The sequence below is a fragment of the Allomuricauda sp. NFXS6 genome, from assembly GCF_040148835.1.
Lineage (GTDB): Bacteria > Bacteroidota > Bacteroidia > Flavobacteriales > Flavobacteriaceae > Flagellimonas.
In genome coordinates, this window is the sequence record NZ_JAGEMG010000010.1 from 57672 (window position 1) to 115342 (window position 57671).

Annotated in this window: 49 protein-coding genes (2 of these 49 cut by a window edge); 17 read left to right on the top strand and 32 right to left on the bottom strand. The window is 41.9% G+C overall.

Annotation, left to right across the window (positions count from 1 at the left end):
• The 5 genes from J4E06_RS14610 to J4E06_RS14630 form a co-directional block, all read right to left on the bottom strand.
• On the bottom strand, nt 1-531 hold the 5' portion of the coding sequence (locus J4E06_RS14610; protein ID WP_349524714.1) for a hypothetical protein. Its footprint begins 165 nt before the window's first position; 531 of the gene's 696 nt are visible here — the first part of the coding sequence; its start codon is at nt 529-531; its stop codon lies beyond the left edge, outside the window.
• A 30-nt stretch (nt 532-561) separates the two neighbouring features.
• On the bottom strand, nt 562-1869 hold the full coding sequence (locus J4E06_RS14615; RefSeq protein WP_349524715.1) for a Kelch repeat-containing protein: 1308 nt from the start codon (nt 1867-1869) through the stop codon (nt 562-564).
• Between the two features lie 134 nt (nt 1870-2003).
• Nucleotides 2004-2153, bottom strand: coding sequence for a hypothetical protein (locus tag J4E06_RS14620; protein ID WP_293281838.1), 150 nt, complete (start codon nt 2151-2153; stop codon nt 2004-2006).
• Nucleotides 2154-2335: 182 nt separating this feature from the next.
• Entirely contained in the window at nt 2336-4996 is a 2661-nt protein-coding gene (locus J4E06_RS14625) for a hybrid sensor histidine kinase/response regulator transcription factor (RefSeq protein WP_349524716.1), read from the bottom strand.
• A 515-nt stretch (nt 4997-5511) separates the two neighbouring features.
• A complete protein-coding gene (locus J4E06_RS14630) occupies nt 5512-6444 on the bottom strand; it encodes a LysR family transcriptional regulator (protein WP_349524717.1) in 933 nt (310 codons plus the stop codon).
• A 96-nt stretch (nt 6445-6540) separates the two neighbouring features.
• Here J4E06_RS14630 and J4E06_RS14635 point away from each other — a divergent pair, with 96 nt between their 5' ends.
• From J4E06_RS14635 to J4E06_RS14650, 4 genes are all read left to right on the top strand, one after another.
• Nucleotides 6541-6849: a hypothetical protein gene (locus J4E06_RS14635; protein WP_349524718.1), complete on the top strand. Its 309-nt coding sequence runs from the start codon at nt 6541-6543 to the stop codon at nt 6847-6849.
• 288 nt (nt 6850-7137) lie between these two features.
• Complete coding sequence (locus tag J4E06_RS14640; RefSeq protein WP_349524719.1) at nt 7138-8595, top strand: proton-conducting transporter transmembrane domain-containing protein; 1458 nt, start codon at nt 7138-7140, stop codon at nt 8593-8595.
• Complete coding sequence (locus J4E06_RS14645) at nt 8592-10970, top strand: DUF2309 domain-containing protein (protein ID WP_349524720.1); 2379 nt, start codon at nt 8592-8594, stop codon at nt 10968-10970. Before J4E06_RS14640 ends, J4E06_RS14645 begins: the two co-directional genes overlap by 4 nt.
• Nucleotides 10971-11415: 445 nt before the next feature.
• The gene (locus J4E06_RS14650) at nt 11416-11739 is read left to right on the top strand and encodes a hypothetical protein (RefSeq protein ID WP_349524721.1); all 324 of its coding nucleotides are present in this window, start codon (nt 11416-11418) and stop codon (nt 11737-11739) included.
• A gap of 4 nt (nt 11740-11743) precedes the next feature.
• Here J4E06_RS14650 and J4E06_RS14655 read toward each other — a convergent pair whose 3' ends face one another.
• The gene (locus J4E06_RS14655; protein WP_349524722.1) at nt 11744-12685 is read right to left on the bottom strand and encodes an NAD-dependent epimerase/dehydratase family protein; all 942 of its coding nucleotides are present in this window, start codon (nt 12683-12685) and stop codon (nt 11744-11746) included.
• A gap of 64 nt (nt 12686-12749) precedes the next feature.
• On the opposite strand from J4E06_RS14655, the gene J4E06_RS14660 reads away from it, so the two are divergent.
• Complete coding sequence (locus tag J4E06_RS14660; protein ID WP_349524723.1) at nt 12750-13247, top strand: hypothetical protein; 498 nt, start codon at nt 12750-12752, stop codon at nt 13245-13247.
• Nucleotides 13237-13737, top strand: a complete 501-nt coding sequence (locus tag J4E06_RS14665) for a nuclear transport factor 2 family protein (RefSeq protein ID WP_349524725.1) — start codon at nt 13237-13239, stop codon at nt 13735-13737. The genes J4E06_RS14660 and J4E06_RS14665 overlap by 11 nt, the downstream gene beginning before the upstream one ends.
• A 3-nt stretch (nt 13738-13740) precedes the next feature.
• Here the strand turns inward: J4E06_RS14665 and J4E06_RS14670 are convergent, their stop codons facing one another.
• From J4E06_RS14670 to J4E06_RS14680, 3 genes are all read right to left on the bottom strand, one after another.
• Nucleotides 13741-14442 (bottom strand): hypothetical protein, encoded by a 702-nt coding sequence (locus J4E06_RS14670; RefSeq protein WP_349524726.1) that lies wholly within the window; start codon nt 14440-14442, stop codon nt 13741-13743.
• Between the two features lie 81 nt (nt 14443-14523).
• Nucleotides 14524-15333, bottom strand: a complete 810-nt coding sequence (locus tag J4E06_RS14675; protein WP_349524727.1) for an SDR family oxidoreductase — start codon at nt 15331-15333, stop codon at nt 14524-14526.
• Entirely contained in the window at nt 15326-17596 is a 2271-nt protein-coding gene (locus J4E06_RS14680; RefSeq protein WP_349524728.1) for a M28 family peptidase, read from the bottom strand. Before J4E06_RS14680 ends, J4E06_RS14675 begins: the two co-directional genes overlap by 8 nt.
• Before the next feature lie 122 nt (nt 17597-17718).
• Here J4E06_RS14680 and J4E06_RS14685 point away from each other — a divergent pair, with 122 nt between their 5' ends.
• Nucleotides 17719-18189 carry a CBS domain-containing protein gene (locus J4E06_RS14685; protein ID WP_349524729.1) on the top strand — a complete coding sequence of 157 codons (471 nt, stop codon included), beginning with the start codon at nt 17719-17721 and terminating at the stop codon, nt 18187-18189.
• A gap of 207 nt (nt 18190-18396) precedes the next feature.
• On the opposite strand, the gene J4E06_RS14690 is transcribed toward J4E06_RS14685, so the two are convergent.
• The 5 genes from J4E06_RS14690 to J4E06_RS14710 all read right to left on the bottom strand — a co-directional run bounded on the left by J4E06_RS14690 (nt 18397) and on the right by J4E06_RS14710 (nt 23954).
• Nucleotides 18397-18750, bottom strand: coding sequence for a hypothetical protein (locus J4E06_RS14690; protein ID WP_062787443.1), 354 nt, complete (start codon nt 18748-18750; stop codon nt 18397-18399).
• Nucleotides 18751-18759: 9 nt separating this feature from the next.
• Entirely contained in the window at nt 18760-19332 is a 573-nt protein-coding gene (locus J4E06_RS14695) for a pentapeptide repeat-containing protein (RefSeq protein WP_349524730.1), read from the bottom strand.
• Nucleotides 19332-22481 carry a VPS10 domain-containing protein gene (locus tag J4E06_RS14700; RefSeq protein WP_349524731.1) on the bottom strand — a complete coding sequence of 1050 codons (3150 nt, stop codon included), beginning with the start codon at nt 22479-22481 and terminating at the stop codon, nt 19332-19334. The genes J4E06_RS14695 and J4E06_RS14700 overlap by 1 nt, the downstream gene beginning before the upstream one ends.
• A 249-nt stretch (nt 22482-22730) precedes the next feature.
• On the bottom strand, nt 22731-23222 hold the full coding sequence (locus J4E06_RS14705) for a DUF6265 family protein (protein ID WP_349524732.1): 492 nt from the start codon (nt 23220-23222) through the stop codon (nt 22731-22733).
• Between the two features lie 33 nt (nt 23223-23255).
• Complete coding sequence (locus tag J4E06_RS14710; RefSeq protein ID WP_349524733.1) at nt 23256-23954, bottom strand: SIMPL domain-containing protein; 699 nt, start codon at nt 23952-23954, stop codon at nt 23256-23258.
• 123 nt (nt 23955-24077) lie between these two features.
• Here J4E06_RS14710 and J4E06_RS14715 point away from each other — a divergent pair, with 123 nt between their 5' ends.
• Nucleotides 24078-25214, top strand: coding sequence for a glycerate kinase (locus J4E06_RS14715; protein ID WP_349524734.1), 1137 nt, complete (start codon nt 24078-24080; stop codon nt 25212-25214).
• On the opposite strand, the gene J4E06_RS14720 is transcribed toward J4E06_RS14715, so the two are convergent.
• The 4 genes from J4E06_RS14720 to J4E06_RS14735 form a co-directional block, all read right to left on the bottom strand.
• Nucleotides 25211-25813: a GNAT family N-acetyltransferase gene (locus J4E06_RS14720; protein ID WP_349524735.1), complete on the bottom strand. Its 603-nt coding sequence runs from the start codon at nt 25811-25813 to the stop codon at nt 25211-25213. The two genes, J4E06_RS14715 and J4E06_RS14720, sit on opposite strands and share 4 nt — an antisense overlap.
• 109 nt (nt 25814-25922) lie before the next feature.
• Nucleotides 25923-26393 carry a hypothetical protein gene (locus J4E06_RS14725; protein ID WP_349524736.1) on the bottom strand — a complete coding sequence of 157 codons (471 nt, stop codon included), beginning with the start codon at nt 26391-26393 and terminating at the stop codon, nt 25923-25925.
• Nucleotides 26394-26446: 53 nt separating this feature from the next.
• Entirely contained in the window at nt 26447-26941 is a 495-nt protein-coding gene (locus J4E06_RS14730; protein ID WP_349524737.1) for a Dps family protein, read from the bottom strand.
• A gap of 210 nt (nt 26942-27151) precedes the next feature.
• The gene (locus J4E06_RS14735) at nt 27152-27328 is read right to left on the bottom strand and encodes a hypothetical protein (protein WP_349524738.1); all 177 of its coding nucleotides are present in this window, start codon (nt 27326-27328) and stop codon (nt 27152-27154) included.
• Nucleotides 27329-27587: 259 nt separating this feature from the next.
• On the opposite strand from J4E06_RS14735, the gene J4E06_RS14740 reads away from it, so the two are divergent.
• Together J4E06_RS14740 and J4E06_RS14745 are read left to right on the top strand one after the other, a co-directional pair.
• Nucleotides 27588-27920 (top strand): single-stranded DNA-binding protein, encoded by a 333-nt coding sequence (locus tag J4E06_RS14740; protein ID WP_349524739.1) that lies wholly within the window; start codon nt 27588-27590, stop codon nt 27918-27920.
• Nucleotides 27921-28059: 139 nt separating this feature from the next.
• Nucleotides 28060-28464: a hypothetical protein gene (locus J4E06_RS14745; RefSeq protein WP_349524740.1), complete on the top strand. Its 405-nt coding sequence runs from the start codon at nt 28060-28062 to the stop codon at nt 28462-28464.
• Between the two features lie 176 nt (nt 28465-28640).
• On the opposite strand, the gene J4E06_RS14750 is transcribed toward J4E06_RS14745, so the two are convergent.
• The 7 genes from J4E06_RS14750 to J4E06_RS14780 all read right to left on the bottom strand — a co-directional run bounded on the left by J4E06_RS14750 (nt 28641) and on the right by J4E06_RS14780 (nt 40055).
• On the bottom strand, nt 28641-30194 hold the full coding sequence (locus J4E06_RS14750) for a M20/M25/M40 family metallo-hydrolase (protein WP_349524741.1): 1554 nt from the start codon (nt 30192-30194) through the stop codon (nt 28641-28643).
• A 313-nt stretch (nt 30195-30507) separates the two neighbouring features.
• On the bottom strand, nt 30508-31350 hold the full coding sequence (locus J4E06_RS14755) for a phosphatase PAP2 family protein (RefSeq protein ID WP_349524742.1): 843 nt from the start codon (nt 31348-31350) through the stop codon (nt 30508-30510).
• Between the two features lie 30 nt (nt 31351-31380).
• A complete protein-coding gene (locus tag J4E06_RS14760) occupies nt 31381-32283 on the bottom strand; it encodes a histone deacetylase family protein (RefSeq protein ID WP_349524743.1) in 903 nt (300 codons plus the stop codon).
• A complete protein-coding gene (locus J4E06_RS14765) occupies nt 32284-34416 on the bottom strand; it encodes a Tex family protein (protein ID WP_349524745.1) in 2133 nt (710 codons plus the stop codon).
• Nucleotides 34417-34525: 109 nt separating this feature from the next.
• Nucleotides 34526-36670, bottom strand: a complete 2145-nt coding sequence (gene metG, locus J4E06_RS14770) for a methionine--tRNA ligase (protein WP_349524746.1) — start codon at nt 36668-36670, stop codon at nt 34526-34528.
• A 144-nt stretch (nt 36671-36814) separates the two neighbouring features.
• Nucleotides 36815-38533 (bottom strand): DUF1501 domain-containing protein, encoded by a 1719-nt coding sequence (locus J4E06_RS14775; protein WP_349524747.1) that lies wholly within the window; start codon nt 38531-38533, stop codon nt 36815-36817.
• Between the two features lie 10 nt (nt 38534-38543).
• Nucleotides 38544-40055, bottom strand: coding sequence for a DUF1800 domain-containing protein (locus J4E06_RS14780; RefSeq protein ID WP_349524748.1), 1512 nt, complete (start codon nt 40053-40055; stop codon nt 38544-38546).
• A 170-nt stretch (nt 40056-40225) separates the two neighbouring features.
• Here J4E06_RS14780 and J4E06_RS14785 point away from each other — a divergent pair, with 170 nt between their 5' ends.
• From J4E06_RS14785 to J4E06_RS14800, 4 genes are all read left to right on the top strand, one after another.
• Nucleotides 40226-40585 carry a YraN family protein gene (locus J4E06_RS14785; RefSeq protein WP_349524749.1) on the top strand — a complete coding sequence of 120 codons (360 nt, stop codon included), beginning with the start codon at nt 40226-40228 and terminating at the stop codon, nt 40583-40585.
• A gap of 53 nt (nt 40586-40638) precedes the next feature.
• Complete coding sequence (locus J4E06_RS14790; RefSeq protein ID WP_349524750.1) at nt 40639-41298, top strand: aspartate kinase; 660 nt, start codon at nt 40639-40641, stop codon at nt 41296-41298.
• 73 nt (nt 41299-41371) lie between these two features.
• Entirely contained in the window at nt 41372-43354 is a 1983-nt protein-coding gene (locus tag J4E06_RS14795) for a DUF3352 domain-containing protein (protein ID WP_349524751.1), read from the top strand.
• A gap of 181 nt (nt 43355-43535) precedes the next feature.
• Nucleotides 43536-44693: a serine hydrolase domain-containing protein gene (locus J4E06_RS14800; RefSeq protein ID WP_349524753.1), complete on the top strand. Its 1158-nt coding sequence runs from the start codon at nt 43536-43538 to the stop codon at nt 44691-44693.
• A 226-nt stretch (nt 44694-44919) separates the two neighbouring features.
• On the opposite strand, the gene mfd is transcribed toward J4E06_RS14800, so the two are convergent.
• From mfd to J4E06_RS14830, 6 genes are all read right to left on the bottom strand, one after another.
• On the bottom strand, nt 44920-48342 hold the full coding sequence (mfd, locus tag J4E06_RS14805; RefSeq protein WP_349524754.1) for a transcription-repair coupling factor: 3423 nt from the start codon (nt 48340-48342) through the stop codon (nt 44920-44922).
• 277 nt (nt 48343-48619) lie between these two features.
• Entirely contained in the window at nt 48620-49252 is a 633-nt protein-coding gene (gene pdeM, locus J4E06_RS14810) for a ligase-associated DNA damage response endonuclease PdeM (RefSeq protein WP_349524755.1), read from the bottom strand.
• 225 nt (nt 49253-49477) lie between these two features.
• Nucleotides 49478-51940 carry a ligase-associated DNA damage response DEXH box helicase gene (locus J4E06_RS14815; protein ID WP_349524756.1) on the bottom strand — a complete coding sequence of 821 codons (2463 nt, stop codon included), beginning with the start codon at nt 51938-51940 and terminating at the stop codon, nt 49478-49480.
• A gap of 39 nt (nt 51941-51979) precedes the next feature.
• The gene (locus tag J4E06_RS14820; protein ID WP_349524757.1) at nt 51980-52264 is read right to left on the bottom strand and encodes a GIY-YIG nuclease family protein; all 285 of its coding nucleotides are present in this window, start codon (nt 52262-52264) and stop codon (nt 51980-51982) included.
• A 104-nt stretch (nt 52265-52368) separates the two neighbouring features.
• A complete protein-coding gene (locus J4E06_RS14825; protein WP_349524758.1) occupies nt 52369-54060 on the bottom strand; it encodes an ATP-dependent DNA ligase in 1692 nt (563 codons plus the stop codon).
• Nucleotides 54057-55085, bottom strand: a complete 1029-nt coding sequence (locus J4E06_RS14830; protein ID WP_349524759.1) for a ligase-associated DNA damage response exonuclease — start codon at nt 55083-55085, stop codon at nt 54057-54059. The genes J4E06_RS14825 and J4E06_RS14830 overlap by 4 nt, the downstream gene beginning before the upstream one ends.
• Nucleotides 55086-55175: 90 nt before the next feature.
• On the opposite strand from J4E06_RS14830, the gene J4E06_RS14835 reads away from it, so the two are divergent.
• Entirely contained in the window at nt 55176-55604 is a 429-nt protein-coding gene (locus J4E06_RS14835) for a tellurite resistance TerB family protein (protein ID WP_349524760.1), read from the top strand.
• Here the strand turns inward: J4E06_RS14835 and fbp are convergent.
• Nucleotides 55601-56608: a class 1 fructose-bisphosphatase gene (gene fbp / locus J4E06_RS14840; RefSeq protein ID WP_349524761.1), complete on the bottom strand. Its 1008-nt coding sequence runs from the start codon at nt 56606-56608 to the stop codon at nt 55601-55603. The two genes, J4E06_RS14835 and fbp, sit on opposite strands and share 4 nt — an antisense overlap.
• A 111-nt stretch (nt 56609-56719) precedes the next feature.
• Between fbp and J4E06_RS14845 the strand changes: the two genes are divergently transcribed.
• Together J4E06_RS14845 and J4E06_RS14850 are read left to right on the top strand one after the other, a co-directional pair.
• Nucleotides 56720-57202, top strand: a complete 483-nt coding sequence (locus J4E06_RS14845; protein WP_349524762.1) for a GNAT family N-acetyltransferase — start codon at nt 56720-56722, stop codon at nt 57200-57202.
• Between the two features lie 27 nt (nt 57203-57229).
• Nucleotides 57230-57671: the 5' portion of an aspartate kinase gene (locus tag J4E06_RS14850; RefSeq protein ID WP_349524763.1), read on the top strand. It continues 809 nt past the right edge of the window; 442 of the gene's 1251 nt are visible here — the first part of the coding sequence; its start codon is at nt 57230-57232; its stop codon lies beyond the right edge, outside the window.

The window sequence follows — 57671 nt, forward strand, 5'->3', positions numbered from 1 at the left end:
ATTATATCTTCCAGTAACATTGGTCATCACTTTTTTGTTTCCGTATTCGCCAGGTTTAAGTTTGATGATCACGCGGTATCTTTGTCCGGCCTCTGGATTGAATTGCAAAACCAGATACCTCATTTCAGGTAAAAACCCTGGTGCTCCATTGTTTACTCGCGGATAATATTTGTTTTCTGGATACACACTGATGTATCTGGGGGACTGCTCAAATTTTCCAAAATATGATACCACCTTCATATCCTTGTCCGTCATTCGTCCAGGTTCAATTTCCCATGATTTGTTGTACTTAAGCTTCAATAAAGCAGAACGGTCATATGTAGTTGCGGGAAGTTTTGCTATTTGTTTTGCATTAAGGCTTTCAAACTTTTTCACCTCTATCCTTTGTGGCTTGGCAATGATTTTGTTGCTCAAATCTATTTTGGAGGTCTGGGAAATATTGATGTTTGTGTTCTTGGGCAACTTTTGGGCATGCAGCGTGCAAATTCCTGTTACCATAGTAGCCAATAATAATTTAACAATTGATTTCATAAGCTTATTTAATTGAATTGATTAAGATCTTCAGTTAAGTTTCCAAACGGTATTGTTTGTTGTTGAAAAATTGCTTCGTTGTGTTCCACCAATGGCAAATAGTTCTCCATTTAGATTTACCAATGTATAGAAAATGGCTCTTATCGGAACCGAATCAATCGTTGTGGCAGCCACCCATTCCACTCCGTTGGAAGATTCATAAAAGGTTGAATCGGGATTTGGGCCATCCACAGGGGTGGTCATCAATATAATTTTACCATCCAATACTACGGTCCTTACCGAGTTTATGCCTCTCTCACGGATTTCTGAAACTTCCGGGGTCGACCAGTTGATTCCATCCATACTGGTCCTTGTACTGATTTCTTCAATGTCCAAATCTGCATTGGGCTCAAAGGAATACAGGGTTTCATTCAAGTTTTCAATTTGAAAACTGTACTTGGTATCAAACCCGTGATTTTCTATTTCCAAATTCCAATTTAATCCGTCGATACTGCTGTACACATTGCGTTCTGGAGATAGGTCATCTATATCGCCCGAATAGCCGGCAATTCTAAATATTTTATCCCCCAATACTTCAAACTTTGAATTTTGATATTGTATAAATGGCGTGGTCTCCGTTTCTTCCACCCAAGCGATACCATTTTCAGAGCTAAAAATTTTCGTGGAGAGGAAACCTTCGGAAACACCTCCGTAAATCCATAACTTGCCGTTGAAGGCAATCAATTCATGTCCATAGATGCCCCCAAAAGGAAAATCGCCTTCCAACGTCCAATTCTCACCATCATCACTGGACCAGATATCCGTAAGGGCAACATCTGCTTCATTTCGTCCTCCAATCACCCAAATTTTATCATCAAATACTTCAACCCCGGTGGCTTTTCTGGCACCGTATGCAGCATCTTCAGTAATTAAGCTTGGGAATATGAGCTCTGTGGTAAATGTTTGAACTTCGCTTTCCGCCACCGTTTCACCCTCTTCATAAGCTATAATCTGCCAAAAATAGTCGGTGTTCAAATCAAGGGCATCGTCCGTTTCAATCTCATATGAAGTAACTGTGAGTCCTGATTCGATTTCGGTCAGTGTATTTTCAGAAGTTCCAAGGAACAAGGAATACGTAACCGGTTGGTCGCTATCGTAATTTTCCCAGCTGATCGATGGTGTTTTGGAAACTGGGCTTTCGTTGTTAGTCGGAGACAAGGTTGCCAATGTTTCTATAATTGGCTCATCGCCAACACCGTCATCATCAATAACGACAACTCCGTTTCCATTGTCATCATTGCCGCAACCTTGGCACAATAGGATAAGACAAACGATAATTGATCTAAAAAAAAGCTTCATGAGTAGTTTAATTTAATGTTGTTTAGGGGAACAATTTTGTTATTCCAATGCCAAGCCAAAGTGATTGATTACTTCGTGGTAGATTGTTTTATTAATAATCCATAGTTTGCCGTGTTGACGCTTTTCTCCTTGGCCTATTCCTTAGAGAAATGTGTGCTTTTGATGACATTGTTTTTATTCATAATCTTTAGCTTGTATTTTCCCTTTTGCAATTTGTTCACGTTCAAATAAATCTCATATCGGGGAACTTCTTCAAGTATGCCTTCATACCTCTTTTTCTTCATGGTGATATGAAGTGTTTTTGTGTTAGTCAATCGGTAAGGTTGAATGAATGGGTTGTAGGCCATCATTCAACGCTGGAGCAAACATAATGGCACATAATGCTGAGGGCTATGAATTATGTATCAAAGCCTATGAAATATGTAACAGGGTAGAAAAACCTTGGCCTTAAGGAGACTTGGGAAGGTTATTTTTTACTGAATTCAGAGGGAGATGTTCCATAGGTTTCCCTAAAACATTTTGTAAAATAGGAATGATCGTTAAAGCCTACCTGATAGCCAATTTCGGAGATATTGGCATCACTTTTTTGTAGTAGCGAAGCTGCCAATTTTAGCCTTTGGCTACGAATAAATTCCGTAGTGGTCTGTCCCGTGAGCGCTTTTAACTTTCGGTGCAGTTGCATTCTGCTCATACCCAAAGCTTTTGCAAAATCTTTTGAATTAAAGTCTGATGCGACCAAATGATTGTCCAAAACATTTTGAAGGGACTCCAAGAAGCGTTCATCATAAGAGCTGATGGATATGTCCTTTGGGGTTAAAATAATCTCTTGACTAAAACGCTCCTGTAGTTTTCTGCGGCTCTCCAATAAGTTTTTGGCAGTCTGCTTCAAAATTTTGTTATTGAATGGCTTGGTCAGATAGGCGTCGGCACCTGTTTCCAATCCTGTCAGTCTATTTTCATCACCGGCCTTTGCCGTGAGCATTAGAATGGGGATATGGGACGTAGCATCATTCGTCTTACAATTTTTGGTAAATTTCAGTCCATCCTCTTCGGGCATCATCAGGTCTGTTATGATAAGATCGGGAACCTGTTTCAGTGCTTTTTGAAAACCGGTGCTTCCATTGTCTGCCGTAACAATATTGAATTCGTCATCAAAAATAGAAGAAACATAGGTGCGTAGATCCTCATTGTCATCCACGATCAAAATAACGTCTCGGCTTTCATCACTTTCCGTAATGGATACTTTACCCTCATCCTCAACGGCATCTGTATTTTCTTGATAGGTTTCCTCTAAAGTTGTTGATTTTGTGCCAGTTACTTTTTCCTCGTTTGAGTAGTCGGTTTCAAGTATGGGCAATCCCAAGTGAAATGTGACACTTTCCGGACTGCTCTTGGCCTCAATCTTTCCTTTATGCAATCCGACCAGTTCTTTGGTGAGTGCTAGTCCAATTCCCGTACCTCTTTTATTGGCATGAATTTGGTGAAAGCGGTTGAATATTTCCTGTAATTCTTTTTTTGTTAGGGATACACCTGTATTTGTCACCGTTAATGAGAGAACGCCCTGTATGATTTCCGCCTCAAAATTTATCTCGGCATTTTGTGGACTGTATTTTAGTGCATTGCCCAAAAGATTGCCAACCACCTTCTGAAGTATGTCAGCATCAAACCAATAATGATTTTGATCTTTGGAGATTTTTATTTGGAGTTGTTGGGATTTTTTTTCGGCGCTGAACAAGAACGATTCCGCTTGTGATTTCAAAAAAGTGGACAACTCTGCTTTATTGACATTCAGTTCATAATAACCTGATTCCAGTTTTGATAGGTCCAGCAACTGGTCTACCAAAGTGGCGAGCTGTTGGGTGTTCTTTTTGGCAATGGTCAGGTTCCGTCTATCCTCTTGGCTTAGTTCCGCACGCTCGAGTTGCTGTTCTACCGGACCCTGTATCAAAGACAAAGGTGTACGCAGTTCATGGGATATGTTGGCAAAAAAGTTTGATTTGGCCACATCCAGCTCCCTTAATTTTTTGTTCGTTCTTTGACGGTTGCGATAAAGCACAAAGAGAAACAATCCTGCCAAGGATGTTAAACCTATTCCTCCCAAAAAAAGATTGCGCTGATTCCTTTTTTGTTGTTCGGCAAGTTCATTTTGTGATTTCAACAGCGCTATTTCTTGTTCTCTTTTTTGTGTTTGGTATTTGGCTTCAAGATCCAGGGCAAGGCTTTTTTGCTTTCGGGCCTCTAGAGAATCTTGCAGAACGAATGATCGTCCATAGTATTCGACCGCTTGCTCAAAGTCCCCGGTTTTTCCATAGGATTCTGCTAGGTTTTTGGTGATTCCCAGCAAAACACCACTAGAACCGGCATCGGCTTGTTTAAAATAGGCATAGGCGTCTTCAAAATATGGTACTGCCTGTTTATAGCGCCCAATTCTTAGAAGAAACCCAGCGTAGACCCGATTGGCGTTAGCAATTTGATTAGGGTCCCCTGTCTCAGTGAGCAGGGCAAGCCTTTTTTTATAGTAGGCATCGGCTTGATCATAATTATTGAGGTCTGTCTCTATGATACCCAAGGACCAATAAATATTGGCTACGTTTTCAATGGAACCGTTGTTTTTAAAATAGGCTAGGCTTTTTTTAAAATAAGGCTTGGCCTTTTGATATTCCTTTCTTTGCCCAAAAATATTTCCGAGCATGATATAGCCGTAGTGTTCCTGATCGCTATCATTTATTTCCGAAGCCATTTGTATGGCGTTTTTAAAATATTGTTCGGACTTTCCTATATACGAAGTATCCTGTACGCTGTAGGTCCTTAAGAGTACTTTGCCTAGATTGAACAACGCTTTGACAACATACGGGTTCTTTTCTCCAGAAAATTCTGCAATGGAATCTATTTGCTGGTAGGTGGCTATTGCATCAACATCTTCAAATTTTGAATAATGTATGTTTCCAATGGAAAGCAGTGCACTAGTGGTCACTTCGGGCAAATTGTTCTCCGTCCCCAAAACGATGGCCTTTTTGGCATAGTGCTGTGTGGAATCGTAATTTCCTTTGTGAAAGTAGCTATTGGCCACCTCACTTTGAGCTTTGCCCAAGAGTAAAGGTGAAGACGTATTTTTTGCAATTTTCAAATTTTGTAATGCCAGCAGAAGTGCATCATCATATGCTGAGATTTTTGATAAGGAGTCTATTTGGGATTGATTGGTCAAAAACTCTTGGGGTATATTTTGACCAAATGATGAAATACATATTGATGTAAGAATACAAACAAGATTATATTTATTTATGACCATTTTTTTCATCACCGTTAATCGCTAAGTTACCAAAATATATCGGGCTGAAATTAGGTACAAGGAGTATTGGTCTTCACCTTGGGAGTCAATTAACCTCAAATTAGTTTAACAGGATTTAAGAAGAACTGAGATGAATCAAAGTTTAAACAAACGATAGACTTTCATTTATAAATCAATCATTTACAGTCGTTTGTTTATCTTTGATATGACGAAAGACAAATCGATCACAAAAGTTCACAAATCGTCAACATTTGGAAAACAAAAAGTGGAAACCCCAATAAAACTGGGGGTCCGAGAGAAAAGTTCGATTCTTGCCGGGGCTACTTCTAAAGTTTTCATATTTAATAGGAGGATTAAATATGCTCAAAGTCATATATCCAACTAAATTTCTTCTGTATAATATGTCCTTTCCTTTCTTTTAAATAGTCCAAAAAAGCAACTGCTACGGGAGATAGGTTTTTAGACTTCAGCCATATAAGGTTCCACGTAGTGGTGATGGGCAGTCCTTTGACCGGAATTATTTTTAGCTCATTGTTTTTGAGCGCATTTTTGTTCCCTATAAGCGGCATTATTGAGCAACCTAGTCCTGAAATGACGGCTTGTTTTACGGCCTCATTTGAGGTGAGCTCCATTTTTTTGTTCACTGAATATCTATTTTTTTCAATAAAACTTTCCATGGCATTACGAGTGGCCGATCCGGGCTCCCGATAGATTAAAGGAATCTTTTCAAACAAATGTTTTTTGGAGATGGTTTTAGGTAGTTCCCTGTCATAATTGCTGACATAGAAAAGTTTGTTGGGCATTAGTTCCACAGTATCGACATTCAGTTTTTCCGGAAGCACAGAGACCAGGGCAAAATCAACTTCATTAAGCTCCAAGCTCCTAACCACTTTAGATTTGTTGGTGACATCCATTATAAGGTCCACCCCTTTATTTTCCGTCATAAAATCGGACAAAAAGTAAGGCATCACATATTTTCCTGTGGATACCACTGATACCTTCAGCCGTCCCGAAAGGTTTCCTTGATAGGCCAAGGTTTTATAATTGATTTCTTCGACCTGATTGATAATTCGTTCGGCAGCCTGAGCTATTTCTTTACCAAAATCCGTAATATAAAGTTGTCTTCCCACCACCTCGGTAAGTGGAATCGGGAATTGATCTTGAAATTTTTTTAGCTGTATTGAGACAGCTGGCTGGGTTAAATGCAACTCCTCAGAAGCCTTTGTAATACTCTGTAGTTCAGATATTTTAAGGAATATTTGTAGTTGGTGCAACGTATAATACATAAAATATGTTAATGTATGTTATTATAAATATAAATAAAAATTAATGAATTGTTTCCCTAACCTTTGCATTGGAAAAATTTTAAAAACAAAATTCTTATGGAAGCAAAAGTATTACCTGAAGTTCTTACAGATCAAAGAAAAATTCAATTGGTGGACGGAACATTTACACCAACCGAGGCATCAGATGTGATGACCGCCTTAATCGATGAAAAAATTAATTTCCATAAAATTCAAAGGTTGAAAATTTGGGAAGGCAATCATTCAAGTAAAACCAACATGCTTGATAATCGCATTGATGAATTGGAAAAAGAAAAAATGACAGCACGGACCATTATAGAGCAAGCTCGAAAAAACGGGAAGAATATTACCATCAACGGCATCTTGGAAATAAAGTATGTGGACTAGATAACTTCTCTCTTTCCATAAACACAAACATCATAGTTGTAAATAAACCAACAAATTAAATATTAAAAGGTATGCAAAAGTCATTTAACAATACTGGAGTTTTTCTAATCATATTATCGATGATCTCATTAATTGTAATGTCGTATGTAAACGAGTCCATTTTTATGGACCGCATTTTATTGTGCTGTTTCATTTTCGGCGCGGCGATTTTGGCAAGCAAGCGAAACGGACTGCAGAGGATTGATTCCAAACAGAAAAAAGGATAATAGTTCCAAGTCTGGCAATACTATGAAACCACTACAGAACATACTAACAAAACCTTCCGAAAAGAATGATGCCGCCGGGTTGATCCCGGTTTTATTTTGGCTGTTCTTTATTGGATACCTGATTTTTACCATTGTTTATTATCCCGATATACCGGAATGGAAATGGGGAGATATTTTTAGAACAAATGGGTTTACCGTTCTTTTATCGACCACGGTAACTTTTTTTAGTGCAATAATTAGCACCTATGCCAATTCTTACTTCAAACATTCCGGGCAAAGACTCAGCTTTATGCTGTTTTGTCTTGGATTTACAGCTGCGGTAATTCTTTTTTTGGTGTCTGACCACATTATTTTACTGTTGCTGAGTTGGTTTTTGATGGGAGCCATTATGTCCCGATTGATTGGTCTGGATAACAATTGGGGGGAAGCTTTTGAGGCCAAGCGTCTTGCGGGACACTACTTTTTGGCAAGTGGTGTTTGTTTAAGTTTTGGTCTATTTCTTTTGGCTGCATACCACAATGTGATCACCTTGAGTGGGTTAATGCAAAAAGTTGGAACAACACCCAATTATCTCATGGTCATTTCTGCCCTATGTATCATAACAGCGGCTTTGATCCAATCTGCGATTTTCCCTTTCCATAAATGGTTGCTCTCTTCCATGACAGCACCCACCCCGGCCTCGGCTCTTATGCATGCTGGGTTTGTAAATGGTTCTGGAATTGTGCTCACTTTGCTGGCCTACGTAATTATGGAATCAAAGACCACGGATATACTTTTTGTTATTGGGGGTCTTACGGCGGTCTTGGCTCAATTTACCAAATTGATACAGGTGAACGTAAAGCAACGTTTGGCATGTTCTACCATTGCCCAAATGGGATTTATGATCATGCAATGCGGTCTCGGCTTTTTCAATGCCGCTATAGCCCACTTGATATTGCACGGTTTCTATAAGGCCTATTTGTTCTTGTCCTCCGGAGAGGGGGTTAAACAATCCGTGCCAGCGCAGCCTCCGACAATCCGCATTAAGTGGTTTCAAGCATTCATTGTGCTGCTCTACAGTGTTCTTGGAGCTTTCATTTTTGCACGATTGACAGGAAAGGGAATGGAATGGGATAGTGGAATTTTCCTGACTTTGATCGCATCTATTGCCGTAGGACAAGCTACGTACAACATCGTAAAACAAAATTTGTTCACCGGAACCCAAAAAATAATTTTGCCTCCATTGCTCTTTTTGGCGGGGATAGGAGCTTATGCTTTAATGTACAATGGGGTATCATCCTTTATGACCGGAATGCAGGTGATTGCCGCTCCAACCTCAGTATCACTACTGCAAATAGTCTTTGGGCTGGTGTTTTTAATCGGGTTTTTCCTGATGAAGTTGGGCATTTATCGAGAAATTCCTGGTTTGTATGTGAAATTGATGAATTTGTCCCAACCCCATAGAAAGACCATTCTAATGTATAAAGCTAAAAACCAATGAAACATAGTGTACTAGATAAGTTTATAGAAGAGGCTTCTGATCACATAGGAAATACGTGGCCTCTGTATTCCTTTGTAACCTCCAATCCGTTGAGCGGTTATGAAAATTCACCTTTCCCATTGGCGGTAAAGCGGGCTAAAAAAGTTTTGGGCGCATCCGTATACCCAAAGGCATCCATATACAGAAAGGCTCTTGAAAATGGGGAAATCGAACTCTCGGAGCTTAAGGAGTTGTTCCAACAGAATGGTTATGAGAATTCACCGGAATACTATCTGCAATTGATGGAGTCGCAAGAGGAATTGGTGAGAAAAAATCCACAACATATCTTGGATAGGGTTATGGTAAAATGGATCTCGGCCTTTTTGGATGAAGGACTGGCCGAGTGGGAAATGCCCTTTAAGTCCTTAGGATTTTATAAAGCCTGGAGAAAGCTTGCGCCTTACGATGATGACTTTAAGGGAATCAAGCTTTCCGATATTCCGAAAAACAGCAAGGATGCAATCGCTAGCTTGTTATCCGGTTTGTCCGATGAACAGATTCAAGATATTTTCACATACCACTTGGCTGCTCTACCCGGTTGGACGGGCTACATTAAACACAGAAAAACAAACCAACCACTATGGCAGAAAAAATACCCAATAGATTTGGAAGAATACCTGGCCGTTCGTCTCTGGACCGCAAAACATCTCGGGATAACGTTTTTAGTGGAGCCATCTGCTGTAGAAACTAGCTGCAAAATTATGGAGCTCCAGTATATGTGGTTAAAAGCATGGGAGAAAAGCTGGCAATTGGAACTGGTTCGAATGCTGAAGGATGCGCCCGACAAAAGCGGGTCCAACAAATCAGAATATAAGATTCCCGATGCACAAATGGTCTTTTGCATAGATACAAGATCCGAATTGATCCGAAGGCACGTGGAATCCAAGGGTTCCTACGAAACATTTGGCTATGCAGGCTTTTTTGGAATTGCAATGGATTACGAAAACGAAAGGGATGGTGTTGTACAAAAGTCTTGCCCACCTATCGTAGATTCATGTTACCAGGTTTCTGAAGAAGCTCTTGAGGGTAATCAACAATCCAAGAAAAATAAGGATAGAAAAAACGAACTCGTTAAATTCTGGGACTACTTCTTAAAGCGTATGAAGAATATGCTACCGTCCACCTTTGGCTTTGTGGAAGGTTCGGGCTTCTTTTATGGTTTGAACCTTGTTGCAAGAACCATAGCTCCCGTGGCGGCTTGGCGATTTGCAAACAAGGAAAAAGTCGCCTATGAAACCATTTGCGAGCCAGAGTTAAGAACAGTTGGCTCAAATATAGCTGTTCCCATAGCCCAACAGGCAGCCATTGTAAAATCCGGCTTTGATCTTATGGGATGGAAAAATTTTGCTCCGGTCGTGATTTTTGTGGGCCATGGAAGCCATTCTGCAAATAATCCTTTCGCATCAAGTTTAGATTGTGGAGCATGTGCCGCAAGCCCCGGTAGGCACAATGCGCGCATGCTGGCCAAAATGGCGAACAATGATCAGGTACGGGCCTTTCTCTCATCAGAATTTGGAATAGATATTCCAAGTTCAACCCTATTTATTGGCGCCGAACATAACACTACCACGGATGAGATCCAATTGTTTGACTCCAACCTGTCTGACCATCACCAGAAATTAGTGTCAAACATCAAATCGAACCTTAAAAAAGCTCAGCAGTCAGCTACCCGGGAAAGGTTGGGTATTACAGGGAACAGCATGGCCCAAGCAAAAATCAATGCGTGTAACTGGGGAGAGACCAGGCCAGAATGGGGACTGGCCAAAAATGCAAGTTTTGTAATAGCTCCCAGAAAAGCAACAATGCACCGTAACCTCGATGGTCGTTGCTTCCTTCATTCATACGATTGGGAAATTGACAAGGAAGGAAAAGCATTGGAAGCTATAATGCAGGGCCCAATGGTCGTAACACAATGGATCAACAACCACTATTATTTTGCTACTGTCGACAATGAAAGCTTTGGAGCCGGAACCAAAACAATACATAATATTACGGGGCAGTTTGGTGCAGTGCAGGGCAATGGCGGTGACCTTAAGATGGGATTGCCATGGGAGTCCTTGTATAGTTCAGAAAACAAACCCTACCATACACCTATAAGGCTTTCCGTAATCGTACAGGCCCCAAAAGAAAGGGTCAACACCATTCTTTCCAGAAACGAGAAACTAAGGTCGTTAGTGGAAAATGAGTGGATACACCTAATAATCATGGACCCTGTAGAGCAAACGGATATATGTTGGCAAGACAATCAGGTTTTAAGGCCTAAAAAGGATAAAGGATATAATCCAAAAAAGGCCAAAAGTAAAAATGAAATACAAGAAGAATTGACTATTGTGTGATAGTTTGAATCACATTTTTGTTGAAATTATACAATCAAATTAAAGAATCGGTTATCAGTATGGAAAACCGATTCTTTTCTTATTGTATAAAAGGAAATTGCCAATACTAGGTAAAAAGGGAACTGGTAGCTATCACTCAACAAGTGTTTCATATCTTAAGAAGTGTTGGGTTTGTATCTTAAAAAACGTTCCTTAATAAAGATTGCGAGATATTTGGAATGGAAAAGTGGGAACACCGGTAAAATTATCTTCCCGATAGGGTAGTTCAACCTTTCTAGGGGTCTGCTTTCACCAATTCCACTTTACACTTTGGTAATGCCATCTTCAAGTTTACATCATTTTTGGTCGATAAAATCGCCTCAATTTTGATAACCAAAGATTTTTTTTATAATTTTTCCATACAATCACATTGTACCGATAAGGACAAGGAGTTAACCATAACATCATGAATAACCTCAAACGCGTAATTGTAGACTATAAAAAATTGACCTCTGAGGTACTTAAACTTTTGGTGGAGAAGTATCCGGACGGCTATGGGGATGATGATGTAATCAACTTCAAAAACCTAAAGGGCGAATACATAGAAGCTGTTGAAGTGTCTACGGAGGACACCAAATACCTGGTAAAGATCAGTTCCAAGTTGGAACGTACCATGGCTGACTTCGACGAAGAGGACGATGAGAATTTTGAATCTGAGGATTTTGAAAAAATCGGTGAGGATGCCGAAGACTTTTCAGACTCCGACCCTGAGGAAGATAGCGAAGAATAATTTGCTATCCTTTTAAATTTTTCAGCATTGCTTCGGTGGTTTGGGCCAAATCAAATCTCGGTTCCCAGCCCCATTCCCTTCTTGCTGCTATATCATCGATGCTACTCGGCCACGAATCGGCAATTTCTTGTCTAAAATCGGGCGCATAACGTATTTCAAATCCAGCAATGTGTTTGGCTATACTCTCCGCCATCTGTTTCGGGGTAAAATTCATGCCCGCCAAATTATAAGAGGATCTTACCTTGATTTTTTCCGAAGGACTGTCCATTAAATTAATGGTGGCTCTAATGGCATCGTCCATATACATCATCGGAAGTTCCGTGTCACTGTCCAAAAAGCATTCATAGGAACCTTTTTTTAAGGCTTCATGGTATATTTCCACAGCATAGTCCGTAGTGCCTCCGCCAGGCATGGTTTTCCAGCTGATCAATCCTGGGTAACGAACACTTCTTACGTCCACCCCATATTTTTTATGGTAATATTCACACCATCTTTCACCGGATTGTTTACTGATGCCATATACGGTACTGGGCTCCATAATGGTGTTCTGCGGTGTGTTATTTTTTGGTGTGTTCGGGCCAAATACCGCAATGCTTGACGGCCAGAATACCTTGGATATTTTTTTATCCTTCGCCAAATTGAGCACATTAAAAAGCGAATTCATGTTCAGGTTCCATGCCCGCATCGGAAATTTTTCTGCTGTGGCACTCAACATGGCGGCCATTAAATACACCTCGTCAATTTCGTAATGCATTACCACATCTTCAATAGCGGCATAGTTCGTCGCATCCAAAAGTTCAAAAGGGCCAGATTGCATCAAAGCCTCGCTACCCTCTCGAATATCGCTGGCAATTACATTTTCCGCACCATATTTGTTTCTAAGTTCAAAGGTGAGTTCAGTTCCTATTTGGCCACAGGCGCCTATTATTAAAATGGGTTTGTGCATTAAAATTGAAGTTAATTTAGTTTGAGGGCAAAGATACCCTTTATTAAAATTTGTACATTCGCTTATGCAAAAATTGTTAGGCATCCTTATTTCGATAACGGTTTTGGGCGGGTGTAAAAAGACCGATAAAACTACAGCTCAGGTGAATACGGAAGCGTTGGAGTTCAACTACCAAAAAATGCCCGAAAAAAACCAGATTAACGCTGAAGCTACGGCCATTGTCTCGGAATGGCCGCAGTTTAAGGATTTAAACAACAGCATCGATGTGCTGTACAAAGCAACCAACAACGAAGATCTGGCACTTGCCATTGATGATTTAATAGAAAAAGAGAAAGATCTTGCGGCTGGGAAATACCCTGAACCATTCGATACTTTCCAAGTAAAGAGCAGGCAAACCGTGATGCGAACCTTTTTGTACAAAACAAAAGCGAGCATTCTGGAAAACCAGCCGACCACGGAACCCGCCATAAAGGTTTTGGAAGCCTATAATGCCATGCGCAGTCAGTTGAATGTGATCATGAACAGCCAGTTGGATGAAAAATTGATTCTAGATGAAACATAAAATTTTCACTTTGGGACTGTTGATGGTATCCATGACCATCTTCTCCCAAAATACAGAGAAAGATAAAATCAACAATGTTTTGGATAGCTGGCACATGGCAGCTGCCAATGCGGATTTTGAGGCGTACTTCGAAAAAATGACCAAGGACGGCGTGTTTTTGGGAACCGATGCCATGGAAAACTGGCAAAACGAGGAATTTAGATCTTTTTCCAAACCTTATTTTGATAAAGGGAAAGCGTGGAGCTTTACTGCCGTGCAACGCAACATTTATGTAGATGAATCTGTAACCTTTGCTTGGTTTGATGAACTGTTGGACACCCAAATGAAGATTTGTCGCGGTTCAGGAGTCTTACAAAAAGTAAATGGGCAATGGAAAATTGCCCATTATGTATTGTCGATTGCCGTGCCCAACGAAAATGTGGACGAACTAGTCCAAATTAAACAAGCCAAAGATGACGAATTGCTTCAAGAACTAAAAAAGAAGCAATAGCACTTAGTTTTCTGTTCCTTCTGCAGCTTGTTTCTTTCTAGATTCCAAAGCTTGTTTGCTCAAACTTGCCAAATTGAAGTTAGGAGCGATTTTCAGAGCTTCGTCAATGGAAGAAATGGCAGCATCAATATTTTCCTTGTCCTTATTGAAATCGGCCAAGCCTTTTAAATGGTAAAACGCTGCTTTTAGGGAAACTTCATAGGGCTGTTGGCGCTCATAAAAAGCGTATTTCATATCGTTCGTTGCGTTGGCTATACCGTATTCAATATTTGTGGTAGCTCCCGTCAAATCCCCTGTTTGAATTTTAAGATCGGCCATTTCATACGCCAAGTAGGGGGAAGGGTTTCTGGAGTTCAATTCCTCAAAATGTTCCAACGCTCTTTTCGGCTGGTTCAAAGACTTCAAGGAAAAAGCCTTGACTTGCACGGCAAGGTCGGAATCATCTGCATTTTTTTCCACACCTATGGTGTTCAAGGCTTGCATATGTTGACCGTTGTTCATGTAAACAAAAGCGAGGGTATCCCTGCGTTGTTTTGACGGTGCCAAAACATTCAAATGTGTCAAAGCGCCGATAACACCGTTTACATCACCTTGTAAACGCATTTCTTTGTAATAAGCTTTGTAGTGATCCACAAGAGCATCATTGGTTTGGGAAATGCCACTAAAGCCCACTAGTAAGAGAAGTAAGAGTACATTCTTTTTCATTGATCTTTAATTTAGTGCGCCAAATCTAACAAAATAATCTTAACCTAGCTGTTAAGGATTCGATAAGTAGTTAAAGGCGTTTTAGGAAATTACGGGAACAGTAAAAGTGTGGCCTTTTTCTAAAAAGGTCTTGCTCAGAACCAATTTACCTTTCTTTTTTTGTGATTCCGTTTTGTACGATGGCGCGGGCAATCCTCTTTTTTGTGCTTCTTCAAAATAGTACACTTGTTTTTTAGGATGATGTGGATACACTCCATTAAAAACTTCTCCCCAATAACCCTGCTCCAAAACATTCAGTATTAAATGGATACAATCATCAAGATGAATTAAGTTGATGGGGTGATTGCCATTGGAGAGCTGTTCTCTGCCCGAAAGCATCGTCACGGGGTGTCGGTCTGGGCCAATCAAACCGCCAAACCTTATGATGGTTGTTTGGAAGCCTTTTTCATTTGTAAATAGCGTTTCACACGCTACCAATTGTTTGCCCGATTCGGTTGTAGGTTGGGTAGGTGATTCTTCCGAGACTTCGCCTTCGGCGTTTCCATAAACAGCGGTGCTGCTCACAAATATAATTTTGGAGACTTGACTTTTTCTGATTGCTGCAATCAGGAATTTTATTTTCTCCACATAACTTTCGGTTTGCTTGCCCCGTAGTTTGGGCGGTATATTGATTATCAAGGTTTCGATACCTGAAAAAAATCCTTCGATGTCACCTTCTATTCCAGTTTCGGATAAACGTACTGTAAAAGGATTTATCCCCGCATTTTGTAAAACCTTCAACTTATTGGAGGATGTGGTTGTTCCGTTAACGCTGTAACCTTTTTCAATGAGTTTTTTGGCCAAGGGCAATCCCAGCCATCCACAGCCCAGTATTCCAATATTTTTAGTCAAATCGTAAGGTTTTTATGGTCAATATAGCATCATTTAGCACAAAAGGCATGGGGATGCTGTTTTTTGGTCGCTCTGGAATACTAAAATCGGGATGTGTCAGGAGATTATTGGAAGCTTCGTACAAAGTAAGTTCCAAAATGGAATCTTTGGGAAATTCTAACTGCAGTTCCGTGAAATCATTATTGGTGATATAGTGGGTGACCAATCTACTCTTTCTATGTTCCAAAAAATAGGAGGATAACGCAATCCGGTTGACCTTGGCGGACGAAATGTCAATGGGGTTGGTAAATACCTCAAGGCGGTTTACATCCCTTTTCGGGGTAATGCAAAGTTCAATTATCCTGTTATCTTCAATAATAGTGTCGATTACGGTATCAATGTAGGGAGTTTTGATGTCTTTCTTTGGTGCACTGGACACATATTTAAGATCTGTACCGTATTTACTGGAAATGGTCTCTGCATTGGGTCTTCTTTTATCATTTCCCAAAAACTGTCCGTTCCAATCTATCAATTTATGGTCATAGGTGGCCCAAAGCGTAGAATCTGTATCTGCATTATAAACATAGAGCAGGCTACTGGGTTTTGGTCTTTTTTCGTTGAAATTGGATTGGATATGACTAGTGATTCCAAACGCGAAGAAGAGGAACAAGAACAGATACGCCAACCTTCCTTTACTCTTCAATTGACCAAAAAACGGGAGCACTAGAAAAAATAATAGGGTTGTTAGGAGTGTTGCTGCAACCATCATTTTTAATCCAAGACCCACGGGAAACATTTTAATGAACGGTGAATAAATTAGCACAGCGGGCAACGCCAAAAACACCATAAGAAATGGATTCGGCTTTTCTTGATTTAGGGTTACCAAAAGCCCTGCCAATAAACCGTAGAGCGGTACAATAAAAAAGCTTGCCCCTTTTAAATATTGGGCCACCAATCCACAGATGATGAGCCAGATAAAAATAGGTGCGATCAATGCATTGGGCGTACTGATTTTCCGGAATTTATGATAGGAGTAAAAACAAACAAACAAAGAAAACATAACGTAGACGGCAATGTAAGTATGCCCGTTGTAGGTGAAACCGTGCAGCATATCTTTGAAACCAGGGTACCACCACGTAATGATGGACCAACAAAAATAACCTACCAATCCATTGACGATTAGTGTAATCAGTACCGGTAGAAACCCCTTTAAAACATCCTTGATATGGAGCTTTTTCGTTTTGAAACCCCAAAACAGCAATAGTACAAATGCAATTACTGCAACAGCGAACATCGGCCAAATCCATTCAAAAGGGTAAGATACCATATTGTAGAACGGAAGATTATAATACACTTCGTCGTTCAGACTTTTAAGGTTGTTCAGGTCGGCATCGCTAAAATAGGTGAGCAGCGGGATTAAATAGCTGCCTTGGTGCGCCAAAGTGTTCCTGTCCAATCGTTCATAAGTGTCCAATGCGGTATGATAATCAAAATGGTCATCTATAAACGCAAAATTGAAGCCTTCAATGTCGCCATCTTCCCTAAAAACGGTCAGATCGGTATCGTTGGGGAGCATTTTGTAAATGCTGTAGGCCAGCGAATTGGCTACGGGATATTTCGGATGGGCTTCTTTAAACTCTTTTATTAAATTGCCATTTCCCCTGTTCGTCTCAATAAGCATGTAGCTTGGTCCACCACTACCACGAGCTTCAAAATTTAGGGCCAGGCCTACATCTTTGGCCCAGGGATGCTTGTTTACAAAAAGGTCGGCGCCGTTTAGTCCTAGTTCTTCAGCATCCGTGATCAATATGATGATATCGTTATTTGGGACCTTGTTTTTGCTCAAAAATGCTCGAACCCCTTCTAAAATGGTTGCCACGCCGCTGGCAGCATCACTAGCGCCATAAGATGAATGCGGATTGCTATCATAGTGGGACAGTAAAAGGAGGGCCTTCCCATTACCGCTTCCCTCAATTCTGGCCAAAATATTGGTTGCCTTGCTCAAGTTGCCCCAATCACCGGCCGTATACCCATCCTGTATAGTGGTTGTCAACCCCATTTTCTTGAGTTCGGAAATAACGTAGTCCTTGGCGCGTTCATGTCCGGGAAATCCAACCGCATGAGGTTCTTTGGACAATTCTTTTACGTGTTCCAATGCCCTATCCGTGGAAAAAGAATCCGTTGGGACATCTTTTTTGGCTTCATAAACAGGCATCAGGGATTTAAAACTCCAATACACAGCGAGCGCAAGTAAAATTAAGGCGAGGGTTCGGGAAAACTTCATGGTTTAGCGTTGTTGAATCTTAAAAGTATGAAATTCTAAAAGGTTCTCATATTTTGATGCTTAAAATTAGGTTATTCGCTAAAAAAAGGTATATTTAATATTCAACTTTAAAATCTAACCTTATGGCAATCAAGAGTTTTCAAGGCGTACGAAGCAAGGAGGAGAACAAGAAGAAATACAACGCCCCTATTTTGGTAGAGGATTATATGACCAAAAAATTGATTACGTTTTCTCCGGACCAATCCATTTTGGAAGTAATGGAGACTTTTGCCAAACACCATATCTCTGGTGGACCGGTTTTGGACAAAAATGGTTTTTTGGTCGGAATCGTTTCCGAGGCAGATTGTATGAAGCAAATTTCGGAGAGCAGGTATTTTAACCAACCTATTTTGGATAAGAGCGTAGAGCGGTTTATGACCAAAAATGTGGAAACAGTCCCTCACGATATGTCTATTTTTGATGTTGCCGGTGTTTTTGATAGGCACAACAGGCGTAGGTTACCGGTAATGAAAAATGATATTTTGGTCGGGCAGATCAGTAGAAAAGATGTGGTGGTTGCGGCCTTAAAACTAACTTCCCATAGTTGGAAATAACAGGGGTTTAACTCGCAATATATTTTTTTGATGAAAAATTCGTCATTTCGAGTGATTTTTGTTGGTTGAGCGAAGTCGAAACCAAAAAAAATGTATCGAGAAAAGAATTTTTGAAAGCATCAACCTTGTTCTTGATACTTTTTTCTTCTGAAAAAACTCGAACTGACGGTTTACCATAATAGTATCAAAATGCACTACGGGTGAAGTTTATTCCCTTTTCACGATCATGTAATAATCATTATCAAGTGGCAAGTATCCTAAATCATATACAAAGTAGTAGGTACTTCCCTTTTTGGTAGTATAAAGGTTGGTGATGTACTCAAAATCAAAACCTTTGTCCAGCAAGCGCATTTTTGTGGTCTTGGTCTTGCCGTCGCGTAGTGGGAAACTATCGAGTATCCTGTAGTTTTTGCGCAGTTTGTTATTGATGTTGCGCACAAGGTTCTTACTATCTCGGTTAAGTAGATTGTTATATGCATTTCTGCAATGGTCGGAACAGTATTTTTGGTCGATGCGGCCCAATAATTTTTCACCACAAACCAAGCATTTTCTTTCAGACATAGGATAAGATTAGGTCACCACAATATCATACTTTTTTAGCAAACCAATCAATCCGTCCTTATTGAAGCGTGTTTTCTTCATTTGGTTGATGGATGGATCTATATTGAAATTGATAGCTGAGGTAAAATCGGCTTGTTCAAGATTCGTGTTCTCGAAAATGGCATTTTCCAAATCACAGTCAAGGAATTTGGCCTGTTTTAAGTTTGTGTCGGTAAAGTCGGTTTGATGGAGTTTGCAATTATAAAATTCAATATTGGGCAGATGCATCCCGATAAATGATGCTATGGATAGATTACATCCAATGAATTTGAGGGATAACAATAACTGGTTACAGGTCTCAAATTGAAGGCCGACCATTTTGCACTCCACAAAAGTTACCTCGTTAAAAATGGTATTTGCAATATTGGTGTTGGTGAAATCGCACCCGTCAAAAGTGCATTCCACAAAATTCTGATTGTCCAAAAATCCCTTGGAGAAAAGGCAGTCCACAAAACGGCAATTTTCGTAATCGCCCTTGAGCAACTTGGTTTGCGTATAATCCTGTTTTGTGAACTCCCAATCTAACCAAAAGGATTCAGCCATTACTCTCCTGTTAAAATAATAGCGGGAATGTCCAATGCTTTGAACATTTCGTTATATGCTGCCATGCCAGTACCCACAATGGCATTCTTTTCATCTTCAAAGGTTTTCCATTCGGCCAAGTTGTCCCTAAAGAGTTCTTTTGCTCCTTCGGTGACCTTGGGTTCGGCCACATCGATAAATCCTCTAAGGTGCATGAAATCTGCATTGAGTTTACTGCTAAAGTTCACCACATCCTGAAAGGTTTTTTGCTTGGGCTGGATGAGGTTTTCTTCCCAAGTATTGATACGTTCCAGCAATGCATCACCTTTCTCCAATAGCTCTTTGGCTTTTTCGTTGTCCTTGAGCAATTCCTTATAGCTTTTAAGTTGACTTTTGGCCGTGCGCATTTGGTTCACCGCTTTGTGCATTTTTACCAAGGTTTCATCAATCCGGGTCAAGTACGATTGTTGTTCCGCATAATCGGCAGCTGAGGCATCGATAAGAGGGTCTGGCAATATCGCTGCCTTGGTTTCCACGGTTTCAGCGCCCATGGTCAGCCGAAGGGTATAAGTGCCCGGTGCCACACGCGAACTTCCATAACCATCAAATCCAAAAACATTTTCAATGGCCGGTGAGGGTTCACGATAAAAATCCCAAGTGAATCGATTATATCCCTTGGCGGAAGGCAAAACCTTTGGTTTAGATGGTCCGCCCGCCCAGCTTTTGAAGTTTTTTGGCGCTTGATTGGTATAGGCCCTAATCACTTTACCGCCGGAAAGCACTTCCAGCTTCAGTTCGGTGGAATCCAATTTTTTGGGCAAGTAATAATCAAAAGTTACTCCAGATTTGGGATTTTGACCCAATCCTGGAACATACTCATCGCTGCTGCCGTTAAAAATTCGGTACGATGGTTTTGGCGTCACAATTTGAAGCGAACTTGCCGGCTTCAAGCTATTTTGGATTGCACCCAAATCATCCAATATCCAAAAAGCCCTTCCGGCCGTAGCAGCTACCAAATCATTATCTTGAATAATCAAATCATTGATAGGTACCACAGGCAAATTCAGTTGCAAAGGTTGCCAGTGTTGACCATCATTCAAAGACACATATAGCCCGGTTTCGGTGCCTGCATACAGCAATCCCTTTTGCTTTTTATCTTCACGCACCACGCGGGCAAAAGTGTGCTCGCCATTTATTCCGTTAGTGATTTTGGTCCAAGTTTGACCATAATCGGAAGTTTTAAAAATATAGGTGTCCAAATCCATAAACTTGTAACGCATCAAAGTAATGTACGCTGTTGCAGGATCGTGTGGGGATACCTCAATACTGTTGATGATACCTTCCTTAAGGTTCGGGGGTGTGATATTTTCCCAAGTTTCACCACCATTTTTGGTAATGTGAACCAAACCGTCGTCCGAACCGGCATAGAGCAGACCTTCTTCGTGGGGAGATTCTACCAAGTACATGATGGTGTTGTAATTTTCCCCACCGGCAGCTTCGTTGGTATAAGGACCGCTTCCTGGGCCTTGTTTCTCGATTTCGTTTTTGGTTAGGTCCGGACTAACCACATCCCAACTGTACCCGCCATCTTTGGTTCGGAACACCACATTGCCCGCGTGGTAAATGGTATTACGGTCGTGTGGCGAACTAATAATGGGGGCATTCCAATTGTAGCGGAACTTAAAATCCTTTGGAATATTTCCGAGGCCCAATTCCGGGTATGCTTTGATAGGCTTTGTTTCGCGTGAAGCCTTTACCCACTTATCTATGATTCCTTGGTAGCAACCACCGTAAACGACCTCGGGGTTGTCAGGATCAAAAGCCAAATAGGCGCTTTCGCAACCGGCCACTGGATACCAGTCTTTCCAATCGATACCCCCATCGCGTGTACGGCTGGTAATGGCCACGGAAGAGTTGTCCTGTTGGCCTCCGTACACATTGTAGGGCACTAAATTATCCGTGATAACTCGGTAAAACTGTGAGGTGGGTTGATATTGTTGAGAACTCCAGCTGACACCTCCGTTATTGGAAACATTGGCACCACCATCGTTGGAGTTGACCATGATCTGGTTGTTTTTCGGATGTATCCAGAGGTCATGATTGTCCCCATGGGGCGTTGGAACGGGTGTAAAGGTTTTTCCTCCATCTATGGATTTTGTCACCGGAGCATTGAGCACATAAACGATATTTTCGTTTTGCGTATCCGCAAAAATTTCCATGTAATACCAAGAACGTGCAATATTGATTCGCTCCTTGTTGGTCTGTTTCCAAGTTTTTCCGGCATCGATACTTTTATAGACACCACCTTTTTCGCCTTCGGCTTCGATTACGGCATAGACCACCTCCGAGTTAGCCCTTGATACGGAAATGCCCGATTTACCAAATTCTTTGGGAAGACCTTTTTCCATTTTGTCCCAAGTAGTTCCTCCGTCGGTGGATTTATAAAATCCAGAAGAGGCTCCCCCAGAGGTAATGGTCCATGGAGTTCGTTCGTGTTGCCACATGGCTGCGTACAAAACAAGGGGGTTGTTCATATCCATGGATAGGGAGGAAGCTCCAGTGATCGTGTTCACGTAAAGCACTTTTTCCCAAGTTTCCCCTCCGTTGGTGGAGCGGTAAATGCCACGGTCTTCAGATGGACCATATTGGGCGCCTTGTGCTGCAATAAAAACAATGTCGGGATTGGTAGGGTGGATAATTACATCGGAAATGTGACGTGTATGGTCCAACCCAATGTGTTTCCATGTTTTTCCGGCGTCGGTGGATTTGTAAATACCATCGCCCATGGAGGTCATAACCCCACGGGCAGCGTGTTCTCCCATTCCGGCAATCACAATGTTGGGATTGCTTTCGGAAACGGCAAGATCACCTACGGTACCTGTTTTCAGGAATCCATCGGAAATATTTTTCCAAGTGATGCCGTCATCGGTGGTTTTCCAGATACCACCGCCTGTAGTTCCCATGTAGTAGGTGTGGGGTTGGCCCACAACTCCGGTAGAGGTAACACTTCGTCCGCCTCGGAACGGGCCGATGTTACGCCATTTTAATCCAGGAAAAAGGGAATCGTTGACTACAATGGAAGGTTGGTCAGATTTTTTGCTTCTTCGTTGTGCATCCATAGGATACAACGCCAATAACATGGCACATAAAAGTAGAGGTCTTAGTTTCACGAGTGTTGGAATTAGTTAGTCCGTTAAAGATACTAATTCAACTTATTCCTATGAAACTAAATGATTTCAACCCGTTGAGCATTTTGGCTATAAATAATAACAACTGTCAGTTCGAGTGGATTTTACGATTGAAATGAGTAAAATTTGTATCGAGAACAAAGAATTTTGGTTTAAAATAAGTTCTCGATACAATTTTTCGTCTCTCAAAATCGCTCGAACCGACAGAGTTTTTTAAAATGCAAAATGGGTTCACTTTACTCTTTTGTAGGCAAACAAGACTTCCTCTTGGTTTCCTCCCTCTTCAATAAGGACCCAAACATTCATTTGGTCGTCACTTATCTTTTCCATGGTGAGTCCTTCAAAATATACTTTGTTGGGCTCTAGTTTTACAAGCTTAAAATCGATGGTTTCGTCCTTTTCTTCCCATCCCTTCATATTACCATCAAAATGTTTGAGTTGAAGTATGATGGAATCGTCCAATTGTTGAATGTGGCCCGATTCGTAAAAGGATACTTTTCCATCTTTCACCATACGGAATACGAACATCATGGAATTGCCCATGGGCGAACTCCAGATTTCATCGGCAATACCACCAAAAGCCTCTCCTTGCCAGTGGCCCTCTATCCAGGAGACTTCCTCCAAATTTGCTTTGGGTGATGACTGGCCTTCGGGCAGTTGTATGGTTTGCTGTGCAGAAACAAGTCCTGCGCTGAACATAAAAATAAGTGCGATTGATTTCATGATTAGGTTTTTTGATTGATGAATGCCTTGCCGTTAATTGGACAAGGCGAATTTTACATTTACCGTGGTTTCCACCTTTATTTTTTCAAAATCGATGTCCAAGGGCTGTGCATTTCCCATATCGGCGGAAACAGCTTTCATTTCCATCATAGGAGCTTGATTGTACCTTGTGTAATACTGCGAGTTATCTGCAATATGAATGGCCATCCCCACTTTTTGCCCTAATGGCTTGGTCAAGGCATTCGCTTTTTGCACCGCTTTTTGCACGGCCCTTGTTCTAAGCTCCAGTTCCAGTTCCTCCATTTTGGAATACTCGGTTTTTTCAATACTGGTGTTGGCAATGTCCAATTGTTCCAAAGCCATCATCACATCGCCAAGTTGTTTTCCTGAATAAACCACTAGGGAATATTGTTTGCTTTTGAGGACTTCTTTTTGACGCAGAAAGTACTTTTTAAAGTTGCTGCCCATATCCTTGATGACCAATTGCTCCTCTAAATCTATGTCCATTGCCTTGAAGCGCTGTGCCATTTGATTTTCTTGTTCCTCGACGGAAACACGACCTTTTGTATCTTTTTCCTGAATGATGATGTTGAGATAGATCTTATCTGGTGTGACCAAGGTGTCCACTTGCGCTTGGGTTTCCAAGTAGGGAGTGTCCAAAAAGTTTTTGGATTGGGCAAAAATTACCGAAGAGAATAGAACTGTGGCTATAAAAATGATTGTTTTTTTCATGATGTAATTTAATTAAAGTTAAATGCTTCTCCCTAATATTCAAAACCTATGCCGCATTTTTCCGAGTTGACGGATTCGCTTAAATGTGTGGGTTAACTCGATTAACTTGAGTACATTGTAGGTATGAAATTTATTTTGGCACCCGATAAATATAAAGGCTCGTTAACAGGACGTGAATTTTGTGAAACCGTTGCTCTTGGCATCAAAAAAGTTTTTCCAAATGCTGAAATTGTAAATAGGCCATTAGCCGATGGTGGCGACGGTACCATTGATGTGGTTGCAGATTATCTAAATGCTTCAAAAGTATCCATAACAGTAAAAGACCCACTTTTTCGGGAAGTTACCACACAGTATTTGCTTTCGAAGGACAAACAAACAGCATTCATCGAAATGTCCGAAGCATCGGGCTATAAATTGCTCAAAAAGTCTGAAATGAACTGCATGGACACCACTTCTTTAGGTACTGGTGAAATGATTGCAGACGCCCTTGAAAAAGGGGCGAAAAGTATTGTGCTGGGCATAGGAGGTAGTGCTACCAACGATGGGGGAATGGGCATGGCGAAGGCCTTGGGCTATTCGTTTTTGAATGCTGATGGTAAGGAACTGGAACCTATTGGGAGGAATTTGGGCAATGTGAAGGAAATCAATCAAGATAATGTGAACCCGAAGTTGTCTGGGGCCAAAATCCAAGTGGCCTGTGATGTCAACAATCCCTTTTATGGAGAAAATGGGACAGCCAAAATTTATGGGGTGCAAAAAGGTGCTTCCGATCAGGATATTGAGTTACTGGACCGAGGATTGCAAAGTTTTGCCAAGGTGCTGCAATCCACGTTTAATGTTAATGTACAGAACATACCTGGGGCTGGAGCTGCAGGAGGCGTAGGAGGGGGTGCTGTGGTTTTTTTGAATGCCGAACTGGCGTCTGGTGTTGACTTGGTGATGGAGCTTGCCAATTTTGATGAGGTTTTGGAAGGTGCCGATTGGGTTATTACGGGAGAAGGGCAGTTGGATGGTCAGACTTTTTCGGGGAAAACTATCAATGGGGTAGTGCAGTCTGCGAAAAAGCATCAAGTACCCATTGCGGCATTTTGTGGTTCCGTCGATGTTACCATTGATGACATGCAACAAATGGGATTGGATTACGCCGTTTCCATTCTCAATCAAATAGGAAACTTGGATGATGCGAAGGCGAAGACTGTCGAAAATCTAGAGATGGCCAGTTACAATTTTGCCCATTTGGTGAAGCTGAGCAAAGACTAGCTCAAATACCTTTTCTTCATTTTATACTCCAAGGAGGTTTTAACGGTCTTCCATTCGCTGTTTAAAATGGAAAATACCACGGTATCCCGAAGATTTCCGAATTCATCAACACGGTGATTTCTTAAAATCCCATCCTGTTTGGCTCCCAATCGAAGAATCGCATTTCTAGAGGGATGGTTGTGGAAATGTGTTCTGAATTCCACGGCGATACAGTTCAGATTTTCGAAGGCATACTTTAGCAATAGGTACTTGCACTCCGTATTGATTCCGGTGCGCTGTACTTTTTTGGCGTACCAAGTCGCTCCGATTTCCAATCGTTTGTTTTTCGCATCAATATTTAAAAAGCCGGTGCTCCCCACAATGGTGTTGGTTTTTTTGTTGATGATGGCAAAGGGCAATGCGTTTCCCTTTTCTTGCTCGGAAAGGGCCATATCCAAATAGGCATCTATGGTTTTGGGAGAAGGGACGGAGGTGTACCATAGTTCCCACAAATTTCCGTCAGATGCAGCGAAGGCCAAATCCACTTTTTGTGATTTTTGAAGCGGGACAAGCTTCACCGATTCACCTTCCAGTTGCAAGGGATATAACCAAGAATCCATAGGATGATTTTAATGCTCAAATATAAGTTTTAATCCATCGATTTAGACAAAGAAAAAGCCAAGGAAAACCCTTGGCTTCATCATCAATCAAAAAACGTAATTATATCAACTATTCTGATTCAAACTCGTCGATAATAAAGAAGTTTTTACTTTTCTTTTTCACGACATAGTTGCTTTTCAATACATCGTAGTGCATTGTTTTGTCACCCACAATGATGTCAAACCCTTTTTCGGTCTGCGCTACTTCAAAATCATTGTTTACGGTACCTTTATATTTCAGCACCATGTAGTCGTCATAATTTTTATCGGAATCACTGTCAATAGCTACCAATTTTGATACAAAGGGGGAGGTTGATTTTCTATCTTGATTGACCAAGCCTCTATCTTTGCTGTCCAGTTCCATTCCGTATTTTCTTCGCTCCATCACCTTTACGCTGTATTCTTTTTCTTTTCCATCTTCGGAAACGGTAAAGGTTTTAAGTTGTGTGGTGGCCTTCATGACCCCTGAATTTTGGTTTTGTCCATATCCCGCAAATGCGGTCAAGGTCGCTAATGATAGTATGGTGAATATCTTTTTCATAGTATTATTTTTTGTGGTTAATAAATCGGTTTTCTGGATGAATTGTTTATCTCTTACTTTAAGTAAGATGTGAACATCCAGTGTCTTTTCTCCAACTCGGTCATAAACTCGGTCAACATATTTTCTGTCACAACATCGCCGGTTTCGAGGGCTGCATTCACGCCATCGAGCATACTGTCGTGCAAGATTTCGTAGTCTTGCATTACTTCTCTTACCATTTCCAAAGCAGAAAGATTTTTCTCTTGCTCTTTGATTTTGGAAAGTTCCATGGTTTTCTTCATGGTAAAATTACTTTTCACACCGAATACTCGGATTCTTTCGGCGACGATGTCAATATTTTCTTTTACCGTGTTGTATTCATTTTCAAACTCTTCGTGGAGTTCAAAAAAATCGGGTCCTTCAATGTTCCAGTGAAAATTTCTAAGCTTATTGTAGAATACTTGATAATTGGCCAGTAAAGTATTTAGACTGACCACAATTTCAGCGGTTTCCAAATAAGTAAATCCTAGTTTCTTAAAAGTTTTATTTTTTGCTTTAATAGCTTCCATATAATATGTTTTTGATTTGTTCAATTACAATGTACGAGTCAATACTTGATAGGATTGATTGGAATGATGTAATCCTTGATGCAATTGATTTTTGAACCATATTTTAGGGTAAATAGGTCAAATACTTATCCCGATTCTTATGATTGTTGGCGGATAAACCTATATTAAGGCAAAAACAATTATTTAGTTTAATTTAACCCTTATTGGAAGCTATTTTGGGTTTGATGGGTCGCTATCGTTCTTGATGATAAAATCACTGCGAAGGGATTTATAAATTTCGGGAGAAATATCGGTCAAGTATTCATTCTCTACGCCAAATACTTTTTGAGGGTTTCCATGGGCAAGGTCTTGTTCCTCTACATATATAGTTTCGGATATATCGTACATTTTTTTACATAGGCTAAATCTTTTGACAACTTTATATTTATTGATACTTCTTATGTGCACTTGGTTGCGGTTTTTGGGTTGTCCAATTAGACACAGTCATTGTGTATAAGTCACTTTTAAACAGTTGTAACGGTTTACATACGTTTACAAACGAAAACAAATAATTACAAACCGAATAGGGTTTTTAAGTGCTTCTAAGTTTGCCTCGTCGGACAATGAGAGTTCGATGGATAATTTTAAAAACTTAAATCTTACTATTATGAATTCACTTAGAAACAAAGTACAACTGATCGGCAACCTAGGAAACGACCCAGAGATCATCACCTTGGAGAACGGGACTAAATTGGCCAAATTTTCCATTGCAACAAACGAATCCTATAAAAATGCAAAAGGGGAGAAGGTAACCGATACGCAATGGCACAATATTGTTGCATGGGGCAAGTTGGCCGAAATATCAGAGGATTTTTTGTCCAAAGGCAAAGAGATTATAGTTGAGGGCAAACTCATGAATCGCTCTTACGAAACCAATGAAGGTGAAAAAAAGTATATCACCGAAATTAAATGTAATGAGCTATTGATGCTCGGAAAGTAATTGTTGTTGCTTAATGACGACTAAAAGGGGGTAACTCCCCTTTTTTGTTTTCCTGTAGGGTAAATGCATTTTGAGTTGTTACATAAACAGACGCCAGAACTTTAGTAATTGAATAAAGTAATTTTTAAAACGTATTTTAATGAGGGTAGCAACTCCACTTATGGTACTGTTTGCTTTGGGTCTGGCGACCATGGTTTCGGCACAGGACAATACAGTTTCTTTTTATGAAAAACAGGCTCGTAAAGATGCCCATCTGGAGCAAACTTCAACTTTTTCCAGCTTAGAGGATGAAAAAGACTTTTGGAACGATCAGATACGCTACGAAACCGATCTGCAAAATCAAAATAGTGCAGCGTACAAGGTTTATATGGACGAAAAAAGAATGGCGTATTCCAAACACGCACAGGCATGCGATAATAATTGTGTACACAGTGACTACTATTATCAACAGGCTAGTTTCTATTTTACATACAAAGCCAATGAACACTATTCCAAGGAAATAATTGGCGCAATAGTCCAAGTAGCTTCCCCAAGAATTTTTTAAATGTGCATTCTTGGTTGGTTAATTAAAAGAGGAGGTCTAAAAAGTATTCATAACTTGATTTGTCAGGTTGAGCCTGTCGAAACTGATATTGATTATCAGTAAGCTGAAAATATTTCGACAAGCTCAATATGACATCGCCTTACTTTTTAGACCTCTTTTTTTATAAATACCTTTCTTTAATTCTGACCACCATCACGTTCGGGTGAACGAGGTGTGGGCCACTCCAATTGTTCGCCTGTTCTGTTGCTAATGGGCAGCACCGCTTTTTCTCTAGATGTTTTCTCGGGATGCTCGCTGGCCATATAAGCGAGAATGGCCGTAAGGATAGCGTTGTTTCGAACGTCATCAAAAATAATCTTGTCATAGGTGTCCCGGTTGGTATGCCAAGTGTAGTTCCAATAGGACCAGCTCAACGAACTTAAGCTAAAGGCGGGCGCTCCTGCCGCTTGGAACGAAGCATAATCAGAGCCGCCACGTGCCGGGGTTCCGGGAAAGGTTGTCTCGATTTCATCAGTGATTTCCTTTGGCACTTCGTGCAACCATTTCCCGAGATAATCATAGGAATCCAAAAATCCGCCACCGGAAATTCGAACCACTCTACCGGTCCCATTATCTTGGTTAAAAACCGCTTGCACACCCGCTACGATTTCCGGGTTGTCTTCAACAAAAGCTCTGGATCCATTCAATCCTTGTTCTTCGCTGCCCCAGTGTCCCACCAAAATGGTTCGTTTTGGGTTGGGATACGCTTTTATCAAAATGCGCATGGCCTCCATCATCACTAAGGTTCCTGTACCGTTGTCTGTAGCGCCGGTTCCACCGTCCCAGGAATCAAAATGGGCGGATAATATCACATATTCATCAGGTTTTTCGGAACCTTTGATCTCCGCAATGGTATTAAATGTGGGCATTTTACCCAATTCTTTGGATTCCGCCACAATATTAAGTTCAGGTTTTTGACCCGATTCCACCAATCGGTATAGCATCCCGTAGTCTTCCAGTTCAAGATCCACTGTCGGGATTTCTTTGGTATAAGCTCCAAATATTTTGTTTACCCCAAACCCTCTGGACCAATACGAAGCAACAATGCCCACGGCTCCTGCTTTTTCCAGAGCAACAGGAAGGGTGCGTCTGTCGAGTCCTGTGTTCCCTATATTTTTTCTCCAAGCTTCAGTTTGCTCTTCACGTTCTTTTTTCATCTTTTCAAAGGACTTTTCGGTGGCAAACTCTTCCCAGTTGTAATCAGGTCTTCCTGTGGGTTGTGGCATAGAAATCATTACCAGTTTGCCCTTAACGTTGGACAGCCAATTCACAAATTCGAGGGAATCGGAAACCGTGGGTAGAACTACCAGCTCGGCAGTTACTCCTTTTTTTGGGGTGCTTGGGCTCCAAGCTAGTTGTGTTCCTTTCAGGCTTTGTACCCTAGGGTGCACCATATCAATATGGGTTATTCCACGTTCCCATCCTTTCCACTCGCCCCATTGTTCGTTGCGGGCAGGGATTCCCCAACTTTCATATTTTTTAACGGCCCAGTCGTGGGCATTTTTCATTTGGGGTGTACCAACCAATCGTGGGCCTATGCCATCCATAAGTTGATGGCCCAATGTTTCCAGTTGTGAGTTTTCGTTGGCTTCTTGAATGATTGCATCAATCACTGCATCCTTATCCTGAGCCAGCACAGAAATGCTGGATACAAGGAGCATAGCAAATAAAAGGGAGATTTTTTTGATCATGGTTTCTAGTTTGCTTTAAAAATAGCACAAATAAAGAAACCTTTTGGGTTTGGACAGGAGATAGCGGAGATTAAGCGACTTTTTGAAGAAGATCAAAGCACGGACACTTTTTACAGCGTTTGCTTTCACTTTTCTTGTATTTTTTGCAACACTTGGATTTTACCTTGCCTGTTGGAGGTAATTCTCTAAGCTTAGCCTTTTTAAGTTTCTTCTTGTCCTTTTTCTTTCCCATTATTAGAAGCGAAATAGGGTGCGAAAATAACTATTTTAAATCAATCTAAATAAAATTTAACATAATTGTATTTCCAATCTATTAAAAATGAAGGGAGACACCCAAAGTGTTTGGACTAAAAGAAAGATTCCAGCTAACGTTTTTGGGATTTGTGTCGTTGTACTTCTCATCATACTTGGAGTCCAAGTATCTATCAATAGACTCCACAATAAAGATGCTCAACACTGTACTAAAAGCCACATCGGAAACCCAATGAAAATCATCTATAATACGTACAAGCCCAGGAATCATCCCAATAGTGTAAAGTCCACCCTTGACCCATGGGCTTTTAAATTGTTTGGCAATGGCATATGCGTTGCTAAATGCGAGCATGGCATGGCCTGAAGGGAAAGAATCATAATCATATACCCTGTCCAAGTGGAGCGGATCGAATGTAGCGGAACTTGCTCCGCTTTTGGGCCGTGCCCTGCCAATGATTCGTTTGCTCACCTGTTGTAAAAAACCTCCAGCCGTAGCGGAAGAAATTAAAAGCACGCCTGTGCGTCTCAATTTTTCATTTTTGGTAAAGAGTCCAGCAAGATATACTCCCCCTGTAAACATATAATTGTTCTCTGGACTTCCATATTCATTGCCATAGTCTATAACAAAATCAGGAATATCATCTTCAAAACCATTCTTCCAATCACTGAGTTCATCATCTACGGTAAATAAAAGCAATGTACCTCCCGTTAAATATCCAAAATTGGCCCAGTCGTTCCCTTTCCAATGGAATGGTCGGGAATAGGAATAGCCTACACCCCCAAATATGTTTCCAACATCGTAGGTGAAATTGTTCCAAAGGTTTTTCTCTTTTTTAATCTGAAGTTCTTGACCGGTCATAGTAGTGGTCAATAAAACTAGGATGAAGTATTTTATAAGTCTCATGATGTTGAATTACCAAACTAGTCGGCAAAATTATTCATACATTTCATGGGCAGTACGAAAAGTATTGGCATGTGCTTCCACAATTCTTTTAATATCCGGAGAGTATCCGCCGCCCATACTGCATTGCACTGGGATTTTAGCTTCGTAACAGGTTTGAAGCACAAAGCGATCTCGTTCCTTGGAACCTTCCAAAGTCATGGACAGCGTACCCAATTTATCTGATTCCAAAACGTCCACACCACAGAGGTAAAAAATAAAATCGGGTTGAACTTGCTTCAACAACTTGGGAAGGGTCTTTTTTAGAATAGAAAGATACTCTTGATCGGTTGTGCCTTTCTCTAATGGGATATCCAAGTCTGATGTTTCCTTTTTAAAGGGATAATTGCCTTTACCATGCATTGAGAATGTAAAAACAGAATAGTCTGTCTGAAAGATTTCCGCAGTGCCATTACCTTGATGCACATCCAGATCTATTATTAAAACTTTGTTGGCTAGTTTGCTGTTTAAAAGATAACGTGCGCCAATGGCTTGATCGTTCAACATGCAAAAAGCTTCGCCTCGACCGGAATACGCATGATGTGTTCCTCCCGCAATGTTCATGGCGATACCATTTTCGAGCGCAAATTCGCATCCTTTTATGGTGCCATCCGCAATAATGCGTTCGCGTTTCACAAGTTCATCACTTAACGGAAAACCAATCTTACGTGCAGCACTTTTGGAGAGATTTAAACCAACCAAATCTTCGAAATAAGCTTCATCATGTGCCGCCAAAATATGATGATCTTCGGGTAGCGAGGGTTCAAAGAAGTTTTCTTCCGAACAAGTGCCTTCATAAAGCAATTGCTGGGGCAATAATTCGTATTTAATCATGGGGAACCGGTGCCCTTCCGGCAACGGATGCTTGTAAATGGGATGGTAGGCTATTTTTACCATTTAGGCATCTTGTTTATGTAATGCTAACTGTATGCGTTTTCTGGGCACGTCCACATCCAAGACTTTTACCACCACTTGCTGATGAAGGCTAACATGTTCATTGACATCTTTTACAAAAGTATCGGATAGATTGGAGATATGGATAAGGCCGCTTTCTTTGATTCCAATATCCACAAAGCATCCAAAATTGGTGATGTTGTTGACAATGCCGGGCAACAATTGCGCTTGGTGCAAATCTGTTATTTCCTTTATATTTTGATTGAACGTAAACACTTTCGCTTTCTCACGAAGGTCCAATCCTGGTTTTTCCAATTCTTTCAGAATATCTTCCAATGTTGGCATTCCTATGGTTTCCGTACAATAGGATTTGAGGTCGATGCCTTGCAAGGCTGCTTTATTCCCTACAATTTCTTTGGTGGAAATGCATTGGTCTTTGGCCATTTTGGAAACCAAACCATAACGTTCTGGATGAACGGCAGAATCATCCAAAGGATTGTCCCCATTTTTGATGCGTAAAAACCCAGCACTTTGCTCAAAGGCCTTGCCTCCCAGACGTGGTACTTTTTTAATTTGCTCCCTGCTTTTGAACTTTCCATTTTCATTTCGGTGGGCGACAATGTTCTCCGCTAGTTTTGGTCCAATACCGGAAACATAACTCAAAAGGGGAACACTCGCCGTGTTGATGTTGACTCCAACGGAGTTCACGCAGCTTTCCACGACCGTGTCCAAAGATGTTTTTAATTGGGTTTGGTCCACATCGTGCTGATATTGCCCAACGCCGATAGATTTGGCATCAATTTTTACCAATTCGGCCAAAGGGTCTGCCAAACGGCGACCAATGGAAACGGCTCCCCGTACCGTAACGTCATAATTCGGGAATTCGTCGCGGGCAATTTTGGAAGCAGAGTAAATGGACGCTCCAGCCTCGCTTACGATAAAGACTTCAATGTGTTTCTTGAACGGAACCCGCTTTACCAACTGCTCGGTTTCCCGAGAGGCCGTTCCGTTGCCTATGGCAATGGCCTCAATTTTATAAGCATCTACCAACGAACTTATTTTTTTGATGGCTCCAGAACTATCGCGCTGTGGTGGATGGGGATAAATGGTTTCGTTGTGCTTTAAATCGCCCTGTTCATCCAAACAAACCACTTTGCAGCCCGTTCTAAAACCAGGGTCAATAGCCAAGATGCGTTTTTCACCAAGTGGGGCACCGAGCAATAGTTGCTTCAGATTTTTGGAGAAAACCTGAATGGCCGAAGCGTCCGCTTTTTCTTTGGCAGTTTTTAAAAGTTCATTGGACAACGATGGCAACAAGAGTCTTTTGTAGGCATCGGCTATTGCCAATTCAATTTGTTCCGCACACGCATTGTTGGTTTTGATCAAGCGCCGTTCCATATTTTGGATAGCTCTTTCGTCATCTATTTCGATTTTTACTCGGATAAAACCCTCCTTTTCAGCTCGCATAATGGCTAAAAAGCGATGCGAAGGGGAGCGGCTCAAGGGTTCGCTCCAATCGAAGTAGTCGCGGAACTTTTGTGCTTTCTCGTCCTCTTTTTTGGTTTTGATGACTTTGGTCGTAATCAAGGCATGGCGCTCCAACTGACCACGCAGCTGATTTCGGATGTCGGTACGCTCATTGATCCATTCCGAAATGATGTGTCGAGCTCCTTCCAACGCATCGTCTTCGTTAACGACATCCTTGCTCAGATATTTGGAAGCGATAAACTCGATTTCATCGCTACGTTGTGCCATAATGATTTTGGCCAAGGGCTCCAAACCATTTTTTCGTGCGGTTTCGGCTTTGGTCTTTTTGCTTTTTTTGAAGGGAAGATAAAGGTCTTCCAAACTGGTAAGATCGGTACAGTTCAAAAATTTTGCTTCCAGTTCAGGAGTTAGCGCATCTTGCTCCGTTACCGCTTTGATGATGGCTGCTTTTCTTTTTTCCAGTGCTTCGAACTGAGCTTTGTACTCCACGATGGAACCGATTTGCACTTCGTCCAAATTGCCCGTGCGTTCTTTTCGGTATCGCGAAATAAAGGGTACGGTGCAATCTTCGTTTAAAAGTGCCACGGTGTTCTCAACACTCTTTTCTGAAAGATTGGTATGGCGAACGATATAGGGGACAAGTTGCATGATGTTTGTTTAGTATTTGTCACTTCGAGCGCAGTCGAGAAGTCATTGCGTTCAAGTTTCTAATGTGGGTCTCGACTGCACTCGACCTGACAGTTTCTCAGGATATGAATTAATTTATGGTTTCCCCGTTGCTTACGTTTTCCTCATCAGGATTGACAAATACGAGTTTGCCATCTTTGTCTTCCGTCATCAAAATCATACCTTGACTTTCCACACCACGCAGTTTTCTTGGGGCCAAGTTGGCAACAACGGTTACTTTTTTGCCCACAATGTCCTCTGGTTTGAAGCTGTTGGCAATTCCTGACACAATGGTTCTTGTATCCAGTCCAGTATCCACTTTTAATACCAAAAGTTTATCGGCCTTCGGCATTTTTTCAGCTTCGATGATGGTTCCCACACGCATATCCAATTTGGAGAAATCATCAAATGTGATAGTGTCTTTTTGTGGGGCTACTTCTTTGTCCATTGCACCTGTGCTGAGCGTAGTCGAAGCATTGATTTTTTTGGTGGCTTCGAGTTTGTCCAGTTGTTGTTGAATTTCCTTGTCCTCTATTTTTCTGAAGAGCAGTTCACTTTTGTTGATGGTGTGTCCGGCTGGAAGCAAAGCCTCCGCAGTGGCAACGCCATCCCAAGTGGTCTCGACGGAACCTGTACCGAGCGGAGTCGAGGTGCTCGACCTGACACTATCTTTGTCATTCTGAGCAACGCGAAGAATCTTTTTCAATTTAGTTGAAGTAAACGGCAAAAATGGCTCACTAAGTACTGCCAACCCCGTCGCAATTTGAAGCGCCACGTACATTATGGTCTTTACGCGCTCTTCGTCGGTCTTAATCAGTTTCCAAGGTTCAGCATCCGCTAGGTATTTGTTTCCCAACCGGGCCAAGTTCATCAATTCTTGACTTCCTTCACGGAATCGGTACCTTTCTAATGAGTTACCCAATATTCCAGGGTAATCTTTCAAGGCTTTCAAAGTCTCCAAATCCGTCTCGGAAAATTCGGCCGGAGCGGGGACAACCCCATCGTAATATTTATGGGTCAGTACAGTGACTCGGTTCACGAAGTTGCCAAAAATGGCAACTAGTTCGTTATTGTTTCTTGATTGAAAATCTTTCCAAGTAAAATCGTTGTCCTTGGTTTCAGGGGCGTTTGCAGTCAATGTGTAGCGAAGCACATCTTGCATATCTGGGAACTCTTCTAAGTATTCGTGCAACCAAACCGCCCAGTTTTTGGATGTGGAAAGTTTGTTGCCTTCAAGGTTCAAAAACTCATTTGCGGGCACATTATCTGGTAAAATATAGTCGCCATTGGCCTCCAACATACTAGGGAAGATGATGCAGTGGAACACTATGTTGTCCTTACCGATAAAATGGACCAATTTGGTGCTTTCATCCTTCCAATAAGGCTCCCAGTCCTTGCCTTCACGTTCCGCCCACTCTTTGGTAGAGGATATGTAACCGATGGGCGCATCAAACCATACGTAAAGTACCTTTCCTTCACCTCCTTTCACAGGAACTGGTATTCCCCAGTCCAGATCCCGAGTTACGGCACGGGGTTTTAGGCCTTCATCAATCCAGGATTTACATTGGCCGTACACATTGGGTTTCCAGTCGGATTTATGTTCTTCCAAAATCCATTTTTTCAAGAACCCTTCGTAGCGATCCAAAGGTAAAAACCAATGTTTCGTCTTTTTTAAAGTTGGAACTGTTCCTGTAATGGTCGATTTTGGATTGATAAGATCCGTAGCATTGAGCGATGATCCACAATTTTCACATTGGTCGCCGTATGCTTCCTCGTGACCACATCTGGGGCAGGTTCCAATAACAAATCTGTCCGCTAAAAATTGCGCGGCCTCGTCATCGTATAATTGCTCAGTTTCTTCCTCAATAAAATCACCTTGTTCGTACATTTTTTTGAAAAACTCCGAAGCAGTGTCGTGATGCACTTTTGCGGATGTCCTGGAGTAATTATCAAACGAAATACCAAAATCAACAAAGGATTTTTTGATGATACCATGATACTTATCTATTATTTCTGTGGGGGTAACGCCTTCTTTTTTAGCCTTCATGGAAATGGCCACACCATGCTCATCGCTACCACACACAAAGGCGACATCGTTGCCCTTTAGGCGTAAATAGCGAGTGTAAATGTCAGCAGGAACGTAGACGCCCGCCAAGTGCCCAATATGAATGGGGCCGTTGGTATAGGGAAGTGCTGCAGTTATGGTATACCGGGAAGGAGATGTATTTTGAGCCATGTAGAATTCTAATTAGGCCCCAAAAATACTGATTTTAACGGGATACACATAAAAAACAAAACCCTCGAAAATGCGACCCTATTTGGGGTGAGGGGTACATTGCCGAAGGGTTTCGAAAAATGGACAATAATGTGTCCGCTTTTTTTAAGAAATCATCACTGATTTGCTCATTTTTTTATCACCTACAGAAATTCTGTAAATGTATTTTCCTGTGGATAAACTGTCGCGCATGCGTTCCCGAATGTTGATGTCCACGGCACCTTCCAGCATCATTTCGTTGAACAATGTTCCCACACGTTGTCCCAAAATATTGAAGAGCTCAATATCCACATGGGCCGAAACGGGCATTTCCAAATGGATATATGGGTCTCTTGGGGATGTTGCTGGATACACTGCTGCATGTGCAATGGTATCCAAAACATCAACATTGGGATCCAAGGGATCTTGACTTGGTGGTGTATCCGGTAATATTGGTGGATCATTGTCCATGGCAATATCATCAAAGGTTTCACCACTACAGTTAAAGCCAAGGTCGATGGCTTGATAGGGATGGCCCAATAAGTGTTGTTCCACGGATTCCCTTGGAACACAGAGCCATTCGGCCAATACGGTTCCATAAAGGTTTCTAAAGTCCATAGTGTATTCCAGATTTCCTCGGTTGTTGGGTTCATCCAAGGACGGGTGTTCCCCAACAAAAGCGCTACCGCTCAATCCGGAACCAAAGAACAGGGTGGGTGCCGCTTTTCCGTGATCGGTACCATTGGAACCATTTTCAAAGATTCTTCGGCCAAACTCGGAGAAGGTCATACTCAGTACGTTATCATCCTGTTCTGTGAAAGCAAGGTCTTCGTAGAAATTATTGATGGCAACGGACAGGTTGGACATTAAACGCTCGTGCACTATCGGTTGATTTCCGTGGGTGTCAAACCCTCCCAAAGAAATCATATATACTTTGGTACCCAAATTTCCTTTGATCAAGCGCGCCAAGAGCGCCAATTGTCGGGCAAAACCATTGTCTTGATACTCTACTTGATTTTGACCCGCCATATAAGCATCATGAATGGTACCTGCATATTCATATGTTGTATTGGCTACGCCTCGTAGAAACCTCAATTGGTCTCCGTACATACAGTCATCAAAAGGCGCATTTTCGATATCGTAAAAGAATCCCGTCTCTGCAATTTGCTCCAATTGATCCACATTATTGGTCACAAATGCGTAGTTGGTTTCCTCGCCTTGAAAAACCATATTGGCCAAGTTTCCAATTTGAATGGCCGCAGGTGCCGGTGGTGGATTGATCAGATAATCTGGATAAAGCTCCTCAAAATGTCTACCCATCCAACCAGTATTTTCTCCAGAGAAACCGGTAGTTGTTAAATCGGTATTGGCAAAAATATCGGAGCCCGTAAAGTGGGACAAACTTTGGTTTTCGTACCCTACGCCATGCACGGCCTTGAACTGGCCATCTCCCCAAAGGGATTCCAGGGCGCTCATATAAGTGGGCACCCCAAAATCATCGGTAAGCTTTAAGACCTTACTTTCTGGGATATAGATGTTTGGCCTTGCATTTGCATAAGTATCATATTGTTGTATAGGAATTACGGTGCTGAGTCCGTCGTTTCCACCCGATAATCGGATCAGGATCAAAATATTGTCTGTTTCCGCGGCAGCTACTGCGGCTGTTAGCGGTGAAGGTGAGGAAGCCGAAATCATATGGCTTCCCAAAAACATGGAACCTGAACCTGCGATGCCCAAGGCTTGGACAAAGGAACGTCGGCTCCATTTTTTATGTTCTAGATCGTGGCCTTCGTGTTCTAGGCCTTTGTGAGGGGATTTATCGTGGGTATGGTGATTATCGCACATGGTGATGGGGTTATTTGAGTTGAAATTCGGGTTCTCTGGATAAATGGCGTAACAATAGATAAACTTGGGTAGGTACTTCCATACTTGATGAAAGAACCCACCAACCGTTACCACCGGGAATATAATCAGGTGAGTAATATTCTTCCGGGACATCATCGATTTTGAAGGCATCCATGGCCTTTTCAAAATCAGCATCCGTCAAAAGGCCCTTTGGCGTAAACTTGTTCACCAATGCCCTGACCACTGTTTCAGGATTGCTGGTATTGCTGTCGGCCGGTCCAACAGCATCCATGGCCAGCGTTCTAAACTGTTCCGAATCGTTCTGGAAAAAACGATCAATGAAAACTTCCATGGTCAGCCAACGGCCAATAATAAAGTTGGTGTTTATCCAAGTTCGGTCCCGTTGCCAACCTTCCACTTCGGGAGGTTCAAAAAATTCTTGCCCGATCAAGGAACATGCATCAATCATATTTAAAACAGTTCCGTCATCGTAAGAGAAACCGGTTTCTTTTAAAAAGTTGAAGTAGAGGTCCGCAGGACTTTTAATGATCACACCGATTGCGGTTTCATCAAAAAAGTGCTGACTTTTGAACAGTTGACGAAGAACAGGAGCAATTTCAAATCCACTGCTGATAAAGGTCTGGGCCATTCCGTCAATAATTTGTGGGGCAATCCCTCCATCTTCGTTTGTGGAATCGGGATGAACAAAAAACTCGTAAAGCTTTTTACAGATAAACCATCCGATCTCATTAGCTCTTTCGTTGAAAAGAATGTCGATGACATCGTCGTAGTCCCAATTCCCTGTTTGACCGAATATGGTTTTATTCTCGGTATTGAATTCCGTGGGGTCAAAAGTAACTTGTGTACAACCTTCTTCTCCGCGTTCTGTGTAACCAGATATTGCTTTGGAAGTTTCAATAATGTCTTCTTCGGTGTAATTGTTCCCTTCTCCCAAAGTGAAAAGCTCGTAAAGCTCACGAGCATAGTTCTCGTTGGGGTTGTTGCCTCGGTTTCGTACACCGTCCAAATAATAGAGCATGGCACTGGTGAGACCTATTTCACTGGTAAAGGTCTTGAAATTGCCCAGGGCATTTCGCTGCAGACAGTTGATATAGTAATACAGAAACCCTGGACAGTTATACGTCCTTAATTGAGTAACAAAATGGTTGCTCCAAAAGAAACTGAGCCTATCCAACAACTCGTTTTCCACCAAGGCATTCCCGTAAGACGTGGTAAAATCTTCAATTTGCGCTCGTCGTAAGGCACGGGCCATATCATCATCGGCAGGATAATTGGCATCGTTCCAGTCGGCCCATTCCGGCGCAGGTATAGTAGGTGCGGCAAGCGCTTGATTGACCAAGTTGTCCACTAGGGTGTCCGCTGCTTGTCCGACAGCGGCGTTGATGGTTTGTACTGAGGCACTAAAACCAAGCCTTCGGTACAAGTGGGCCGCACGTAACTCATCCAATGGAGTAGTGTACGGCGCCAAGGTTGAGGAATTACAATTGATAAAGTACTCCATAGCAATTTCTGGCGTTAATATGGTACATAGTTTTGGGGCAACTATATGTTTATGCTAATGTTGGATGTGGTTCAATTGAGCCAACAAAGTACAATCTTAACGCTCCAAAGTCCATGAACAACCAAATTTTTCGATGAAATGCACATTTTTTTTAGATTTTTACAAATCATATGGCAAATCATAACACATTTGGAAAACTTGGAGAGCAAAAAGCAGTTGATTTTTTGAAGGCTTCAGGCTATGAAATCAAAGCGCGCAACTATCGGTACCTCAATGCGGAGGTGGATATCATTGCCGAGAAGGAGGGGTTTTTGGTGATTGTTGAAGTAAAGTCAAGAAATAAAGGGTTTTTGGAGGATATATCCGATGCAATATCACCCAAAAAAATCAAACTTTTAACAATGGCTGCAGACCATTTTGTAGCAAAGAAGGACTTGGATTTAGAGGTTCGATTCGATATAATCACGGTAATCAAAAACGGTAAAAATTTTAACGTTGAGCACTTTGAAAATGCATTCTATCATTTTTAACCATTTGTTTGTTTTGTAACAATATGTTATTTTTGTTCAAAACCAAGCAATAAATGAAAACAATATCTGCTGTTGTCGAGCATTACATTAAGAAAAAACCTTTTCTTCAAACAGCTTTGGCGCAGGGCATTATCAATTTGACTTCTTTGTCCAGACAGATAAAACCCGAAATCGCTGAAGAATTGGGTAAAGATGTTAAAGATGGTGCCATTGTGATGGCCCTTAAACGCCTTTCGGACGATTTGGAGTTCAGGGCCACGCACAAAATCGTAAAGGTGCTCAAAAATATCGGTGAGATTACGGTGCGCTCCAACCTGACGGATTACACTTTTTTGGCCTCCGATACCATATTACAGCAACAAGCGAGATTGTTGGAAGAGGTGAATGCCAATCAAGATGTATTTTATACATCTTCCCGCGGTGTGAACGAAATCAATATTGTGATCAGCAATGTGATGGACGAGGTAGTGGAAAAGTACTTTAAAATGGAACGCTGCACTCAAAAGGCGGAAGGGCTTTCTTCCATTACCGTAAAATTGCCTGCAGAGAACGTTTCTGTTCCAGGTATATACTATTTCATCTTTCAAAGATTGGCTTGGGAAGGCATTGTCCTCTATGAGGTAATCTCCACCACCAACGAGTTTACCATTGTGGTGAACGATGAGCAAGTGGATGTCGCTTTTAAGACCATCAAAGATTTAAAATCACTCTAAAACCAGATTCCCTTTATTGGTCTAAACTAAAACGAAATCTTCTTCGTTGTAGAAAAAGACACTTTTTGGAAAAATGACCAAAAAAAGGATTCTTTACGGTTTTTTGGGCCTATTGGTACTGTATCTGTGCTATTTGGCCTATATTTTTATTCTCTCTCCCAAGACCAATCTCCAGTCCATTTACCTAATTCCGAAGGATGCAGTTTTCATTATTGAGTCGGAACAGCCTGTGGAAAGTTGGGAAAAAATAAGCAAAGGCAAAACTTGGCGCCACCTCAAAAAGAACGCGTATTTTTCTGATCTCACCGAAAATATACAACGGGTAGATACGGTTTTCAATGACAATCATAAGTTGTTCGAATTTTTTGACAACCGCTCCCTTTTTATTTCTGTTCACATGATCTCACACAGGGATTATGGGATTTTTTATGTGCTGGATCTTAAACGTATTGCTAAACTACAATTACTCAAAACTTATTTGAATACGTTGCTGGATGATGGTTATATGCTGAGCAAACGAACCTATCACGAACATGAAATTTTAGAGGTGCACGATAGGGAAAGTAAGAAAACCATGTATCTGTCCTTTATCAAGAATCAATTGGTGGCCTCATACACCCATACCTTGGTAGAAGCTTCCATAGATCAATATCTGGAACCTGTCTTGGGTCGTAACCTCAATTTTTTAAAGATCAACCAAAAGGTGGGGCACGAGGATTTATTCCGAATGTATGTACAGTACCACTATTTTAATGATTACATAAAAATGTATTCGGACAGGCCTTCTGATTGGGTAAAACGAGTGAGCGAAAACTTTTTGTTCTCAGGTTTTTATTTTGACCTGGACGAAAACAGTACACTCACCGCCAATGGGTACACCAACATTAGTTCCGTTAACGAGTATTATTTGGAAGCGTTGCAAAAATCCGGGACCGCCAAACGATCTATTCCAGAAGTGGCGCCCAACAGTACGGCACTTTATATCAGCTATGGATTTGATAGCTTTTCCAAATTCTACAAGAATTTTGAGATGGTACAGCAGAGTGATCCTGAGCAGTTCGAGAGTTACCAAACAAGTATTGCCAAGATGGAGAAATTCCTGAAAATCGATGTAAAGGAACATTTTGTAAGCTGGATCGGGAACGAAATTGCCGTGCTTCAAATTCAATCCCACATTACTAAAGGTAAGAATGATGTAGCCTTGGTACTCAAAGCCAACGACGCCGAAGCTGCCAAGAAAAATTTGACTTTTGTGGTAGAACAGATCCGCAAAAAGACACCCGTAAAATTCAAGGCGGTAAATTATAAGGGCTACGAAATCAATTTTTTGTCCATCAAAGGGTTTTTTAAAATATTGTTGGGTGGCAGGTTCGATGAGTTTGATAAACCTTACTTTACCCAGATTGATGACTTTGTGATCTTTAGTGACAGCCCCAATACCCTAAAGGGTATTATAGATAAAGTATCGGAGGGAGATATACTTGCGACTTCGGAAGAATTTAAAAATTTTGATCAAAGGTTCGATTCGGAATCCACTGTGTTTGTGTACGGCAATGTGCCCTTGTTCTATGATAATATGTATGCCCTGGCCGATGCTCCCACCAAACAAAAAATGCGGAAGAACAAGGATTTTATAATCTGTTTCCCGCAGGTAGGACTACAATTATCACCGGAAGACGATTTGTTTGAAAGTCGTTTGGTATTGAACTATCGGAACGTGGAGGAGGTCAAAAGGACATTTAAAACGTCAACATCTGTCAATAAAGCAATTCCAAAAAAACAAGCTTCGGCTTCAACGGAGATCACCGATGCTGTTTTTGATTTGACACCCATCTACCCAACCGATTTGAATGCTAAATCGTTCAGTAAAAAATATGCAAACGGAAACATTAGGTTTGAAGTAGACCTGAAAGATGGGCTCAAACATGGTCGTTACGAGGAATTCTATTCGGATGGTACTCGAAAAATCCGCGGTCGCTTCCGCGATGATGAGCAGGTGGGCACGTGGCGTTATTATGACAAAGAAGGCACCCAAGTCCTTAAAAAACGATTTTAATAAGGCTGTCATTCCATATGGATGCTGAGCGCTGGTCGTTGAGCGAAGTCGAAATGAGTCGAAGCACAACACGGAATCTCATGCAAATAGGTGTTTTTGTATCAGTTGCCCTAAGTGTTATCGTAGATGATAAATTCCCCAACAATCACTACCTTTCTTGTCCAAACCAAACCTCCGAAAGATGAAAAATCTTCTTTTTACAGCAACACTGATTGTTGCTTTTGCCTCAACTTTTGAAACCAAGGCGCAAGAACTCAATTTTCCCGAACGCTACGAAACATGGAAAACCGCAGAGAAGGGTCAATTTAAGTTTGATCAAAAAGCTTTGGACAAAGCAGTAGAATACGCTAATGCAAATGAATATTCAGGTTCCAGGGATTTGCGAATTGCGATATTGGAAGGCTTCAAACATGAACCTTTCCATGAAATTCTAGGCCTTACCAAAAAGCGCGGTGGTCCTGCTGGAATGATTATGAAAAATGGCTATGTGCTGGCTTCGTGGGGCGATACCCAACGTGTGGATATGACTTTCAGCGTAACCAAAAGCTTCTTATCCACAGTGGCTGGACTTGCCGAAGACCATGGTTTGATCAAGGATACCAAGGACAAAGTGGGGGACTATATTTGGGATGGTACTTTTGATGGTGAACACAACTCCAAAATAACCTGGGAACACCTATTGCAACAAAATTCCGATTGGTCAGGAGAATTGTGGGGCGGTAAGGATTGGGCGGACCGTCCACCGAGTGAAGGCGGTCTGGACGATTGGAAATTCCGAAATCTCAACGAACCCGGTACCGTAATGGAGTACAATGACGTTCGTGTAAACGTGCTAGCTTACGCTTTGACACATGTGTGGAGAAAACCGCTCCCCATGGTGCTTAAAGAAGAGGTGATGGACAAAATTGGGGCTACTACTTCTTGGCGATGGTTTGGTTATGAAAACGCTTGGACTGTAATTGATGGAATGAGAATGAAATCTGTAACCGGTGGTGGGCATTCAGGTGCTGGACTTTTTATCTCCACAGAGGATATGGCCCGTTTTGGAACCCTCTTTTTGAATAATGGCAAATGGGAAGATGAACAAATCATTAGCGAAGATTGGATCAAAAAAGCCGTTACGCCTTCTGTGCCCAATGTGAATTATGGCTATATGTGGTGGCTGAACCAACAAGGAGGACGCCACTGGGATGGTGTTCCCGAACATGTGTTCTACGCCGCAGGTTTTGGAGGCAACTTTATTGTGGTGGACCAAAAAAGTGGATTGGTCATTGTAACGCGCTGGCTGGAACCTTCAAAAATTGGTGAGTTTGTAAAGCAGGTTTATGAGGCTTTGTAATATCATTCCGTGCGATTGTTGAGCGAAGTCGAAACACGACACGGAATCTCTTAAATGTTTGAGGTTTATAGAAGACTCTTGTCTCCCTGAACTTGTTTCAGGGTCTCATATGTTTTGATACTGTTCTGTAATTAAAAGGACACGAATTACACTAATTTTCACAAATTATAATTAGTGTCATTCTGAACGATGTCGAAGTATGACATGGAATCTCATCAAAAATGATTTAAACAGAAACATTTTCCTTTTGCGGCGTAAAAGGCTCCAAAACCTTCAAAGCCTTATCCACACTCGTAATCCTGTCAAACGTCAACAGCAACCGTAAACCTGTTCGTGTCTGTTTTTCCTTGAGCTTGGCCTGTTGGGGATGGCTCTGTACATATTGTAGCACTTGGGTAAACACAGCACTCTGGTAAAAACTGGATTGCTGGTCCGCAATAAAGTAACCGATAAATTTGCCCTTCTTCATGATCACCTTTTCCAAACCAATGTGGGTTGCAATCCATTTAACACGGACGGAATTCATCAAATCCACTACAGGTTCGGGCAATTCTCCAAAACGATCCACTAATTGGGCTTCAAATTTTTGTAAGCCTTCCTCGTCCTCCACATCGTTCAATTGGGTGTACAAGTTTAAGCGTTCGGTAATATTATTGATGTAATCATCGGGGAAGAGCAATTCAAAATCCGTGTCCAACTGCATCTCTTTCACATACACTTTTTCCTTATCGCCCTCAACTTCATCATACAATTCCTTGAACTCATTTTCCTTGAGCTCCTCAATGGCTTCGGAAAGTATTTTTTGATAGGTCTCAAATCCAATCTCGTTGATAAACCCACTCTGCTCTCCTCCCAACAAGTCACCGGCACCTCGAATTTCCAGATCCTTCATCGCAATGTTGAAACCACTGCCCAGTTCAGTAAATTGCTCCAGCGCTTCGATACGTTTTCGGGCCTCGGTGGTCATTACTTCGTAAGGTGGGGTAATGAAATAGCAGAATGCCTTTTTGTTGCTTCGCCCCACACGGCCACGCATCTGATGAAGATCGCTCAATCCGAAATTATTGGCATTATGGATAAAAATAGTGTTGGCGTTGGTCACGTCCAAACCACTTTCTATGATGGTGGTCGAAACCAAAACATCAAACTCACCGTTCATAAAGGAAAGCATCAAGGTTTCCAGTTTTTTGCCCTCCATTTGTCCGTGTCCAATCCCAATTTTGGCATCGGGTACCAAACGTTGGAGCATTCCCGCGACCTCCTTAATGTTCTCAATTCGGTTATGGATAAAGAACACTTGTCCGCCCCGTTGGATTTCATAGGATATCGCATCACGGATAATATCCTCGTTCAATCGAATTACATGACTTTCGATAGGGTAGCGGTTCGGTGGCGGCGTATTGATGACGGAAAGGTCACGAGCGGCCATCAAACTAAACTGTAGCGTCCTTGGAATGGGGGTGGCGGTCAGCGTGAGCACATCCACATTTTCTTTGATGGAACGCAGTTTTTCTTTTACCGAAACCCCGAATTTCTGTTCCTCGTCCACAATGAGCAAGCCCAAATCCTTAAACTTTACATTTTTGTTGACCAACTGGTGCGTTCCAATAATGATATCCACTTTGCCACTTTCCAAATTCTCTAGGGTCTCCCTTTTTTCCTTCGCTGTTCTAAAGCGGTTGAGGTAGTCCACCGTAACGGGCATTTCGTTCAATCGTTCCGAAAAAGTTCTATGATGCTGGAAGGCCAAAATGGTGGTGGGGACCAAAATAGCCACCTGTTTGCCATTGTCTACAGCCTTGAATGCTGCACGAATGGCCACCTCTGTTTTTCCAAAGCCTACATCCCCGCAGATCAATCTGTCCATGGGTCGCTCGCTTTCCATATCCTTCTTTACATCTTGGGTGCTTTTTTCCTGATCGGGAGTGTCCTCATACAAAAACGATGCTTCCAACTCGTGTTGCAGATAGCTATCGGGAGCATATTGAAATCCTTTTTCCAATCGCCGTTTGGCATAGACTTTTATGAGGTCGAAAGCAATCTTTTTGACCCTGGCCTTGGTCTTTTGCTTGAGTTTTTTCCAAGCCGCCGAACCCAGTTTGTATATTTTGGGAGGCGCCCCGTCCTTACCGTTGTACTTGGAAATTTTATGAAGCGAATGGATGCTCACGTAGAGGATATCACGGTCACCGTAAATCAGTTTGATGGCTTCCTGCTTTTTGCCCTCCACATCAATCTTCTGCAAACCACCAAACTTGCCTATACCATGATCAATATGGGTCACATAATCGCCGATTTCCAGTTTGTTGAGTTCCTTCAGCGTGATGGCCTGCTTTTTGGCGTAGCCATTCTTTAAATGGAATTTGTGGTACCGCTCAAAAATTTGGTGGTCGGTATAGCAGACCAATTTGAGGTCATCATTAACAAATCCTTGGTACAAAGGAAAAATGATGGTTTGATAGTGAACCGTTTCGTCCACTTCATCAAAAATGTCGTGAAAGCGTTTGGCCTGTTGCTCGGTGGAACAGAAAATATAATTGCTGTAACCCGCATCCCGATTGTCATTGAGATTTTCAATAAGCAGGTCAAATTTTTTGTTGAAAGCTGGTTGGGGTTTGGTGTTGAATTGGATGATGTCACTTCGACTTCGCTCAGTGACCGTTTCTCCTGTATTTTGGTGGCTGAGCGGAGTCGAAGCCCCAATCTCGAAACATAAATAATCCTTCAATTGCTCTTTCAACAAAGCTGAATCTAAAAAGAGTTCCTTGGGCTTCGCGTGTTTGATTTCTTGACTCAACTTGGCAAAACTCTCCTCTGCTTTTTCAAAAAAGGAATCAATACGGTCGTAGATCAGCGCAGGGTTTTTCGCAAAGACTACCGTGTTGGCCGAAATATATTTTAAGAAGCTTTCCCGTGTTTCCTCGGTAAACTTGTTTTCCACATTGGGTATGATGGTAATTTTCTTCACTTTGTCGGTGGAAAGCTGGGTTTCCACATCAAAAGTTCGGATACTGTCCACTTCATCCCCGAAGAACTCGATACGATAAGGTTCATCGTGCGAGAAAGAAAAGACATCCACAATACCTCCACGAACAGAAAATTCCCCAGGTTCGGTCACAAAATCCACACGTTTAAACTGGTATTCGAACAGCACTTCGTTTAAAAAATCCAACGAGATTTCATCGCCCAATTTTATTTTTTGGGTGTTTTTGTCCAGTTCCTTTCGCGTGACCACTTTTTCAAAAAGGGCATCGGGATACGTAACGATTATCGCCGGTTTCTTTCTGGAGTTGATGCGGTTCAACACCTCGGCACGTAAAAGCACATTTGCGTTGTCGGTCTCCTCAATTTGATAGGGTCTGCGGTAACTGCCTGGATAAAAAAGCACGTCTTTTTCTCCAATCAACTGCTCCAAATCATTCAAAAGATAAGCAGCTTCTTCCTTGTCGTTCAAAATCAACAAGAATGGTGAATCGGCAGACTTGAAAGCTTCGGAAACCACAAAAGAAAGTGAAGAACCAACAAGCCCTTTTATGCTTATTTTTTGACTGTCACCTCGAGCTGCGTCGAGAGGTTGGGCAATAATCTCCCTCAGTTTCCCAAGTTGGGGAGACTGTTCAAAAAGTTGTGAAATCGGGGTTTTGGTCAATCCAAAAAACTTTGCGGCAAAGATAAACCGCGAAAACTTGTGTTAAAAATGTTTTTTTAGGTTTCTTGTACAGATACTGGACTATGATGTCATTCTGAGCAGAGCGAAGAATCTATTTGTTAGAGACTTGACACGAATCGCACGAATTATTGCAAATAAATGGTAGGTCATTGCGAACCCGATGCGGAATCCATCAGCCTTTAAGAGGATTCCTGCTTTCGCAGGAATGACAATTGGCTAAAGGTCCCTGAGCGAAGTCGAAGGGACATTGTGGGTTCTAAACCCTAATAATACTGTCCTCAACAATGGCAAAAACTTCATCACCTTGCTTGGGTTGGAGAGCGTGTGTTCCCGTAAATTGACCAAAGGCTGGCAAAATCATTTGATTGTTAGACTTAAAAAAACAGGGCAATTTGATACGTTCCCTACCAAAACCTTTGAGTTTGATAGAGGGGTGAATATGACCGCAAAAGGTAAAATGGCCCTCACGTTCTTCGGGATGATGGGTCAATAAAAAAGAGTCAATAACCAACTCTGGAAATATGGAAATTTTTAGTTTTTCGAACTTTTCGGGGGCAATAATGTCGTGGTTGCCTGTCACCAAAAGGATTTCGGAAGGTGTTTTGCCTACCCAATTCTCAAACAATTCCCATTCTTTATTGAGCGATGAATGGAACAGGTCGCCCAAGAAACAGACCTGAAACGGTTGAAAATCGGAAACGATTTGATCCAGCAACAGAAAATTCTTGTGAATGGCCTTTCGGGGAACAGCGGCACCAAACTTCCTAAAATGGGAGACCTTGCCCAAATGCACATCGCTGATGAGCAAGAGTGATTTTTCCATCCAAAACAATCCACCCAAAGGGTGAAGTTGAAATTCTTGATTTTGTATTTGAATATTTTGTGTCATTTGCCTTCGATACTGCAAATTTAGTTTAATTGTCATTTCGAGCTGTCACCCTGAGCGCAGTCGAAGGGGCAGTCGAGAAATCTATTTGGCGCTGAATTTCTCAAATGATGCTTTGTCTCATATTAAAAATGACCACATAGCGTCATTCAAAACTTGCTTCAGTATCCCTGTCAGATGCGATTCCGTGTCGGGGCACGGAATGACAGGTGCTTGGATGTCCGTTGGCTATTTGGTCAATTTATTTATCATTCGTTGGATGCGGTCCGCCAATTTTTCGTTGGATAGTTTTTCTCGCAGTCTGTCGGTAATTATCGGGAAAGATAAGGGCGTGGGCTGTGAACATTTTTTCCAAACAATATCCTGTTCCGCAATACGCTCCAAGGCCAATCGTAGTCGACCTTCTTCCAGTTGATGCTCAAAAGTTTCGGTAAAGGCCTGTTGGTAAAGTAGATTATCATCTTCAAAATCACGGAACACATCAAACAGCAATTCCGAACTGCTTTGCAGATGCTTCATTTTGACTCCTTTCTCGGGATAGCCCGTAAAAACCATTCCGCTGATTACGGCAATGTCCCTAAACTTTCGACGCGCCATTTCATTCGAATTCAAACTTTTTTGAAGGTCGGACAACATATATTCTGGAGTAAACAGGTTGTTGTCCAAAATTTCCTGAATGTTGATTTCCCTGTCTGATAGCAACTCAAACCCATAATCATTAAAAGCGAGGGAACACGTTATCGGCATCAACAAACTGATGCGATAGGCCAAGAGACTGCTCATCCCTTCGTGAATGGCCCTACCTTCAAAAGGATAGAACATATGGTGGTAGCCATCACGGGTCTTAAAGGTTTCTATTAAAAATTGATGGGGTTGTGGAACAATGCTTTCCTCCCGTTGTTTGATAAACATGGGGTCCAATGCCTGGATTTCTTCGGATTGTTCCGAAAACTCCAATTCGGCCGTATACAATTCCTGCCGCAACAGTTCGGACATTTTTGCGGAAAAGCTCAGGCGTCCGCCCATCCAGCTGGGCACTTTGTTGGTTCGTTTTTTGGAATTTCGAACGTGTGCGGCCATCCCTTTGATCCTAATAAATTCCAGATTTCGTCCTGCAAAGGTGAAAACATCGCCGGGGCTCAGTTTGGAAATAAAATATTCTTCAATACTGCCGATATAGCCTCCTTTCTGGTAGCGAACGGAGATAGTGGCATCGCCCACAATGGTCCCGATTTGAAACCGATGTCGCATAGCAACCGCCCTGCTGTTCACTTTGAATTTGCCATCTTCTTCAACCTCCACCTTTTTATACTCGTCGTAGCTCTTCAAACTTTGGCTTCCCATCACCAAAAAATTGAGCAGCCACTGCCATTGTTCTTCGGTCAAGGTCTGATAACAAAAGGTCTGTTTGATTTCTGGATAGATTTCATCAGGATAAAACCCATCGGAAACCGCCAAAGTGGTCAAATACTGAATAAGAACATCAAAGCTGTTGAGGTAGGGTATGCGGTCTTCCACGGCACTGTTCAGCACGGCTTTTTGCATGGCCGAAGCTTCGACCAACTCTATGGCGTGGGTGGGTAAAAAGTAAATGACGCTTTCCTTGCCCGGTCGGTGACCGCTGCGCCCTGCTCGTTGTAAAAACCGGGCCACACCCTTTGGGCCGCCAATTTGGATCACGGTTTCCACAGGCGCAAAATCCACTCCAAGGTCAAGGCTCGATGTGCAGACCACTGCTTTTAGACTTTCGTTTCGGATGGCTTGCTCCACCCACAGCCGGGTTTCTTTGTTGATACTGCCGTGGTGCATCGCCATTTCGCCAGCAAACTCAGGGTATTTTTCCAAGATTTTCTGAAACCAGATTTCACATTGGCTTCGGGTATTGGTAAAAAGCAAGGTGGTTTTACTGTTATTGATGATGGGCACCACCTGATCTAAAAGATGTAATCCCAAGTGTCCACGCCAAGGAAAGGTTTCCATTTCCTTTGGAATAATACTTTTTACCGTGATTTTTTTGTTGAGGTTGGCCTTTACCAAAACCGAATTCTCCAATTCTGGAGATGTTGGGCCCAACAGGACTTCGAGAGCTTGCTCCAAATTTCCGATGGTGGCCGATATGCCCCAAATGCGTAATTCCTTGCAGATAGTTTTTAATCGGGAGATTCCCAATTCCATTTGAACTCCACGTTTGGTTCCTAAAAGCTCGTGCCATTCGTCCACCACAATGGCGGAGCAGTTCTTGAATGTTTTTTTATAGTCTTTGGATGACAATAACAACTGCAGACTCTCAGGTGTGGTAATCAATAAGTCGGGCATATGGGTGCGCATTTTTGTCCGTTCTTTCGCTGAAGTGTCCCCCGTGCGAATGCCCACGGTCATTTGGGTTTCCAAGTCTTGGGTGATGCGCTCTGCGGATTGTTTGATTTCCTGTGAAAGTGCTCGGAGGGGGGTAATCCAAATAGCTTTTAGTCCTTTTTTGTGCTTGGTCTTGTAATCAGGATTGTTTTTGATGTAGTTGAGCACAATGGGAAACCAAAGTGCGTAGGTTTTTCCGCTACCCGTGGGAGCATTTAACAGGCCGTGTTTGCCTTCCAAAAAGGCATTCCAACTCTCTTTTTGAAAAGGGAATGGCTTCCAATCTTGTTCTTGAAACCAATTTTCGGCTATTTCTAGTAGTTCTTTTCTGTTCATATTCCGAGCAAAGCGAAGGAATCTGTCAAATAGGTGGATTTACCATTCCAAAGACAAATCCTTCCAATCCGGATTTGTTGCATTTATCAAATCTTCCTTCCTTTTCCGATTACCAGCCCTTAACTGCTTTTCCCTTTCAAAGGCCTCTTTTACGGTATCAAATTCTTCAAAATATACCAAGTTATGGCAATTATATCTTTTTGTGAACGAATACGCATATTTGCCGTTTTTGTGCTCACCTATACGTCTTTGTAAATCATTGGTGGCTCCAATATAGAGGACGGTTTTATTTTTATTCGTTAAGATGTAACAATACCCTTTCATTATTGATGGTTGTTTTAAACACATAGATTTCAAACAATAGCATTTGAAATAATCTGTTCGGTTTCTATTTACTGGGGTTATGCTACAAATTCAATTTTTCTGGTTTATTTGTTGAGGGATTCCTTCGTTCCACTCGGAATTAGTGCTTTTAAATCGTCCAAAGAATTGGCCTCATCGATTTTTTTGTCCTTCCGCCATCTTAAAATTCTGGGAAAGCGGGTGGCAACACCACTTTTATGTCGCTTGGAAGGAGCAATGCCTTCAAAAGCGATTTCAAAAACGTGCAGCGGGGTCACGCTCCGAACGGGACCAAAACGCTCCAAGGTATTTTTCTTGATCCACGCATCCACTTGTCTAAACTCTTTATCCGTTAATCCCGAATAGGCCTTGGCAAAGGTGACCAGTTCTTTTTCCCCTTGTTCGTTTGTGTCCCAAAGCGCAAAGGTATAGTCGGTAAAAAGATTGCTTCGCCGGCCATGTCCCCGCATGGCATAGGTGAGCACGGCATCAATGGTCAACGGGTCGACCTTCCATTTCCACCAATCCCCTTTTTTTCGTCCCACTTGGTAGGTGGAGTCATTGTGTTTGAGCATGAGCCCCTCACTGTGTTTTTCCCTGGACAATTCCCTTTCTTTTGCCGCCTCTTCCCAAGAATTGAATTGTATCCGTTCGGAGAGGAGTAGTGGCAGTTCGTTATAAGAGGTGTCGCTTCGACTCATTTCGACTTCGTTCAATGACCAGCGCTCAGCGTCCCCGATATTTAACGTTTCGGACGTAAAAGTTTCCAAGATATGTCTTCGCTCCAGATAAGTTTTATTTCTGATGTCCTTACCCTTCCACTCCAGCACATCATACACTTTCAATTTGACGGGAATCTTTTCTAAAAGTGATCTTGAAATATTTTTGCGTCCGATTCGGGTCTGAAGATCTTTAAAAGTGCCTATTTCACCTTTGGGATAGGGGAGCAGTTCACCATCCAATACTGTTCCGTTAGGGATAACGCCTACGAAGGCCTCAAATTCAGGGTATTTGTCTGTAACTAGTTCTTCCCCACGGCTCCAAACAAAGAGTTCATCATTTCGAAGAATTACTTGGCAGCGAATACCATCCCATTTGTGTTCTGCGGACCATTGGTTCACATCCCCCAAGTCGGTAATATCGTCTTCCACAGCGTACGCCAAAAAGAAAGGATAAGGTTTGGACAGATAATCGCTTTCCTTTTCTTCCAAAATGAGGTCATGAAAGCTGATACCGTTCGGGTCCCAATTGCCCATTAATTTGTAGGCGAGGATGTCTTCTTCGATGCCAGTGGCTTTGGACAGTGCACGGGTCATTAATTTTTGACTTACCCCAATCCGGAAACCACCCGTAATCAATTTGGTAAAAACAAACCGTTCGTAGTAATCCAACACCGACCAATTTTGAAATAGGTATTTCTTTTTTTCGTTCTCGGATTTTGGCTTCAAGGCAATCATCTCCTGTAAAAATGTGGTGAGTGATTTTTTAGACCCTTTTTCTGATGATGGTACTACCAAAGCGATGGTCTCCGCCAAATCCCCGACAATGTGGTAACTCTCTTCGAACAGCCAAGCAGGAATGTTGGAAAGTTCAGCGGCCCATGTACGAAGTAAGGTTGTATTTACAGGTCGTGGAGGTCTTCGGTGGGAGAGAATGGCTATGGTCCAAACCTTATCCTTGTCGTTGGTTTCCAAAAAATAGTCGGAAAGTGCCTGTACCTTTAGGTTGGTTTTGTTGGTGCCATCCAATGTTTTTATGAGTTGGGCAAACTGTTTCATTCCACCTCCGATTTTTCCTGTTCGGTGGTATTATCTTCGGATAGTTCATCCTCGTATTGTGTGGCTTCCGTTCGGGCGTTGTACCCCAGTTCCTGTAAATATTTGGAGAAAATATCAGTATAGCCATGGGTGCAGATGATTTTTTCAGCACCGGTGGCCTCAACAGTTTTCAAAAGTCCGCTCCAATCACAATGGTCGCTTAGCACAAAACCTTTATCAATGGCCCTTCGTCTGCGGGCACCCCTAAACGCCATCCAACCACTGGCCGTGGCCGTCACATAAGGCACCATTTTGCGAATCCAAGTGCTTCCATGGGCACTGGGGGGTGCTAACACCATATTGCCCAAAAGCTCGTCTTTTTTGGTGTCCTTGGTAATCAAATGGGTCGATGGCAGATCGACCAAAGGACGCAATACGTCTGTCATATTTTCCACAGCTCCGTGGGTATAAATTTTTCCGATGGAGGTGTTCAAATGTTTCAACAAACGCTGGGCTTTGCCCAGGGAATAACCGAACAATACAGAGGTTTTGCCTTCAGATTTGTTCTGAGCCCACCACTGGTTGATATCGTTGAACACCTCTTTTTGAGGTCGCCATTGAAAGGCGGGCAACCCAAAGGTACATTCGGTGATGAAGGTGTGGCACTTTACGAGTTCAAAGGGAGTGGAGAGCCCATCATCCTCGATTTTATAATCCCCGGTAAAGACCCAAACCTCCCCTTTGTGCTCTACCCGTATTTGGGAAGAACCCACAATATGTCCTGCAGGGTGCAAACTGAACTTTACGTTGTTTATAGTGAAGGTCTCGCCCCAATCCTTGCCGCTTATGTTCACATCACCTAGACGATGTTGTACAATGGGAATATTCTTATGGTGGGTAATGTAGTGTTGGTGACCCCATCTGCTGTGGTCGGCGTGTCCGTGGGAAATGATGGCCTTGTTCACCGGTTTCCATGGATCCAAATACACATCCGCTTGTTCACAGTAGATTCCTTTGGGGGTAAATTGCAGCAAAGGTGTTTTCATAGCAGCCGTAAATTACAAATTTCTTTTGGTGCCCATTTTATATATTATATCTCTTTTAAAGATTTATATTTGTCCCACAAAATTTGAGATATGCCAATTTTAGATCTTTACGAGCACGGAGACCATAGGAAGAATTTGGCCCATTTTGCCACATTGGCAAGTTTAGCTGCGGTTGATGGGGAAATCAACCCTAAGGAGATGGCCGTTCTGGAAAAGTTTGCCTTTAAACTCAACATCAGCGAGGATGAATTTAAAGAGGTGATGAAAAAGGAGAACAAGTACCCCATTGAAACTCCGCACAGTGGCGAACAAAGATATAAGAGGCTGTTTGAATTTTTTCAGATCATTTTCTCCGACCATGATATTGATGCTGAAGAACGCAGAATTGTAGAAAAGTATGCCATCGGGTTAGGGTTTTCAACAAAATCCGCTGCTGTCATTATCGATAAATCCATCAAAATTTTTAGAGGGAATATCCCATTCGAAGATTATCACGAGTTGGTAAGGCGCGAAAGCTAGTATTTGGCCATGAACTCCTCAGCTTTTTCCACCATTTTTTTACTGCCACAGAAAAAAGGAACCCGTTGATGTAACTCAGTGGGCTGTATGTCCATGACACGTTTATATCCGTCACTGGCCTTGCCGTTGGCCTGTTCGGCCAAAAATGCCATGGGGTTGCACTCGTACAGCAAGCGGAGCTTACCGTTCTGGGCCTTGCTGGTTTTGGGATATATGTAAATCCCGCCCTTGATCATGTTCCGGTGAAAATCCGATACCAGCGAACCGATGTACCGTGAAGTGTAGGGTCTGTCATCCTCTTCCATTTGACAGTATTTGATGTAATCCTTTACCCCTTGGGGAAAATGGACGTAATTACCCTCGTTAATGGTGTAGATGTTTCCAGTTTCCGGAAATTGCATATTTGGATGGGAGAGGTAAAAGGTGCCCAATGCAGGGTTCAGCGTAAAACCGTTTACTCCATCCCCAGTAGTGTAAACCAACATAGTAGACGTGCCATAAATAATGTAACCTGCGGCAATCTGATTCTTTCCGGGTTGTAAAAAATCTTCTAAGGTCACTGGGGTCCCTACTGGTGTAACCCTTCTATAAATGGAAAAAATGGTACCTACGGAGACATTTACGTCAATGTTGGAGGAGCCATCCAAAGGATCTATCAAAACCACATATTTATTTTGGTGCTGTTTGTCAAAACTATTGATACTGATAAAATCATCCTCCTCTTCCGAAGCGATACCACAGACAATTTCTCGATTTTTTAAGGTCTGAATGAACTTTTCATTAGCCAGAACATCCAATTTTTGTTGATTTTCCCCTTGAATGTTGGTTTCTCCTGCCGCACCGATAATGTCTACTAGTCCCGCTTTGTTCACTTCATGATTCACTACTTTTGCGGCCAACCGAATACCGTTGAGCAGTCTAGAAAGTTCCCCTGAAGTGTATTGAAACGAATTTTGATTGGCGATGATAAATTCACCCAGCGTGCGATGTTGCTTCTCAAACATGGAAAGGCTGTTTTATTTGAGGACAAATATCGGGCATTTTGTGAAACTACAACGTTTTCGAAAGACTTTAATTGTGTAATTTTATAACTTTGAGTTTTATTTGTAACAATTATGGAGTATACAATCAGAGCCGCACAACCTGCAGATATGGAGCAAGTGTTCCAACTAATACAAGAACTGGCCAATTTTGAAAAGGAACCCGATGCCGTCGAGATAAGCAAGGCTGATTTGGTGAAACATGGTTTTGGTGATCAAAAAATGTTCCATTGTTTTATTGCGGATACCAGCGAAGGTATTGCAGGCATTGCCTTGGTGTATCCTAGATATTCAACTTGGAAAGGACCTGCAATTCACTTGGAAGATTTAATTGTTTCCGAAAAGATGCGGGGAAGTGGTCTGGGTACTGCATTGTTGGATGAAGTGGTCAAGTATGGCCACAATCTAGGAGTAAAGCGTATTTGTTGGGAGGTGTTGGACTGGAACGAACCTGCCATTGAGTTTTATGAAAAGAAAGGAGCCCATGTGCTCCGGGATTGGGATGTGGTGCAACTGGATGAAGCAGGAATCAAAAATTATATAGAGAGCCTTAACTAGGCCGTCAATTTATAGAAGATAAGATACATGAGGGTATTCAAGTTTGGTGGGGCATCCGTTAAAGATGCCAATGCGGTAAGGAACATGGTCAATGTTTTACAAGAAGTGGGTTACCAAGACACCTTGGTCGTCATCTCGGCCATGGGGAAGATGACCAATGCCATGGAAACGGTGGTTGAATCCTATTTTAAAAATAAAGAGGAGGTAAATGCCTCTATTCAAGAGGTGATCGATTACCACCATAGGATTTTGTCCGATCTTTTCCAAAACCCGAACCACCCCGTTTATGCAAAGGTTAAAGTACTTTTTGAAGAGGTAAAGGGATTTTTGGCATGGAACAAATCTCCCAAGTATGCCTTTGTGTACGATCAGGTGGTATCTTACGGTGAGCTGTTGTCCACGACCATTGTGAGTGCCTATTTGAACGAGGTTGGGATTTTGAATGAATGGGTAGATGTTCGCACCCTTA

Bases quoted from the DNA above. Each gene is read 5' to 3' on its own strand.
- J4E06_RS14615 (WP_349524715.1), bottom strand. From the start codon at position 1,869: ATGAAGCTTTTTTTTAGATCAATTATCGTTTGTCTTATCCTATTGTGC.
- J4E06_RS14620 (WP_293281838.1), bottom strand. From the start codon at position 2,153: ATGAAGAAAAAGAGGTATGAAGGCATACTTGAAGAAGTTCCCCGATAT.
- J4E06_RS14630 (WP_349524717.1), bottom strand. From the start codon at position 6,444: ATGTATTATACGTTGCACCAACTACAAATATTCCTTAAAATATCTGAA.
- J4E06_RS14635 (WP_349524718.1), top strand. From the start codon at position 6,541: ATGGAAGCAAAAGTATTACCTGAAGTTCTTACAGATCAAAGAAAAATT.
- J4E06_RS14640 (WP_349524719.1), top strand. From the start codon at position 7,138: ATGAAACCACTACAGAACATACTAACAAAACCTTCCGAAAAGAATGAT.
- J4E06_RS14645 (WP_349524720.1), top strand. From the start codon at position 8,592: ATGAAACATAGTGTACTAGATAAGTTTATAGAAGAGGCTTCTGATCAC.
- J4E06_RS14650 (WP_349524721.1), top strand. From the start codon at position 11,416: ATGAATAACCTCAAACGCGTAATTGTAGACTATAAAAAATTGACCTCT.
- J4E06_RS14655 (WP_349524722.1), bottom strand. From the start codon at position 12,685: ATGCACAAACCCATTTTAATAATAGGCGCCTGTGGCCAAATAGGAACT.
- J4E06_RS14660 (WP_349524723.1), top strand. From the start codon at position 12,750: ATGCAAAAATTGTTAGGCATCCTTATTTCGATAACGGTTTTGGGCGGG.
- J4E06_RS14665 (WP_349524725.1), top strand. From the start codon at position 13,237: ATGAAACATAAAATTTTCACTTTGGGACTGTTGATGGTATCCATGACC.
- J4E06_RS14670 (WP_349524726.1), bottom strand. From the start codon at position 14,442: ATGAAAAAGAATGTACTCTTACTTCTCTTACTAGTGGGCTTTAGTGGC.
- J4E06_RS14680 (WP_349524728.1), bottom strand. From the start codon at position 17,596: ATGAAGTTTTCCCGAACCCTCGCCTTAATTTTACTTGCGCTCGCTGTG.
- J4E06_RS14685 (WP_349524729.1), top strand. From the start codon at position 17,719: ATGGCAATCAAGAGTTTTCAAGGCGTACGAAGCAAGGAGGAGAACAAG.
- J4E06_RS14690 (WP_062787443.1), bottom strand. From the start codon at position 18,750: ATGTCTGAAAGAAAATGCTTGGTTTGTGGTGAAAAATTATTGGGCCGC.
- J4E06_RS14695 (WP_349524730.1), bottom strand. From the start codon at position 19,332: ATGGCTGAATCCTTTTGGTTAGATTGGGAGTTCACAAAACAGGATTAT.
- J4E06_RS14705 (WP_349524732.1), bottom strand. From the start codon at position 23,222: ATGAAATCAATCGCACTTATTTTTATGTTCAGCGCAGGACTTGTTTCT.
- J4E06_RS14710 (WP_349524733.1), bottom strand. From the start codon at position 23,954: ATGAAAAAAACAATCATTTTTATAGCCACAGTTCTATTCTCTTCGGTA.
- J4E06_RS14715 (WP_349524734.1), top strand. From the start codon at position 24,078: ATGAAATTTATTTTGGCACCCGATAAATATAAAGGCTCGTTAACAGGA.
- J4E06_RS14720 (WP_349524735.1), bottom strand. From the start codon at position 25,813: ATGGATTCTTGGTTATATCCCTTGCAACTGGAAGGTGAATCGGTGAAG.
- J4E06_RS14725 (WP_349524736.1), bottom strand. From the start codon at position 26,393: ATGAAAAAGATATTCACCATACTATCATTAGCGACCTTGACCGCATTT.
- J4E06_RS14730 (WP_349524737.1), bottom strand. From the start codon at position 26,941: ATGGAAGCTATTAAAGCAAAAAATAAAACTTTTAAGAAACTAGGATTT.
- J4E06_RS14735 (WP_349524738.1), bottom strand. From the start codon at position 27,328: ATGTACGATATATCCGAAACTATATATGTAGAGGAACAAGACCTTGCC.
- J4E06_RS14740 (WP_349524739.1), top strand. From the start codon at position 27,588: ATGAATTCACTTAGAAACAAAGTACAACTGATCGGCAACCTAGGAAAC.
- J4E06_RS14745 (WP_349524740.1), top strand. From the start codon at position 28,060: ATGAGGGTAGCAACTCCACTTATGGTACTGTTTGCTTTGGGTCTGGCG.
- J4E06_RS14750 (WP_349524741.1), bottom strand. From the start codon at position 30,194: ATGATCAAAAAAATCTCCCTTTTATTTGCTATGCTCCTTGTATCCAGC.
- J4E06_RS14755 (WP_349524742.1), bottom strand. From the start codon at position 31,350: ATGAGACTTATAAAATACTTCATCCTAGTTTTATTGACCACTACTATG.
- J4E06_RS14760 (WP_349524743.1), bottom strand. From the start codon at position 32,283: ATGGTAAAAATAGCCTACCATCCCATTTACAAGCATCCGTTGCCGGAA.
- J4E06_RS14765 (WP_349524745.1), bottom strand. From the start codon at position 34,416: ATGCAACTTGTCCCCTATATCGTTCGCCATACCAATCTTTCAGAAAAG.
- metG (WP_349524746.1), bottom strand. From the start codon at position 36,670: ATGGCTCAAAATACATCTCCTTCCCGGTATACCATAACTGCAGCACTT.
- J4E06_RS14775 (WP_349524747.1), bottom strand. From the start codon at position 38,533: ATGTGCGATAATCACCATACCCACGATAAATCCCCTCACAAAGGCCTA.
- J4E06_RS14780 (WP_349524748.1), bottom strand. From the start codon at position 40,055: ATGGAGTACTTTATCAATTGTAATTCCTCAACCTTGGCGCCGTACACT.
- J4E06_RS14785 (WP_349524749.1), top strand. From the start codon at position 40,226: ATGGCAAATCATAACACATTTGGAAAACTTGGAGAGCAAAAAGCAGTT.
- J4E06_RS14790 (WP_349524750.1), top strand. From the start codon at position 40,639: ATGAAAACAATATCTGCTGTTGTCGAGCATTACATTAAGAAAAAACCT.
- J4E06_RS14795 (WP_349524751.1), top strand. From the start codon at position 41,372: ATGACCAAAAAAAGGATTCTTTACGGTTTTTTGGGCCTATTGGTACTG.
- J4E06_RS14800 (WP_349524753.1), top strand. From the start codon at position 43,536: ATGAAAAATCTTCTTTTTACAGCAACACTGATTGTTGCTTTTGCCTCA.
- pdeM (WP_349524755.1), bottom strand. From the start codon at position 49,252: ATGACACAAAATATTCAAATACAAAATCAAGAATTTCAACTTCACCCT.
- J4E06_RS14815 (WP_349524756.1), bottom strand. From the start codon at position 51,940: ATGAACAGAAAAGAACTACTAGAAATAGCCGAAAATTGGTTTCAAGAA.
- J4E06_RS14820 (WP_349524757.1), bottom strand. From the start codon at position 52,264: ATGAAAGGGTATTGTTACATCTTAACGAATAAAAATAAAACCGTCCTC.
- J4E06_RS14825 (WP_349524758.1), bottom strand. From the start codon at position 54,060: ATGAAACAGTTTGCCCAACTCATAAAAACATTGGATGGCACCAACAAA.
- J4E06_RS14830 (WP_349524759.1), bottom strand. From the start codon at position 55,085: ATGAAAACACCTTTGCTGCAATTTACCCCCAAAGGAATCTACTGTGAA.
- J4E06_RS14835 (WP_349524760.1), top strand. From the start codon at position 55,176: ATGCCAATTTTAGATCTTTACGAGCACGGAGACCATAGGAAGAATTTG.
- fbp (WP_349524761.1), bottom strand. From the start codon at position 56,608: ATGTTTGAGAAGCAACATCGCACGCTGGGTGAATTTATCATCGCCAAT.
- J4E06_RS14845 (WP_349524762.1), top strand. From the start codon at position 56,720: ATGGAGTATACAATCAGAGCCGCACAACCTGCAGATATGGAGCAAGTG.